This is a genomic window from Enterobacter cloacae complex sp. P24RS, from assembly GCF_014982165.1.
Lineage (GTDB): Bacteria > Pseudomonadota > Gammaproteobacteria > Enterobacterales > Enterobacteriaceae > Enterobacter > Enterobacter quasihormaechei.
In genome coordinates this window covers 1-57,671 of the sequence record NZ_JADCKU010000019.1, presented here as the reverse complement: position 1 = coordinate 57,671, position 57,671 = coordinate 1, and the positions used below count along the sequence as shown (strand labels likewise).

The window sequence follows — 57,671 nt, the reverse complement described above, 5'->3', positions numbered from 1 at the left end:
ACTGTTTTTCAGGGAAGTAAAAACATTGGGATTCTTGCAAAAAACACGTCATTCGCACGCCCGTCCGAACGTCCCTGCGCTGGTTCAGGTGGCGGCGCTCGCCATTATTATGATCCGCTGCCTGGATGTGCTGATGATTATGAACACGCTGGGCCCGCGGGGCATGGGGGAGTTCATTCATCGCAGCGCGCAGACGTGGAATCTGACGCTGGTGTTTCTCAGCAGCCTGATGCTGGTGTTTATTGAGATCTATTGCGCGTTCTCGCTGGTAAAGGGGCGCAACTGGGCGCGCTGGGTCTATTTTCTTACGCAGATCACCGCTGCCAGCTATCTGTGGGCCGCCTCGCTGGGCTACGGCTATCCGGAGCTGTTCAGCATTCCCGGCGGTTCCCGCCGCGAGATTTTCCATTCCTTAGTGATGCAGAAATTGCCGGACATGCTGGTGCTCTGCCTGCTCTATGTTCCCGCCTCCAGTCGGCGGTTCTTCCGCCTGCAATAATGTGTATAATCGCAGCCCTCGTTTTCCTTGAGGTTTTCATATGCAGTGCGCACTCTATGACGCCGGTCGCTGCCGCTCCTGTCAGTGGATAGAACAGCCGGTCTCTCAACAACTCACCGCCAAAATGGCCGATTTACAGCAGCTGCTTGCCGGCCACGCGGTAGGCGAGTGGTGCGCACCCGTCAGCGGGCCGGAGCAGGGCTTTCGTAATAAAGCCAAAATGGTGGTCAGCGGCAGCGTCGAAAAGCCGCTGCTGGGCATGCTCCACCGTGACGGCACGCCGGAAGACCTCACCGCCTGCCCGCTGTATCCCGCTTCGTTTGAACTGGTGTTTGCCGCACTGAAGCCGTTTATCGCCCGCGCGGGGTTAACGCCCTATAACGTTGCCCGCAGGCGCGGCGAGCTGAAATACCTCCTGCTGACCGAAAGCCAGATCGACGGCGGCATGATGCTGCGCTTCGTGCTGCGCTCAGAGAGCAAGCTGGAGCAGCTGCGCGCAGCGCTGCCAGCATTGCAGGCCCAGCTTCCGCCGTTGCGGGTGATCACGGCCAACATTCAGCCGGTGCATATGGCGATCATGGAAGGGGAGAAAGAGATTTTCTTCACCGAACAGCATGCGCTGGCGGAGAACTTCAACGGCGTGCCGCTGTGGATCCGTCCGCAAAGTTTCTTCCAGACTAACCCCACCGTCGCCAGCGCGCTGTACGCCACCGCGCGCGACTGGGTGCGCGCGTTACAGGTTCATCACATGTGGGATCTGTTCTGCGGCGTCGGCGGCTTTGGCCTGCACTGCGCCACGCCGGACATGCAGCTCACCGGCATTGAAATCTCCGCCGAAGCGATTGCCTGCGCAAAGCAGTCCGCCGCTGAACTGGGGTTAACCAATCTGCACTTCCAGGCGCTGGACTCCACGCAGTTCGCGACCGGGCAGGGCAACGTGCCGGAGCTGGTGCTGGTGAATCCGCCGCGCCGGGGCATCGGCCAGGCACTTTGCGACTACCTGAGCCAGATGGCGCCTAAGTACATCGTTTATTCCAGCTGTAACGCACAGACCATGGCGAAAGATATCGCTAATCTGCCGGGTTACCGCATTGAGCGCGTTCAGCTCTTTGATATGTTCCCGCACACCGCGCATTACGAAGTGCTGACGTTGCTCGTGAAATCTTAAACAAAATGTGAACTCTTCATCCCTGCGAAATCAGGTAAGCTTACGTCATAAAAATTGAATAAAGGCTTACCGATGAAGCAGATCCTGCTGGTGGAAGATGACCACGATATTGCGGCGCTCCTGCGCCTCAACTTAGAAGATGAAGGCTACACCATTACCCACGAGCCGGACGGGGGAAAGGCGTTACCGCTTCTGGAAAAACAGCCGTGGGACGCGGTGATCCTCGATCTGATGCTGCCGAACGTCGACGGCCTGGAAATTTGCCGCCGTATCCGCCAGATGACCCGCTACCTGCCCATTATCATCATTAGCGCCCGCAGCAGTGAAACCGATCGTATTACCGGCCTGGAAACCGGGGCGGATGATTATCTGGCAAAACCGTTCTCGGTGCAGGAGCTGATTGCCCGCATTAAGGCGCTGTTCCGCCGTCAGCAGGCGATGGGGCAGGCGCAGACGGACGGCATTATTCAGGCGCACGGCCTGACTATCGATCCGCTGGCGCGCAGCGTGCGTCTCAACGGCCAACACGTCGATCTCACCCCGCGCGAATTTGAGCTGCTCTATTTCTTTGCCCGTCATCCCGGCGAGGTCTTCTCGCGGCTGGCGCTGCTGGAGCAGGTGTGGGGCTATCAGCACGAAGGCTACGAGCACACCGTCAATACCCACATCAACCGCCTGCGCATCAAAATTGAGAAAGATGCCGCCGAGCCGGAAATCATTCGCACCGTCTGGGGTAAAGGCTATAAGTTTGCGGAGCGTAACCATGATGCGTCGCTTTAGCCTGAGCCAGCGCCTGACGCTGCTGTTTACGGCGTTATTGCTGCTCTGCGCTACCGTTGCCTGTGCGGTGCAGCTCTACAGCAGCATGCAGTACGGCAACGCCATGGTGCAGCGGCTCTCCGGCGGGCTGGCGCAGCAGATCGTCCAGCGGGAACCGATTCTAAACGCGCAGGGCAGGGTGGATCGCAGTGCCTTAAAGCCCCTGTTCGACCGGCTGATGACCTTTAATCCGAGCGTCGAGCTGTATGTTGTCTCCCCGGATGGCGAAATCCTGGCCGATGCCGCCCCGCCGGGCCACATCCAGCGGCAAAAAATTGACCTCGCGCCGATTCAAAATTTCCTGAGCGGGACGGTGATGCCGGTGCTGGGCGACGACCCCCGCAGTCAGAATAAAAAGATCTTCAGCGCCACGCCGCTGCGTCAGGACGGCGAGCTGAAAGGCTATCTGTACATTATTTTGCAGGGGGAGGAGTTCAACGCGCTGGCGGAGACGGCCTGGCACAAAGCGCTCTGGAGTACGGCGCTGTGGTCCATGCTGCTGGTGGCGCTGTTTGGCCTGCTGGCGGGGGTGCTCATCTGGTACTGGGTGACGCGTCCGGTCAAACAGCTCACGATGGACGTGGCCGGTCTGGAGCAGGACAGCATCAGCGCGATCAAGCAGCTGGCGGCCCAGTCGCTGGCGCCTGCCGGCCAGGATGAAGTGGCGATCCTGCGCAATACCTTTATTGAGCTGGCGCGCAAAATCACCTCTCAGTGGGATCGGCTGGCCGACAGCGACCGTCAGCGCCGGGAGTTTATCGCCAATATTTCACACGATTTGCGTACGCCGCTGACCTCGCTGCTGGGGTATCTGGAAACGCTGTCGCTGAAATCCGCGACGCTGACGCCGCAGGAGCACCAGCAGTACCTCGCCACCGCGCTGCGCCAGGGGCAAAAGGTGCGCCATCTGTCGCAGCAGCTGTTTGAGCTGGCGCGTCTTGAGCACGGCGGCATCAAGCCCCAGCGCGAGCGTTTTGCCATGGCCGAGCTGATTTCCGACGTGGCGCAGAAGTTTGAGCTGGCCGCCCGCACGCGGGAGTTAAATTTGCATATTGATGTGCCGGGTCCGCTGCCGCTGGTGAACGCCGACGTCTCCATGATTGAACGGGTGGTGACGAATCTGCTGGATAACGCGATACGCCATACGCCACCGGGTGGAGACATTCGTCTGGCGGTGTGGCAGGAGAACGACCGGTTGCAGGTTGAAGTGGAAGATAACGGCGCGGGCGTCGATGCGGCCTTGCGGGACGATCTGTTCCAGCGGCCTTCAGCGTTAAATCCTCAGGCGTCGCGGGACAACCGGGGCGGATTAGGGCTATTGATCGTGAAAAGAATGCTGGAGCTGCACGGCGGGGGGATCCGGTTGATGGAGTCCGTAAGCGGGGCGCGGTTCAGGTTCTTTGTGCCGCTGTGAGAAATTGCCGGGTGGCGCTGCGCTTACCCGGCCTACAGACCACCCCCGTAGGCCAGACCACCCGGCAAAAAGCGATTACTGCGGGAACCACTGCTCGCTGATTTTCTGATACATACCGTCAGCCTTGATCGCTTTCAGTGCGCCGTTCAGTTTTTCCAGCAGGGCTTTGTTATCCGGGCGTACCGCGATGCCGAGGCCTGTACCGAAGTATTGCGGATCGGTCACTTTCTCTGTCGCTGTCCCCAGCTGCGGGTTGGTTTTCAGCCATTCGTTCACCACGGCGGTGTCGCCGAATACGCCGTCAATACGGCCATTTTTCAGGTCGATAATCGCGTTCTGGTAGCTGTCATAGGCCACGGTTTTGACTTCAGGATGCTTGTCCTGGAGGTATTTCTGGTGCGTGGTGCCGTTTTCCATGCCGATGCGCTTGCCTTTCAGCTGGTCAAAGGAGGTGTACGCGCCTTTCTTCGCAATCACCACCGCAGAGTTCGCGTAGTACGGGTCGGTGAACGCGACCTGCTTGCTGCGCTCTGGCGTGATATCCATACCGGAGATCACCGCATCATATTTTTTGAACTTGAGGGACGGGATCAGGCTGTCAAACGCGTGGTTAGTAAAGGTGCAGTCGGCCTGCATCTGCTTGCACAGCGCTTTCGCCAGGTCGATGTCGAAACCGACGATCTGGTTGCTGGCATCCAGCGATTCAAACGGCGGATAGGTGGCAGAAACGCCGAAATTGATTTTATCTGCGGCTGACGCGCCAGCGGCGAAGGTTGCCAGTAATGCGGCCAGAACTAACTTTTTCATTGTGTTGCTCCCGTCTGTAGGTCTTATGAAAGTACAATGCCATTTAATGAATTTATATGCAATATAAATGATTAAATATTAGATGGTAGGCAAAAAAAAACGGATAACCAAAAGGTTATCCGTCACGTGTATTCACGTTTATGCATTTCCTGCCGGGCGGGCCCGGCCTACGATCTCCGCTCGAATGCCAGCGCCTTACGTTCGATCAGGCGCATCATCAGCGTCAGCAGGCCGTTGACCACCAGATACACCAGCCCGGCCGCACCGAACACCATCACGTCGTAGGTGCGTCCATACAGCAGTTGCCCGTGGCCCATCACTTCCATCAGGGTGATGGTGTAGGCCAGAGAGGTACTTTTGAACACCAGAACGACTTCGTTGGAATAGGAAGAGAGCGCGCGCTTAAAGGCGTACGGCAGCAGGATCGCTAGCGTGTCCTTCTTGCTCATGCCCAGCGCGCCGCAGGACTGCCACTGGTCTTCCGGGATCGCGCGGATTGCACCGTAAAACAGCTGCGTGGTATAGGCGGCGCTGTTCAGCGAGAGGGCAATCAGTGCGCATAGCCACGGCTCAGAGAGCAGGTGCCAGATCACCGGGTATTGCTGTAACGACGGGAACTGCCCCGGACCGTAGTAAATCAGGAAAATCTGCACCAGCAGCGGCGTACCGGTAAACAGCGTAATGTAACCGCGTACAATCCACACCAGCACCGGCGTTTTCAGCGTCAGGACGATGGTGAAGATCAGCGCCAGAATCAGCGCCACGATGATGGACGCGACGGTCAGCGTCAGGCTGGTGTGCAGCCCTTTCATCAGTTCGGGTAAATAGTCCAGCATCAGCCTGGTCTCCGTTCAAAACGCGTTGCACGCAGATCAATACGCTTAAGAACGTACTGGCTCAGCAACGTGATCGCCAGGTAGATCGCTGCCGCCACAATGTACCAGGTAAAAGGCTCCTGCGTACGGGTGGCGATGCTTTTGGTTTGCAGCATCAAATCGTTCACGCTGATCAGGCTCACCAGCGCGGTATCTTTCAACAGGACCAGCCACTGATTACCCAGCCCCGGCAGGGCATGACGCCACATCTGCGGCATGACCAGGCGGAAGAAGATCGCCGCTTTCGACAGGCCCAGCGCCTGGCCGGATTCCCACTGACCCTGCGGCACCGCCTTCAGCGCGCCGCGCAGCGTTTGTGACGCATAGGCCGAATAGAGCAGGGAGAGCGCAATCACGCCGCACAGGAATGGGCTGACGTCGAAGTTCTCGATCTGCATCTGCACCGGGATCTGCGCAACGCCGAGGTTAAGGGTAAAGCCGTCCGACAGCGTGAGCAGCAGCTGTGAGGAACCGAAATAGATAAACAGGACCACCAGAATTTCCGGTAGCCCGCGCAGCACGGTTACCAGCGCTGAACCGAGCCATGCGACAGGGCGCCACTTAACGGACTCCCACACCGCAAAGAACATCGCCAGTACCAGGCCGATAATCAGTGCACAAACGGCAAGGCCGACGGTCATCCCGGCGGCGCTTGCTAAAGGAAAAATTTCATTCATCAGGAATTACTTCTGGAACCATTTTTTGTAGATGGTTTCGTAGGTGCCGTCTTTCTTCACTTTTTCCAGCGCAGCATTGAATTTCTGCTGCAACTCGGTGTTGCCCTGACGTACGGCAATACCCAGACCTGTACCGAAGTAGTCTTTATCGGTCACCTTGTCACCCACGGCGGCCAGCTTGTCGTTCGCTTTCAGCCATTCAGTCACGACAGCCGTGTCCCCGAAGACCGCATCGATACGACCGTTTTGCAGGTCCAGCTTCGCATTCTGGTAGCTGTCATACGGCACAGTGGTGATTTCCGGATGCTTATCCATAATGAATTTCTGGTGCGTGGTGCCGTTTTGAACGCCCACCTTCTTGCCTTTCAGCAGATCGACAGAGGCGTATTTGCCTTTCTGACCGATGAACAGGGCTGAGTTGTCATAGTAAGGCGCAGTGAACAGAACCTGCTTTTCACGCTCCGGGGTGATGTCCATGCCGGCCATCACCGCGTCGATGCGGCGGAACTTCAGGCTCGGGATCAGGCTGTCGAACGACTGGTTGCTGAAGGTGCAGGTCGCGTCGATCTCTTTACACAGGGCGTTAGCCAGGTCAACGTCGAAGCCAACAATTTTATTGTTCGCATCAATGGATTCAAACGGAGGATAAGACGCTTCGGTGGCGAAACGGATGGTCTGGGCTGCGGTAGCGGAAAGGCTGACGCTAGCGAGCAGCGCGGCAATCAATACTTTTTTCATTATAATTTCCCTAACACGTCAGTGAGATAAGTAATTTTTGAAGGCATCGGTTTGCGGGTTGGTGAAGCAGCTCGCGTCACCTTGCTCAACGATATACCCGTTTTCCATGTAGACCACGCGGCTGGCGGTTTTGCGCGCCACTTCCACCTCGTGGGTCACGATGACCTGGGTAATGTTGGTTTCCGCCAGCTCGCGAATAATACTCACGATCTGAGCAGTAATTTCCGGATCCAGCGCCGCGGTCGGCTCGTCAAACAGCAGCACCGCCGGCTCCATCATCAGCGCACGGGCAATCGCTACGCGCTGCTGCTGACCACCGGAGAGGTGAAGCGGATAGCGGTCGCTGTAGGGCTTCAGGCGCAGACGTTCCAGCAGCTTGTCGGCACGCGCCATCGCCCGATCTTTGCTTAAGCCGAGCACGCGGCACGGGGCTTCAATCAGGTTTTGTACCACGGTCAGGTGCGGCCAGAGATTGTATTGCTGAAAAACCATGCCCACGTTTTGACGCAGTTCACGAATCGCTTTATCAGAAGGGGTTTTCGCAAAATCAAAATGGTTACCGGCAATGGCCAGCGTGCCCGAGCGGGGCATTTCAAGCAGATTCAGAACGCGCAGAAGGGAGCTTTTTCCCGCGCCGCTTGGGCCGAGCAAAACCAGCGTTTCGCCCTCCGGGCAGCTCAGCGTAATGTCGAACAGCGCCTGGTGTGCGCCGTAGAAGCAGTTAATGCCGTTTAGTTTAATACTCATCGGGGCAGTCTTTACTCATCCAGGCAATCTATAGCAATTGAGGCCGCAGATAGTACCGTTGACAGAATAGTTATGCAATATTTCTGCGTTAAAAGTTAAATATAACCCGTGTTTCTTCTTAAACATAGCACAAAATAGCGAAGGGGGAGGGGGGCGAGAATAAATGTCGGCATTCCGCCTGAAATGCCGGACATTTTACGGGGTTAACGTTTATTTCACCGCTGCGTTAGCGGTTTTCAACGGACTGGCGCAGGGTGCCAGCCGGGGCATGAACGCTGCCGCCAATGTAGCGAACATCATCGATGGCCCAGCACTGCCCTTCACGGATCATCAGCACTTCATCCTGCCAGGTCTGGGTGCCCTGCGTCAGCTTCACGCGCAGCGGAATATTGCGCGCGTCGGTGTTTGGAATGGTTGACGCGCTGGCAACCTCGGCGCTGTCGGGCAGCGTCGCGCGGCTGGAGAACGGATCGGCAGACAGCAGCGCGTTATGCTGCGGATCGCGCGAGGCGTCGTTAAGCAGTTTCGCCAGGTTATCGCTCAGGTACGGGCGCAGGGCGGTGAGATCATTACCGCGATGCTGAATGCGATAATCATAGAACTGTTGCGCCACGGCGTCCGGGCCGCCCTCGATGCAGGGGCCGCTGCGGGAACCGATATCCTTAAAGGCTGGCGTGACCGGCGTAGTGCAGGCGCTGAGCACCAGCGCGCAGGGCACTAAAAGCGTTAAAGCAGAGTAGCGCATGTTGATTTCCTTATTTATTAACTATCCTTTCAATCATAGCGTAACGAACCGATAATGCAGTTGCTAACGCATTGAACGCTAAAGAAGGAGAGAAAGTATGCAGTTTTCAACGACCCCAACCCTGGAAGGGCAACCGATCACCGAGTACTGCGGCGTGGTCACCGGCGAGGCGATCCTTGGCGCTAACGTCTTCCGGGACTTTTTTGCCGGCATTCGCGACATCGTCGGCGGGCGCTCCGGCGCGTATGAAAAAGAGCTGCGTAAAGCGCGCGAGATTGCGTTTAAGGAGCTGGGCGAGCAGGCCAAGGCGCTGGGCGCGGATGCGGTGGTGGGCATTGATATCGACTACGAAACGGTTGGTAAAGATGCCAGCATGCTGATGGTGAGCGTAAGCGGCACGGCGGTGAAGATCCGTTGATGACGCGTTCGCTCTCAGCCGTCCTGCTGGCGCTGCTGCTGGCAGGATGCGCCGCGGAAAAAGGCATCGTTGATAAGGGTGCTTACGAGCTGGATACGCGCCATCAGGCGCAGGCGGCCTACCCGCGTATAAAGGTGCTGGTTATTCACTACACCGCAGACGATTTTGACACCTCGCTTGCAACCCTGACCGATAAAAACGTCAGCTCCCATTATCTCATCCCCGCCAGGCCCCCCGCGCCGGACGGTAAACCACGCATCTGGCAACTGGTGCCGGAGAGCGAGCTTGCCTGGCATGCGGGCATCAGCTTCTGGCGCGGCACCAACCGCATCAACGATACCTCCGTGGGGATTGAGCTGGAGAACCGTGGCTGGCAGAAAGTTGGGGGAGTAAAAACCTTCGTGCCCTTTGAACCGGCACAAATCGCGGCGCTGATCCCTCTCGCTAAAGACATCATTGCCCGCTACGACATCAAACCGCAGAACGTCGTGGCCCATGCCGATATTGCCCCGCAGCGTAAGGACGATCCCGGCCCGCTGTTCCCGTGGCGCGAGCTGGCGCAGCAGGGGATAGGCGCGTGGCCCGATCCGGCGCGCGTGGCGTTCTATATGAACGGGCGATCGCGTTATGAGCCGGTGGATACCGCGGCGCTGCTCGATCTGCTGGCCCGCTACGGCTACGAGGTGCCCGTGGACAGCACTCCCGCGCAGCAAAAACGCATCATCATGGCGTTCCAGATGCATTTCCGTCCGCAGCTGTGGAACGGCGTAGCCGACGTTGAATCCCTGGCTATCGCCGAAGCGCTGTTAGAGAAATACGGACAGGGGTAATTCTTCGGAATACCCCCGAATGGGTATATTCTCCTTACTTGTCATGAGATTAATCTTAAGTACATCGTCAATTAACTTTTAGTAAATTGACTTAAAATTATCCGGATTTAAGATAGACACATAGCTTGCTAACTAAATTGGCAAATAAATAAAAGCATTATTCTTTCTTTTTTTTCTTGAGAATATCATCAGGACTCATATTCAGGATCCGGCATCAGGCCGGGGCCATTATTAATCATTAAAATCTTAAATCGGGTATAACAATGTTAAGCATCTACGCAAAAAAATTACGACCGCAGGCCGAGATGGAAAAAATTATTGCTGCCACTTCCGGCGTTGAGGAAAAAACGCTAAAGAAATGGCAAAAACTTTCTACGGCTGATTCCGAATATATCCATATTATCGTCAGCGGAGAAGTAGAGTTTCGCCGCGAGTCTGACGAACTGTGCATGTTCACCGTAACGGGATACTGCATATTCGGCCTCTCCTCAATGTACTACCAGTCCGCCCATATGTACGGCCTCGTGCGGGCGAATACCGTAGTTCGCTCCATTAAGAAAGAGGATTTCGCCCGGCTGATGACCGAGAAAAACCTGTGGCCTGAACTGACGAAGGTGCTTTCCTGGTATATCTGCATGCTGAGCAAACGCGATGATGTTCTGGTTGCCCGCAGCGCGTATTCCGTTGTCCGCGAATTTTTATATGAAATAAACGATCTGATTGTCCAGCATCAACGCGATATCAACGTTTATGATTACATTCAGGAATACACTAACCTGGCGCGCAGCACCATTATTAAAATTCTCTCCGACCTTAAAAAAGGCCAGTATATCGTGGTGGAAAAAGGTCGACTGCTTAATCTCACCTCACTGCCTGAAAAATATTAATGCTGCTCCCGCCGGTCTCCTGATTCATCTGACGGAGGCCGGCTATTATCGCTCTGTTTTACGCTTGCCTGCGTATTATCCTGCGTTTCGTCTACCGGCGGCGCGGGTATTTTTCCCTGCGAATAATCCTGCTCCTGTTCTTTTAACGCCTGCTTAAGTAATTCTTCCAGCGACGCATCGTTGCTGCCTGCGCTGGCGGGCGCGATGTCGCGCTCGTGCGCCTCGGTTCCCGGCAGGGTATCCCGCGACGTGTCCTGCGGCACCGCGCCGTCGGGTGCCTGCTGCCAGTCGGCATCATCGCTGTTTATGGGCAGAGCCTGCATGGGCGGAACATCAACATGCACCGGCGCAGGTTTAGGCTGCGGATGCGGGAACGGTTTACTCACATACACGTAATGCATATCTGAAAGCTGCGTTTCCGGCTTCGCCACGCTGGCTTTGACCGGTTCGGGCGACGGGTGGCGGAGGTGCCAGTACACATGTGCATACAGGCCGGCAACCAGCATGGCGCAAAGCCCGAACGTCCATAACACCGTTTTGCCGAATACGTTTTTCAGGCTGGGGAGGCGGTACGAGAACCAGACCGCCTCTCCGGTTGTATAGCTGCGCTGGGCCGCAAGACAGATGGTCGACATTAGGCTTTTTTCTCCTGCGTTTTCGCGTCCGCGGTGGTGCGGGTGGCCTGAATCAGTACGCTCGGCGTGCTGTTGGTCACGCGCATTAATTGCATCAGCGTGTCTTCTCCCGGGATGCCGTCCACGTGCAGTTTCATTTGTTGCTGGAACTCGCGGGTGCGTTTCATCATCTCTGCGGTCCAGATCCGGGCGTGCGTTTCCGGCTTGCTGAGCGCGAGGCTTAACTGCTGATCGAGCCAGGCCATGTCTTTACCGTCGCTGGCGGCGCCGATCGCGTCCTGGCCTTCCGGCGTCAGGCGGTGCAGCTGAGTGAAGTTGCCGGTCGCATGCTGGTTAAACCAGCTGCGGCTCACCTGCCAGGTCCGGTTATTCATGAGCAGGTCAATCGACGTGTCGCCGACGCGGGCGACAACCGCATAGTTAAGGTGATCGCCGGTTTTGAGCTCGCTGACCCACGGATACCCCTCCCGCGCCAGCGCTTCCGGCGTCGCGTTCCCCTGCTTACACATCAGGTTCACTTTCGCGGCGTTATGGCACAGGGCCTCTTCTGCCGAGGCGTCATACCCCCACATCAGATAAAGCTGGTGCATCGCATCCGGCTGATTCACCATTTCGTTGTCGATAACCGGCACCACGGCTGCTTCAGGTTTTGGCGTCGGCTGTTTCCAGCTGACGGGGACCGGCAGCGGGATGGGAAGGTGCGCGTTGATCGACGAGGTCAGATACCAGCCGCAGGCCGCAAACAGCACCGACGCGAACAGCCCCACGGTCGCCAGGCGCTTACCGTGTTTTTTGGCGGGCAGGATCTCTCCCGCCGCCAGGCGTAAATGACGCGGGCTGACCTGCGCCGCGCGTTCCGTCCAGGCGGCGAGCATTGACAGGTGTGCCAGAGCATTCAGTTTGCTGATGTTGCCTTTGGTCAGCGCGTGCATTTTGCGCACGCGGGCCGGCGTTAACGGCGAATTTTCACAGCCGTGTTCTTCGCACTGCGCCTGCACGTAGCTCAGGTATTCGCGGCAGGTCAGGGGACGCAGAACGTGATGGGTGTGCATATATTCGCGCAGTTCAGGTTGCTTAATCAGGCTTTCCCGATCCGCAGCGCCCATTAGCACCACGGACAGGCGGACGTTCAGCTCCTGGGCACGCGTGAGCAGCGTTCCCAGGACTTCCAGACAGCCCTCTTTCATGGCTTCGCAGTGGGCGATGGTCAGCACTCTGGATTTCGCTTTTCCCTCCTGCCACTGGCGCAGTACGGCATCCACCGCCTGCATACGGTTGCCGATCGCTTTCGTTCCCGGGTTGAGCTTGTACAGCAGGCTACTGGCACTCAATTTTGGAAACGCGCTGATGGCAAGCACGTTGCCGCTGCTGGTTTTCAGCGCATCGCTGAAGTGAGCCAGAAGCGGCGCGTCGTCGCTAAAGAGCCCGATAATGCCCGCCTGCTGGGTTTTCTCTTTCAGCAGGTTAAACACATCCTGATGATAAGGCACCAGAAAATCCCCGGATAAACGGGCGATCGTCCTGAATGGCGGGTTTTTAAAATTAAAGTGGCTCTGATACATAACGACTTACCGTCTCTGATTAGGAATAGCAACAGCACCAGAAAGTAAGTTAATGCTCTGAGGTGGTCAATTTGCAAACAGGGTAAAAATATCCTGCTGGCAGCGCCTAACATCTGGATTTTATACGGTCAATATTTTTCTTTATGAAAGTTAGCGGCAAAGTGAGTGGTCGCATTTGCAACAGCTTATTACTATTTTCATCCATATTGGCGCAGTATGACGCTGCTTATTTTTGCTTTGCTATAGGCCGGATAAAAAATGAGGTTCTCATTTCTGTCACGGTGGATAACGCCTTGTATTATGTTTGTGCTGCTGATTTTTTGCGGCCAGCAAGGGTATCTCACCTTTAAAGATTATAAAAAAGTTACGAATAAGTTGGCTAATTCTGACGAGCAGCCGCTGAAAATCTTGCGTGAGGAAAAAACCTTTACGCTATTCACCGCGGCCGTGCGTCAGGATAACGTGCCCGCGGCGGTAAAAGCCCCGCTGGCGGCGGAAATCGAGGGCATCGTGAGCAGCGATGACGCCTGGCTCTCCTTCGCCGTCATCAAAACGCCGGGCGGCCAGAAAAGCTACCGCGAGGGTGAACCGCTCACCGGCTTTAACGACGCATTTATTCAGGAAATTAATAAAGACAATGTGGTTGTTAATTATGAAGGTGCTACGCAGGTACTGGCATTAAATAAGCCGGACTATTTTAAGGGCGGCACAGAAAGCGGCCCGGTGACCAAATCGACAAAAGATCCCGGTGCAGACAGTTTGCATCTGGATGATTATCTGGTGTTAAAGCCGTTAATAGAAAAGGGCCAGCTGGAAGGCTACAGGATCAACCCACGGAATGCCTCCTCGTTCTACAGCCAGTCTGGTCTGGAAAAAGGGGATGTGGCGGTGAAAGTCAATTCTGTCGATATGACTGATGAAGCAAAAGCGAAAAGCATTATTGCTAACTGGTCGAAAATGAAAGAGGCGGAGGTCGTGGTTCGGCGTCACGCTCACCTTGAAAATATTCGGGTCAATGTTCTAAACAATTAACAAGTGTACAGACATGAAGAAATTTCCATGGGCGTGCGTGGCGCTGACCGCATTGTCGTTATATTCCAGTTCGCTGCTTGCAGCTAACTTTAGCGCGAGTTTTAAAAATACCGATATTCGCGAGTTTATCGATACGGTAGGCCGCAATCTCAACAAAACCATTCTGGTCGATCCGTCCGTCCAGGGCACCGTCTCGGTCAGAACCTACAACGTGCTGACGGAAGATGAATATTACCAGTTCTTCCTGAGCGTGCTGGATCTGTACGGCCTGTCGGTGATCCCGATGGACAACGGCATGGTCAAAGTGGTGCGCTCCAGCGTGGCGCGTACCGCCGGTGCGCCGCTGGCGGACAGCAAAAACCCGGGCAAGGGTGACGAGATCATCACCCGCGTGGTGCGGATGGAAAACGTGCCGGTGCGCGAGCTGGCCCCGCTGCTGCGCCAGCTGAACGATGCCACCGGCATCGGTAACGTGGTGCATTTTGAGCCGTCCAACGTGATGTTGTTAACCGGTAAGGCCTCGGTGGTGAACCGCCTGGTGGATCTGGTGCAGCGCGTTGACAGAGAGGGCGTTCAGCGCCGTGAAATCGTGCCGCTGCGCTTTGCCTCTGCCAAAGATCTCTCCGACATGTTGAACAACCTCAACAATGAAGAGCAGAAGGGGCAGAACGCGCCGCAGCTCGCCATCAAAGTGGTGGCGGATGACGAAACCAACAGCCTGGTGATCAGCGGTTCGGAAGATGCACGCACGCGCACCCGCTCCCTGATTCACCAGCTCGATCGCGAGCAGAACAACGAGGGGAATACCCGCGTCTTCTACCTCAAGTACGCCAGCGCCACCAAAGTGGTTCCGGTGCTGACCGGTATTGGCGAGCAGCTGAAAGACAAGCCGGGTACGGCCAAAGCGAAAACCGCGAGCGCCGCGACGGATCTGAATATTACCGCCGACGAGTCAACCAACTCGCTGGTGATCACCGCCCAGCCTAACGTGATGAACTCCCTGGAGAAGGTGATCGACAAGCTCGATATTCGCCGTCCGCAGGTGCTGGTAGAAGCGATCATTGCGGAAGTGCAAGACGGTAACGGCATGGATCTCGGCGTGCAGTGGACCGGCAAGCACGGCGGCGTGCAGTTCGGCGCCACCGGCTTACCGATTAGCCAGATCAAGAACGGCACCATGAAGGGGGCGAGCTTCACCGGCCTGGCGACCGGCTTCTTTAACGGCGACTTCGGCGCCCTGGTGACCGCGCTCTCCACCGACGGCAAAAACGACATCCTCTCCACGCCGAGCGTGGTCACGCTGGATAACAAAGAAGCGTCGTTTAACGTGGGTCAGGACGTGCCGGTGCTTTCCGGCTCGCAGACCACCAGCGGCGACAACGTCTTCAACTCCGTTGAGCGCAAGACCGTGGGTACCAAGCTGAAAATTGTGCCGCAGATTAACGACGGCGACATGATCCACCTGAAGATTGAGCAGGAAGTCTCCAGCGTTGACAACAGCGCGACGGAAGACGCCAGCCTCGGCCCGACCTTCAACACCCGCACCATCAATAACGAGGTGATGGTCCACAGCGGCCAGACGGTGGTGCTCGGCGGCCTGATGGAAAACGTCACCAAGCAGTCGGTCTCTAAGGTGCCGCTGCTCGGCGATATCCCGCTGGTGGGCCAGCTGTTCCGCTACACCTCGCAGGATACGTCCAAGCGCAACCTGATGGTGTTTATTCATACCACCGTCCTGCGTGACGACGACAACTACAGCGCGGCATCGAAGGAGAAATATGATCAGATCCGGGTGCGCCAGATGCAGCGGCTGGAAGAGAAAAAGCTCGGCATCATTGCGCCGAGCGACAATGCCGTCCTGCCCGCGTTCCCTGTCGACGCCAGCGCCGCGCCGGTGAAAACCAGCGCCACGCGCAATCCGTTTAAAGAATAGTGCGGAGGGGGCAACGTGGACGAACTGAGTAAAGCGCTGTGCAGCAGCAGCTACGCAAAGGATAACGGCGTTCTGTTTTATAACAACGAGGTCTTTATCCGTGAGGACACCCCGGCGTATGCACTGCTGGAGGTGCGCCGTGTACTGGGACGTGCGTTCGTTCCGGTCACCCTGACGCCGGAAGCCTTCGATGAGCTGCTGGCTAAAATCTGGCAGCAGAGCAGCGGCGTTTCGCAGCAGCTGGTGGACGATATGGACGCGGATATCGACCTGATGGCGCTAACCGAGGAGATCCCGGATAACGAAGATCTGCTCGATAACGACGAAAACTCGCCGGTGATCCGCCTGATCAACGCCATTCTCAGCGAGGCGGTGAAGGACGGCGCGTCGGATATTCATATCGAAACCTTCGAGCGCACGCTGAGCATTCGCTTCCGCGTCGACGGCGTGCTGCGCCCGGTGCTACAGCCGGCGCGTAAGCTCGCCCCGCTGCTGGTGTCGCGCATCAAGGTGATGTCGAAACTGGACATCGCCGAGAAGCGCCTGCCGCAGGATGGCCGTATCTCCCTGCGCATCGGGCGCAAGGCGATCGACGTGCGCGTGTCGACCATTCCGTCCCAGTACGGCGAGCGCGTGGTCATGCGTCTGCTCGATAAAAGCAACCTCAAGCCCGACATCAACAAGCTCGGGCTGATTGATGAAGAGCTGGAGAAGCTGAAGGGGCTTATCGATCGCCCGCACGGGATCATCCTCGTTACCGGACCGACGGGCTCCGGTAAAAGTACCACCCTGTACGCCATTCTCTCGGCGCTGAACGGCCATGAACGCAACATTCTGACCGTGGAAGACCCGATTGAATACGAGCTGGAAGGGGTGGGGCAGACGCAGGTTAACCCGCGTGTCGATATGACCTTTGCCCGCGGGCTGCGCGCGATTTTGCGTCAGGATCCGGACGTGGTGATGATCGGGGAAATTCGCGACGGAGAGACCGCGCAGATTGCAGTGCAGGCCTCGCTCACCGGTCACCTGGTGATGTCGACGCTGCACACCAACAGCGCAGCCGGGGCGATAACCCGCCTGCGGGATATGGGGCTGGAGTCGTTTTTGATTGGTTCATCGCTGCTCGGCGTCATTGCCCAGCGTCTGGTGCGTCGGCTGTGCACGCACTGCCGGACCACCAGTCCGCTGGACGCCAATGAAAAAGCGCTGTTCAGCTTTATGGACGCGCCGCCAAAAGCGATCTACCGCGCGGTGGGGTGTGAACACTGCCGCCAGAGCGGCTATCAGGGCCGCGCCGGTATTCATGAATTTCTGGTGGTGGACAGCACCATGCGCCGCGCCATTCATGAAGATAAGGACGAAATGTCCATCGAAACGCAGCTGTTTAAGCAGGCCTACAGCCTGCGCGAAAACGGGCTGCTGAAGGTGATTAGCGGCGTGACGTCTCTGGAAGAGGTCATGCGCGTTACCGCCGAGCGTGGGGGGGATGCGTAATGGCCTTCTACGCCTGGACGGCGACGGATGCTGCCGGAAAAACCCAGCGCGGGACGCTACAGGCCGAGGGGCAAAAGCAGGTTCGCCAGACGTTGCGCGAACAAAAGCTGATGCCCGTAAGCATCACCGAAACCCGCGAGGCGGCGGCAGCCGGAAAAGCAAAAACCGGGGCGAAGCTCTCCACGCCGGTGCTGTCGATGTTTACCCGCCAGCTCTCGACGCTGGTGAACGCCGCGCTGCCGCTGGAGAGCGCGCTGAAGGCCATCTCTAAGCAGACGGAAGACAAAAAGCTGGCGGCGATGGTGGTGGAAATTCGCGAGAAAGTGGTGGAAGGGCATACGCTGTTCGACGCCTTCAGCCAGTTTCCGCGCACCTTCGACAAGCTCTACTGCACGCTGGTGATGGCCGGTGAAAAGACCGGTCACCTGGGCGACGTGCTGGAGAAACTGGCGGAGTACAACGAGCAGCGCCAGAAGATGAAAAGTAAGCTGACGCAGGCGATGGTCTACCCGATTACCCTCACCGTGGTCGCCATCGCGGTCATCAGCATTCTGCTGGTGGCGGTGGTGCCGCAGGTGATTGAGCAGTTTACCCACATGAAGCAGCAGCTGCCGATCACCACCCGCACGCTGATTGCGGTCAGTGATTTCCTGCAAGCCTGGGGCATCTGTATTGCCGGCAGCCTGGCGGGGGCGTTCGTCGGTTTTAAAACCTGGGTGCGAAACGTGAAAAACCGTTTTCGCTGGCACAGTTGGCTGGTGAACGGCTCGCCGATTAAAAAGCTGGTGTGCGCCATCAACAGCGCCCGCTATATCCGTACCCTGAGCATTTTGCAGGCCAGCAGCGTGCCGCTGCTGGAGGGCATGTATATCGCGATGGACGGGATTGAAAACCTCTATGCCCGGCAGGTGCTGGAGCAGGCCGCCGACACCGTGCGCCAGGGGGCGTCGCTGTATGCGGCGCTGGAACAGGCTAAATTATTCCCGCCAACCATGCTGTATATGATTGCCTCCGGCGAAGAGAGCGGGGAATTGGGTAATTTAATGGATCGCGCGGCGGAAAATCAGGAATCGGCTTTACAACATCGAATTACATTAACGCTGTCGGTTTTTGAACCGGCGCTGGTGGTATCCATGGCGACGATTGTTTTATTCATCGTGCTGTCAATATTACAACCGCTTCTGCAACTTAATAATATGGTAGGTTAAATCATGGCTTTAAAACGTAAAAACCTGGCTCGCCAGGCGGGCTTCACCTTGCTCGAATTAATGGTGGTGATTGTTATTCTCGGCGTTCTGGCAAGTATGGTGGTGCCAAACTTAATGGGAAATAAAGAAAAAGCGGACGAGCAAAAGGCCACCAGCGATATTGTCGCGCTCGAAGGCTCGCTGGATATGTACAAGCTGGATAACCACCGCTATCCGACCACAGAGCAGGGCTTGCAGGCGCTGGTGACCAAGCCTGAAATCGCGCCCATCCCGAACGGCTACCGCGCGGACGGCTATATCCGTCGCCTGCCGCAGGATCCGTGGGGCGGTGATTATATTCTGGTTAGCCCGGGTGAACACGGCGCGGTGGACGTCTTCTCCGCCGGTCCGGACGGTGAAGCGAATACCCCTGACGATATTACTAACTGGTCTCTGGATAAGAAAGAGAAATAATGAAAAATCAACGCGGCTTTACGTTGCTGGAAATTATTCTGGCGCTGGTGATATTTGCCAGTTGCGCCATGATGGTGGTGTCAACCATACCTTCACGCAGCGGTGCGGATATATTTGGCCAGCAATTAAAAGCCCTCGTTGATTATGGTTCAGACCGCGCGGTCATGGACGGAAATATTGTCGGGCTGGTGATGACCACGGATAAATATCAGCTGGTGACGATCGACGATAAAAATGGCGAACGTCACTGGGTGCCATTATCCGCCGGACGTATTACCACCAAAGGTCATTTCCCGGAAGAGATGCACGTCTCGCTCTCGCCGCAGCGCCTGGCCGCAACGGTGACGTCCGAGCCGCAGGTGATCTTTTTACCGGACGGTGAAATCAGCCGCTTTACGCTGACGCTGCAAAGTTTCGACAAACAGCACCATTTCCGCGTGGTGTCGCAGGGTGCGGCACCGGTATCGGTAGAAAACGATGACTAAGGGCAACAAAAAGCAAAAGGGGATGACGCTGCTGGAGGTAATGGTTGCCTTGGTGATTTTCTCCACTGCCGCGCTGGCGCTGATGAACTCGGTCTCCCTGAACGTGCGGTTTACCCATGGTCTGGCCGACACCTTGCAGGCCAGTTGGGTAGCGGAAAACCAGCTGGCGGAAGCACAGCTTACCAAAACCGACTTCCCGGATGCCGAGCAGCAAGGGACGGAGATGATGGGCGGGCGCAGCTGGAACTGGCGCAAGCAGCGGGTGAAAACCGCCGACAACGTCTGGGCGAACGCCATTCGCGTCTATGCGGAAGGTGACGAGAGCCAGCCGGTCATCTCCCTGCACGTCATTCCGCCGGGAGAGAGCAAGTGAAAAAAACGCGACGCCAGCGCGGGTTTACCCTGCTGGAGATCATGATTGCGCTGACCATCTTCGCGGTGATCAGCACCCTGGCCTGGCAAATTCTGGACGGCGCGATGCGTACCAGTTCGGCGACGGATGCCAGCGCCGCGAGCCTCAACCAGCTTCAGCGCGCCTGGAGTCTGATGGAGCGTGATTTTTTCCAGCTTCAGGCGCGGGCTCCGCGCAATGAGCCGGAGCTGTTTCGTCAGGAGGGCGATGCCCTTGAGCTGACCACCCTGAACGGCGTAAGCGGAACGGTCCAGCTGGAGCGCGTGCGCTGGCGGCTGGAGGAGGGGCGTCTGTATCGCGACGTCTGGCCGGTGATTGACGGTCCGGCAGACGTGAAGCCCGACGACGTGCCGATTGTCAGCGGGGTGAAAGCGTTACGGTGGCAGTTTTATCGTCAGGGCTGGCTGAAGTCCTGGCCCGACGCCGCCCATCTGCCGGACGGCGTGGAGGCGACGCTGACGATGGATAACGGGGAGACCTGGCGCTGGGTGTTTACTACGCCGGGCGATATGCCGGAAGTGACCGCTGCCGCGGCGCCTGAGAAGGCCGCCGACGCGCCGGCGGCGACCCCGGATGCCGCCCCTTTGCCGGAGGCAAAACCATGAGCCGGATCCGTCAACAAAAGGGCGTTGCCCTGCTGGTGGTGCTGATTTTACTGGTGATGATGTCTGCCCTGGCCGCCAAAATCAGCCAGCAGTTCTGCCGAAATTTGCAGAAAACCCATTATCAGGTAAGCCAGCAGCAGCTGCGCTGGGCGATGCAGGCCCAGGAAAAAGTGGTGAAGGACCGGTTGCAGACTGACGCCAGCGGCGAAAGCAAGCCGCTGTCGCTGGACGGCGACTGGCATCAGCCGCTGGAGACCCGGGGTGAAGACTACACGGTCGTAAGCCAGGTGGAAGACGCCCAGGACTGCCTTAACGTCAATAACCTGTTGACCGCCGACGTCGCACCCCAGGGGCAAAGCGCGCCCGCCGTGGTGGAAAAACCGCGTAAAGAGCAGAGTGTCGAACAGCTGCTGACGGAGAGCGGCCTCAGCCAGAGCACGGCGGAGGAGGTCTATTTCCAACTGGTGGATTATCTCGATGGTGGCAGCACAACGGCGAAAGAGGGCGCCGAAAGCGATGCGTGGGCCGGCGTCGTGCCCGCGCGGCAACCGGCAAACCAGATGATGCGCAGCATCGCGGAAATCAAGCTGCTGCCGGCGTTTCCTGCTTCGGCCTACCCGAAGGTGAGCAAGCTGCTGTGCGCGCTGCCGGACGCCGCCAGCAAGGTTGACGTGAACACCCTGCAACCGGAACAGGCCGCCGTGCTGGCGGCCATGTTCCCCGGAAAACTCACGCAGGATGACGCCGTTCGCCTGCTGGATTCGCGGCCTGAATCGGGCTGGGAAAATATGGAGGCGTTCAGCAAAGCGCTGGAGCAGACCTTCCCGCAGGTCAAAGACGATCTCCCCCAGGTGGCCGATCGCTTTTCTGTAAACAGCCGGTACTTCCGCGTGAACTACAGCGGCAATACCGACGAATTAACGCTTCGCGTGGTCAGCCAGCTTCAGATTAATAACGAAGCCGGCGAGATCGTGACGTGGCAGCGCCGTTACCGAATGATTGAATAAGAAAAGTAGAACGTTATGAAACAGGTACTTTTTGTTCGTCCCGACAGCCGCGAGGGCGGGAAAATAATGTGGTGTGAGTCCGGCAGCGAGCACGTTGAGGTGCTCGACAGCCTGGAGGCGCTGGCCGATCACCCGCTGGCGGCACGCGTCTGTCTCCTTCTGCCCGCCGGCGACATGATTTTCCGCCACTTCACGCTGCCGAAAAAGGTGGCTTCTCAGGCGATGGCCTTCTCGTGGATGGCGGAAGAGACGCTGATTGGCGACGTGGACACCCTCCACTGGACGGTGCTTCACAAAAAGGGGGCCGAGGTCGACGCCGTGGCCATTGACGCCGACCGCCTGCGCGCGGCGCTGGCCCGCTGTCAGGAGGCCGGACTCCGCGTGATTCAGGCTCTGCCTGATGCCTGGCTGCTGCCCGTGGCGGCAGGCGGCAGCACGCTGGTCGCGCAGAATAATGGCTACTGGCTGCGCTTATCGCCCCACGTGGCGGCAGAAATGGAGGCCAGCCTGCTGCCGCTGCTGATGCAGAAAGCCGGGGAAGGCGAGGTGTGGTGCTACGGCGACGCGCCTGCAAACGTCACCGTTGACGTGCAGCATGCCTGGCAGCATCCGCTGGTGCTGATCCAGCCGCAGTGGCAAGCCTGTCGCGTGAATCTGCTTCACGGTGAGTTCAGCCTTAAGGCCGGTAACGGGCACGTCGCGAAACGTATAAAAGCCGCAGCGGTGGCGGCGGGCCTGCTGTCCGTTGGCCTGCTGCTGGGGCCGCGCATTGCGATGGCCTGGATGCTGGTGCAGCAGGAAAACCAGATACAAGAGGAGATCCTCCAGGTGTACCAGCACCATTTCCCCAGCATGCGTCACCAGACCAACATCAAATATCACTTTGGTCAGAACGTCAAAAAACAGAGCAAGGGGATCTTCCTTCAGCTGGACGAGCTGGCCGCCGCCCGGCAGTCAGTCCCTGCGATGGAAATCGATCTGCTGGAATACGATGCGCAGCAAAACTCGCTAACGCTGAGCGTCAGCGCGCAAAACCAGCCCGCGTTGCAGGCGTTTGTTAATCAGACCCGTGAGAATTTCGATTTCACCTTACAGCCTGTTTCAACCACCGAACCGTATACCGCCATGATCGCAGGGAAACATAAATGAAAGAGCGAATCGCGCAGCTGAAATCACGCTATCAGAATTACAGCGCCCGGGAGAAAGTTATTTTAAAACTCTGCATCGTCGCCCTGCTTGGGGCTGCGGTGTATTACGCAGGAGTGATCCCTTTGGATAATATGATTCAAAATAGTAAATCGACGCTTAAAAGACAAAAAGAGACGCTTAACTGGATGCGCAGTGAAATTAATAAAAATCATCTTCAGGTCCAGTTAGTCAAAACGGATAATCCACGTACGGTGGTTGAGAAAAGCGCCCATGAAATTAACCTTTCACTGACGGACGTGCGCCAGGAGGGACAAACGTTATCGTTCGTGGTGAGTCGGGTAAATGTGTATGAATTAAAAAACTGGCTGCGCGAAATTAATCAGACCTCCGGCGTCAGGTTGCAAAAAATAAACCTCACGCCGGTTGATCACCTCAGCGATGTGAAAGCGCAGGTGCAGCTCACCTGGGCAAAAAACGCATGAATACCGTCTCGCTGATCCGGGAGGCCTGTCCGGTTAGTTTCGCGATGATGAGTGCGATCCTGGGCGGGATTATGGGCAGTTTTCTGGGCGTTGTGGCCGAGCGCCTGCCGGGGATGATGATGGACGAGGAGGGGAGCGGCAATCTGCTCTTTCCTGCCTCGCACTGCCCGGTGTGCCAGCACACGCTGGCTGCATGGGAAAATATCCCCCTGGTCAGCTGGCTGTTGTTACGGGGGCGCTGCCACCAGTGCGGCACGGCCATCCCGCTGCGGTTATTTTTGGTCGAATTGTTCTCCGCGCTGTTTTTTGGCGTCACGGCCTGGTGCATGCCGGACGTTCAGACGCTGTTTTCGCTGTGGTTACTGGCGCTCTTTTTACTGCCTCTGGCGATGATCGACTGGCAGCACCAGCTTCTCCCGGACTGCCTGACCCAGCCGCTGCTGTGGGCCGGTCTCCTGCTCCATACTTTTGACCATAAATTGCCATTGCACGACGCGCTGTTCGGCGCGGTAGCGGGCTATCTGTCGCTCTGGCTGCTCTACTGGGCCTTTCGTTTGATCACGGGGCGGGAAGGCCTGGGCTACGGCGATTTTAAACTGCTGGCGGCGCTGGGCGCCTGGTGTGGCTGGCAGGCGCTGCCCACCATTGAGCTGGCGGCAGCGTTAAGCGGTATTGTCGGTTATTTCGTCATGAATAATGTAAATAAAAATAACCTCACTATTTCTTTCGGACCGTATCTCGCCTTTGCTGGAATAACTGTGTTTATCAGCCAGCAACTGGTTTCCACATTTTAAATATAGCGGTCAAGTTATTTTATAAATTTTTTTGACGGTGGAAGAGAAGGACGTCTCTTTACGCCCGGTGTATCGTAAGGGATATAAGCTAGACGGAATTCAGGCTTGTATCTTTTTATGGAGGAATACAACGCAGTAAAAAGCTTTTTTTCACGGCATTCAGGTTGGTTAAATACGCATTATGCGAAGCGCATCCATGATCTCACGGAAGACATGGATTATTAACGTTACGAATAAATTTATCAGGAAATAAAAATGAAATTTATGAAGCCTAAATATCTGGCGCTTTTTGTTGCAGCCGCAACGAGCTCGGTATTTGCAGCGGCACCGGGTACACCGTCAATTACATCAGGCAACGATAAGTTTGCGCTGGTAGAGGTGGATCAGGCGGCACAGGACTACAACAACCTCATCAAAGTGCACAAAGATGGCGTTGACGTGAAGGTTGAGTGGAACGTGTGGAGCGGCGACGCCCCTACGTCGGCAAAAGTGCTGCTGGACGGCCAGACCGTCTGGACCGGAGCGGGCAGCACCGCTGGCTCTGCGACGTTCAAAGTGAAAAAAGGCGGACGCTATCAGGAGCAGGTCGAGCTGTGTAATGACAGCGGCTGCACCAAAAGCGCCAGCAAGCTGATCATCGTGGCGGACACCGACGGTAGCCACCTGCTGCCGCTCAACACCCCGCTGCTGGAGAACAACAAAGCGTTCGCGCAGCACACCGATAAAGTGGTTGGTGCTTACTTCCCCGAGTGGGGCGTGTACGACCGTAACTTCTCTGCGGACAAAATTCCGGCGGCGAACATCAACCACCTGCTGTACGGCTTCATTCCAATCTGCGGCGGCGACGGCATTAACGACAGCGCCAAATCTTCCGGCGCGCTGGAATCTCTGAAGCGCGCCTGCCAGGGCCGCCAGGACTACACCGTGGCGATCCACGATCCGTGGGCGGCTTTGCAGAAACCTCAGCAGGGCGTGACCGGCTGGGATGAACCGTACAAAGGCAACTACGGTCAGCTGATGGCGATGAAAAAAGCCCATCCGGACCTGAAAATTCTGCCATCCGTCGGCGGCTGGACCCTGTCCGACCCGTTCTATCAGATGGATAACAAAGTGCTGCGCGACCGCTTCGTTGCGTCCGTGAAAGACTTCCTGACCACCTGGAAAGTGTTCGACGGCGTAGATATCGACTGGGAGTTCCCGGGCGGCGGCGGTGAAAACGCCAAGCTGGGTAACCCACAGACCGATAAAGCGACCTACACCGCGCTGATGCACGACCTGCGCCAGATGCTGAACGAACTGTCTGCGGAAACTGGCCGCACCTATGAGCTGACCACCGCTATCGGTGCAGGTAAAGATAAGATCGAAGACGTGGACTACAACACCGCGCAGCAGTACATCGACCACATCTTCCTGATGAGCTACGACTTCTACGGTGCGTGGAGCAATACCGACCTCGGCCACCAGACCGCGCTGTATGGTGCGTCCTGGAAACCAGACACCAACTACACCACCGATAACGCGGTGAAAGCGATGCTCGAGCAGGGCGTACAGCCAGGCAAGATCGTGGTTGGCGCAGGCATGTACGGACGCGGCTGGACCGGCGTTCACGGCTACACCGGCGACAATCCGTTCACCGGTACCGCCACCGGCCCGGTCAAGGGCACGTGGGAAAACGGCATCGTTGACTACCGTCAGATTGTGAACCAGATGCTGGGCAAACCGGGCTGGGAATATAAATATGACGAAGCGGCAGAAGCACCGTACGTGTTCAACAGGTCTACCGGCGAGCTGGTGACCTACGATAACGCCCGTTCCGTGAACGCGAAGGGCAAATACGTACTGAACAAAAACCTGGGCGGCCTGTTCGCGTGGTCTATCGAATCCGATAACGGCGACATCCTGAACGCCATGAACGAAAGCCTGCTGGGCGGCAGCTCTACGCCTGTTGAGCCGGTTGTAACCAACCATGCGCCTGTCGCGTCTGCTACCGACATGACGGTAACGGGCCCGGCGACGGTCACGCTCGACGGTTCAGCCTCCAGCGACCAGGACGGCGATGCGCTGACCTACAAATGGACGCAAGTTTCCGGCGCTACCGTGACCCTGGCGAACAGCACCAAAGCGAAAGCCAGCTTCAGCGTACCGGCTGTGACCAGCGATCAGAACCTGGTGTTCCGCCTGACCGTAACCGACGCGAAAGGCCTGAGCAACGCGATCGACGTGCAGGTCGTGAACAAAGCGCCGAAAGCGAACCAGGCGCCAGTGATCAATGCTATGGACGCCGTTACCGTTGAGTCCGGTGAAGCGATTTCCCTGCATGCACAGGCGACCGATCCAGACGGCGACGCGCTGACCTACAGCTGGAGCGTACCGGCAGACATGAACGCCACGGGGACGAATACCGCCAACGTTCGCATTACTGCGCCAGAGGTCAACAACACCTCTTCCTACACCCTGAGCGTTGTGGTCACCGACGGCAAAACCAGCGTGCAGTCTAACGTGCAGGTAACGGTGAACCCGAAAGCGGCGCCGGCCCCGGCGCCTGTGGACGAAGACACCACCCCGGCCGACGAAGGTAACGTGCCGTCTGATGAAGGGAATACCCCGTCTGACGAAGGCACTACCCCGGCGGATCAGGGTACGGCAACCGGCAGCTGTGATGCGCCAGTTGATCCGGCAGCCAGCCAGCATGCGGTTTGGGCATCCAGCAAAGTCTACAACGGTGGCGACATCGTGAGCTTCGACAACCTGGTGTGGAAAGCGAAGTACTGGACTCAGGGCAACCAGCCTGGTTTCGGCGCAGAAGCGTGGGAGCTGGTCAGCCAGGTGAAATTCAACTGGCGTTCCGATGTGGTCTATAACGGCGGCGAAACCACCACGTACGAGGGCAATGTTTATCGTGCGAAATGGTGGACCCGCGGTGATAACCCTGCGAACAGCGATGTATGGGTGAAAGAAGGCGCAGCACCAGACTGCAAATAATCTGACCCGATAAACGCTCACCGCGCCCGTCACGGTGCGGTGAGCGATTTAAATTCATTTTACAGGATGTAGGTAAGGAGAAATAACCGATACTGTCAGCAGGTAAAAATGAAAAAGCTCATTTTGTTATTGTTAATAATAAGCCAAAGCGCACTGGCGAACTGTTGGGATAAAGCGGCGCATTATTATCATGTCGATCCTTATTTATTGTATGCCATCGCCAATGTGGAATCTGGAATGAATCCGTATGCGGTTGGACAAAACCGCGACGGCACGCGTGATGTTGGACTGATGCAAATTAACAGCACGCATTTTACCGCGCTGGAAAGCCGGGGCATCGATGAGTATCGCTTAATGACGGAGCCGTGTACGTCCATCATGGTGGGCGCCTCGATTCTCTCCGGCATGATTAAAGTGTATGGCTATAACTGGGAAGCCGTAGGTGCCTATAACGCCGGGTTAAAGAAAGAGAATTATCCGCAGCGCATGAAATATGCTCATAAGGTCTGGGCGAAATACCAGCAGCTGAAATTAGCGGCCCGGTATTAACGTTTTTTATTTTTGAAGAATTCCTGAAGGTGTTCTTCGAAAAGTGAAAACAGCTGAATGTGGTTTATGTATTAACGGAATAATACCTAAGCCGGGTTTTTAACGTTTAATCTGAAATAAACAGGAATACTGAAATGAACAAAAGGACGTTACTGAGTGTACTCATTGCGGGAGCCTGCGTGGCGCCATTAATGGCCCAGGCTGCAAATCTGAAGGAAACCAGCAGTGAGCCGTACACCATGAAAGCCAGCGATCTGGCGAAGAAAGAAAAAGAATTAACCGATTTCCCGCTCATGACGTCGGTTAAGGAGACCATCAGGACGCTGGATAACGCGCAGGTCGAAATGATTGAGCCAGGCCGAGCGGCGAACCCGGAAAACGTTAAGCGCGTCGAAGGGATTGTGAAAGCCAGCGACTGGGAATATCTCTTCCCGCTGCGCGCTCAGGCCTATACCTACAGCAACTTCCTGAAGGCCGTGGGTAAATTCCCGGCGCTGTGTAAGACCTACGACGACGGTCGTGACAGCGATGCCATCTGCCGCAAAGAGCTGGCCACCATGTTTGCCCACTTTGCCCAGGAAACCGGCGGCCACGAAAGCTGGCGTCCGGAAGCCGAATGGCGTCAGGCGCTGGTGCACGTGCGTGAGATGGGCTGGAGCGAAGGGCAGAAGGGCGGCTATAACGGCGAGTGTAACTCCGAAGCGATGTACGGCGACGTGCGCACCCTGCTCGACAAGCCTGAGCTGGTGGCGGACACCTGGCTGAACCTGGCGAGCGCGATCTTCTTCTTCGCCTACCCGCAGCCGCCAAAACCAAGCATGTTGCAGGTTATCGACGGAACGTGGCAGCCGAACGATCACGATAAAGCCAACGGCCTGGTGCCGGGCTTCGGCGTCACCACCCAGATCATTAACGGCGGCGTTGAGTGCGGCGGTCCAACCGAGATTGCCCAGTCCCAGAACCGTATTAAGTACTACAAAGAGTTCGCCAACTACCTGAAAGTACAGGTTCCGGCAAACGAAGTGCTGGGCTGCGCCAACATGAAGCAGTTCGACGAGTACGGTGCGGGCGCCCTGAAGATTTACTGGGAACAGGACTGGGGATGGAGCCCGGATACGCCAAATGGTTCGACCTACGCGTGCCAGCTGGTGGGCTACCAGACGCCGTTCAGCGCGTTTAAAGACGGTGACTACACCAAGTGCGTGCAGAAGAACTACAAGGTGAATATCGTGAACGATGACGGCTCTGCCGACACGCCGGTGACCCCGGCGCCAACGCCAGCTCCGACGCCAGCCGAGGATGAAACGCCGGCCCCTGCGCCAGCGCCTGTTCCGGATGAAACGCCGGCTGAGCCTGTCGTGGTGAACCACGCGCCGGTTGCGCAGATTGCGGGCCCAATCGGTGCCGTTGAAGCGGGCGCGCAGGTTTCGCTGAGCGCGGAAGGCTCTACCGACGCAGACGGCAACACGCTGACCTATACCTGGCGTGCTCAGGACGGTCAGACCGTGGCTGGCGAAGACAAAGCGGTAGTGACCTTCACTGCACCGGAGTCTGCAACGGCGCAGCAGTATGAAGTGAGCCTGACCGTCAGCGATGGCGAGCTGAGCAGCACCACGACTTACCTGCTGAACGTGAAGGCGAAAGCGTCTACGCCATCCGAAGACACGTCGTACCCGGCGTGGAGCGCGAACAGCAAGTACAACGCAGGTGATATCGTGAACAACCACGGTAAGCTGTTCCAGTGCAAACCGTTCCCGTACAGCGGCTGGTGTAACAGTGCCCCGTCGTACTATGAACCGGGTGCAGGCCTGGCATGGGCTGATGCCTGGACGGCGCTGTAAAAGCAAACGGCAACCCTCGGGTTGCCGTTTTTGTGTTTGCTCTTTCCCCTCACCCTAACCCTCTCCCCAAAGGGGCGAGGGGACAGTACGGTGCAGTTGTAGGCCCGGTAAGGCGAAGCCGCCACCGGGCAAAAAGGCTAGCGATGAAGCTTCCCGTGATCTCGTAACCACGCCGCCGTACGCACAATCCCTTCATCCAGCGATACAATCGGCTTGTACCCCAGCTCATTCTCCGCGCGTGAGATGTCCAGCGTAAAATCAAAGTTGAGCTTCGACACGCCGTAATGGGTCAGCGCAGGCTCCTTCGCCGATTTACTGCCAAAGCGCTCCATGCTGCGGGCGATCATGTCCAGCATCGGGTAAGGCACGGAACGAATGCGGCAGTCGATTTTCAGCTCGTCAATCAGCCTTTGCACAATGCTGCGCAGGGTGCAGGGTTCGCCGTTGGTGATGTTATACGCGCGGCCCGACACCAGCGTATCGCAGTCCGGCTGGCTCGCCAGCCACATGGCGTGAACGGCGTTCTCGTAATAGGTCATGTCCACCAGCGCATCGCCGCCGCGCGGTAACAGCACGCTGCCGTAGTGGTGCATCATCTGGGCCAGCCGCGGGATGAATACTTTGTCGTGCGGCCCGAACAGGCTCTGCGGACGCAGCACGGTAAAACGGGTATGCGGGTTTGACTGGGCCAGCAGGTCGATCACCTCTTCGCCAGCCGCTTTACTGCGGGCAAACTCACAGGCGAAGCGCGCCGGGCGGAAATCTTCCTGAATATCGCGGTGGTGGTGGTAGTCAAAATAGAGCGACGGGGAGGAGATATGAATAAAGTTACGCACGCCCCAGGCGACGGCCCATTCGCCCAGACGGCGCGTGGCGCGCACGTTCGCGAGATCGAAGGCTTCCTGGGTCCCCCATGGGGAGGTAAAACTGGAGCAGTGCCACAGCGTATCGATACCGGCGAGCATCACCTTAGCCTGAGAGGAGACCAGCTCCGTCAGGTCGGCATGGACAAATTCAGCGCCCATTTTTTGCAGGAGCTTGCCCATCGCCTCGTTGCGACCGGTGGCCCTGACGCTGATGCCTTTGTTGCGCAGAAATTCGACCGCATTTCGGCCTAAGCCGCTGGTCGCCCCGGTAACCAGTACCTTCATAACAATCCACTGTGTTGAAAAGAATTTCGTGCGCATTCTTTCGTGAATTACGATGTGTTGCAATGGGAAAGGTGAAAGAAAAAGGGTTTTATTTACTTATCTTCCCGCTTTTCTTCTGCCAGTTGCGCAATCCGTTTCGCCATTCCACGGAAGATAAACAGGTGTGCCGGGATCATCAGCAGCCAGTAGAACAGGCCCGGCATCCCGTGCGGGTGCCACCACGCCCGAACGTCCAGTTCACGGTGGTCGCCGTGGTCCTTAAGGGTAAAGCAGAGCCGCCCCAGCCCCGGCGCCTTCATGCCAAACAGCAGCGCCAGCTGTTTTTCTGGCTCAACGATGATCACCTTCCAGCTGTCGACCGTATCGCCCACGTTCAGATACGGGGCGGCAGGGCGGCCTTTTGCCAGCCGGTGACCCACCAGCAGATCCAGCGCGCCGCGCGTTTGCCAGAGGATATTGCCGAAGAAATAGCGCTCTTTGCCGCCGATCTGGTTCACAACGTCCCACAGCGCGCTAAGGCTGGCCGAGGTTTTTACCGTACAGCCTGCCTGTTTCGGGTAATAGCCGTACTCGGGTCGCCAGCGGGCAAAGGCCTGCGCGTCGTAGCCCCAGTCGCTGGAGTTCACCAGCTTCTCTTCTTCTTTCAGCGTATTGCGCACCGCGTCGTCAAAGCGGATCAGTTCCTGCGGGATCAAGGCCCGCAGCGCGCGATCGTCCGCCAGCAGATCGTGCTTCAGTCCCTGGATCAGCGCCTTCGCGGTTGTCGGAGGAACAGAGGTAATGACGTTTAAAAACCACACCGAGATCCAGCGGGTCGGGAAGGGGATGGGCACCAGCCAGCGTTTGCGACCGCTCACCCGCATAAAATGTTCGAACTGCTCCTGATAGCTCAGCACCTCCGGGCCTGCCGCCTCCAGCACGCGGTGTTGCTCCGCCGGGTGATCCAGCAATGCCACCAGATAGTGGAGCAAATTCTCCAGCGCAATGGGCGTGGTGCGCGAGCGCACCCAGCGCGGCGGGGTCAGCACCGGCAGGTTATAGACCATATCGCGCATCACCTCGAAGGCGGCGGAACCCGCGCCGACGATGATCCCGGCCCGCAGCTCGGTAACGGGAATATTGGCACCGCGCAGCGTGTCCGCCGTCAGCTGGCGGGCGCGCAGGTGATCGGATTGCTCGTTCTCAGGGGCCTGGAGCGAGCTTAAAAAAATCACCTGCTTCACCGGCGTTTGCAGCAGCGCGTCGCGGACGTTCATCGCCACCTGACGCTCGTGGGCGATAAAATCCCCGCCTTCGCCCATGCTGTGCACCAGGTAGTAAAGCGTGTCCACCCCTTCCAGCAGCGCGGGAAGCGCCTTCGGCCAGCTAAGGTCAAGAGGGTGACAGGTTACGCCAGGCAAATGGCGATTTTGCAGGCGCTCAGTGTTGCGTGCCGCTGCCAGCACCTGATGCCCCTGCTGGCTTAACGCAGTGGTCAGATGCTGACCGATATACCCGCTGGCACCGAGAACCAGAATACGTTGCGGCACGGTATGCTCCTTAACGCTGTAAAAACGCCTGCCAGTGTTTCACCACGTCTGTTAACTGTTCGCGGTTAACGTCCAGATGCATCACCAGACGCACAACCGGGGAGGCGTTGATCAGCACGCCGCGCGCTTTCATAAATTCGCCCAGCGCAGCGTGTTCATCGCCGACGCGGACAAACAGCATGTTGGTGTCGTGACGCATTACGTCAGCGCCGATCTCCCGCAGCTGTGCCGCCATCCACGCAGCATTGTCGTGATCGTCCTTGAGGCGCGCCACGTTATTTTTCAGCGCGTACAGTCCGGCAGCCGCCAGGATCCCCGCCTGACGCATCCCGCCGCCGGTCATTTTGCGCCAGCGGTTGGCGCGCTTGATGTAGTCTGCGCTGCCGACCAGCAGCGAACCCACCGGCGTACCCAGCCCTTTTGAGAGGCAAATGGTGAAGGAGTCGCAATATTGGGTGATGTCCTTCAGCTCGCAGCCATACTCCACCACGGCGTTAAAGATGCGCGCGCCGTCCACGTGCAGGTCGAGGTTGCGCTCGCGAGTGAATTCCCACGCTGCTTTCAGGTATTCGCGCGGCAGGACCTTGCCGTTGTGGGTATTTTCCAGACTGAGCAGCTTAGTGCGGGCGAAGTGAATATCGTCGGCTTTGATTTTCGCCGCGACCTTATCCAGCGGCAGCGAGCCGTCCGGCGCGGCATCGATCGGCTGCGGCTGGATGCTGCCGAGCACCGCCGCGCCGCCGGCTTCGTACAGGTAGTTATGCGCGCCCTGGCCGACAATATACTCTTCTCCGCGCTCGCAGTGGCTGAGCAGCGCCACCAGGTTAGCCTGGGTGCCGGTGGGCAGGAACAGGGCGGCCTCTTTGCCGCCAAGTTCGGCGGCATAGCGTTGCAGTTCGTTGACCGTCGGGTCATCGCCGTAGACGTCGTCCCCGACCGGGGCGGCCATCATCTCTTCGAGCATGGCGCGACCCGGGCGGGTAACGGTATCACTACGTAAATCAATCATTTCACATCCCTTTACTTTAAGAGGTCATGTGAAATGTTTTACCTGAGCCAGTTGGTTTTTGCCAGTTCGATCACCTCGTCACCGCGCCCGCTGATGATGGCGCGCAGCATGTAGAGGCTGAAACCTTTGGCCTGTTCCAGCTTGATTTGCGGCGGGATCGCCAGCTCTTCTTTGGCCACCACCACATCCACCAGCACCGGGCCGTCGATGGAGAAGGCGCGTTGCAGGGCATCGTCCACCTCTGAGGCTTTCTCCACCCGAATGCCGGTGATGCCGCAGGCTTCGGCAATGCGGGCGAAATTAGTGTCGTGTAGCTCGGTACCGTCCGTGAGGTAGCCTCCGGCCTTCATCTCCATCGCCACGAAGCCCAGCACGCTGTTGTTAAAGACCACGATTTTCAGCGGAAGCTTCATCTGCGCCACCGACAGGAAATCCCCCATCAGCATGCTGAAGCCGCCGTCGCCGCACATCGCTACCACCTGACGTTCAGGTGCCGTCGCTTTTGCGCCCAGCGCCTGCGGCATGGCGTTCGCCATCGAGCCGTGGTTGAACGAGCCAAGCAGGCGACGCTTACCGTTCATCTTCAGGTAGCGTGCGGCCCAGACGGTGGGTGTACCCACGTCGCAGGTGAAAATGGCATCGTCGTCGGCGAAATGACTGATCTGCTGCGCCAGATACTGCGGGTGAATGGCTTTCTCGCTCGGTTTGGCGAGGTCGTCCAGCCCCTTGCGCGCATCGCGATAATCGCTCAGGGCTTTATCGAGGAATTTGCGGTCCGTTTTCTCTTCCAGCAGCGGCAGCAGGGCGGCGAGGGTAGATTTAATATCGCCGATAAGCGCCATATCCACCTTGCTGTGCGCGCCGATACTGCCAGGGTTGATGTCGATCTGAATAATTTTGGCGTCCGTTGGGTAGAACGCGCGGTACGGGAACTGGGTGCCGAGCAGGATCAGCGTGTCGGCGTTCATCATGGTATGGAAGCCGCTGGAAAAACCGATCAGCCCGGTCATGCCGACGTCGTACGGGTTATCGTACTCAACGTGCTCTTTCCCGCGCAGGGCGTGGACGATTGGCGCCTTCAGCTTAGCGGCAAATTCCACCAGCTCATTATGCGCACCGGCACAGCCGCTGCCGCACATCAGCGCGATATTGCTGGAGTATCGCAGCAGTTGCGCCAGCTTTTTCAGCTCTTCTTCAGCGGGGGTGACGGTCGGCTGCGGCGCCGAGTACCAGTGGGTGGTGGCGGTTTCAGGTGCGGCCTTCAGCGCCACGTCGCCCGGCAGGACGACCACAGAAACCCCACGATTCAGGACCGCCTTACGCATGGCTATCGCCAGCACCTGCGGGATCTGCTCCGGCGAGGAGACCAGTTCGCAGTAGTGGCTGCATTCACGGAACAGCTCCTGGGGATGCGTCTCCTGAAAATAGCCGCTGCCGATTTCGGATGATGGAATGTGTGCGGCAATCGCCAGCACCGGCACATGGTTGCGGTGACAGTCGAAAAGACCGTTGATAAGGTGAAGGTTACCTGGCCCGCAGGAGCCGGCACAGACGGCGAGTTCGCCCGTGAGCTGCGCTTCGGCTCCCGCGGCAAAGGCGGCGACCTCTTCATGGCGGGTGGGCATCCATTCAATGGTCTTCATCTTGTTAAGGCTGTCGCTGAGTCCGTTCAGCGAATCGCCGGTGACGCCCCAGATACGCTTTACGCCAGCCTGCTCAAGGGTTTTCGCTATGTATGCAGCCACGGTTTGTTTCATGGTTGTCCTTCTCCTTTATGTGATATCGCTTACAAGCTTAGAAGAAAGTGACTGTATTGCCTGTGCAACAACCTGCATTTAACGATGGCTTTCACGGCAATGGGTTGCGTGTGGCGAACCCGGCAAACTCTTGTTACGACTTGCCTTACAGGCGGCAGGCCCAACGTAGGCCGGGTAAACGCAGTGCCACCCGGCAAAAAAGCCCGGTGGCGCTGACGCTTACCGGGCCTACAAGGGTTACAGAGACAGATGAGCTGGACCGGCTAAAAGCCCGGTGGCGTTAACGGTTACCGTTTATGCAAGCACCAAATCCCCCTGCGGGTGACACGAGCATGCCAGCACGTAACCTTCTGCAATTTCCGCGTCGGTCAGCGTCATGGTGCTGGTGACGGTGTACTCACCGGAAACCACTTTAGTCTTGCAGCATCCGCACACCCCAGCGCGGCAGGCTGCCGCTACCGGCACGTTGTTGCTTTCCAGCGCTTCAAGCAGCGTGGTGCCCACGCGGCCAAAGAAGGTCTGCGCCGGTTGCAGCTTCGTGAACTTCATCCCGCTGGTTGCCGCTTCCGCCACGGGCGTGAAGAACTGCTCTTTGAAGAAGCGGGTCACGCCCAGCGCTTTCACTTCTTTCTCCACACTCTCCATGTACGGCGCCGGGCCGCAGGTCATCACGGTACGGTTCGCAATGTCCGGCACGCTTTGCAGCAATTCGCGGCTCAGGCGGCCCGCGATAAACCCGTGCGTGGCATTGTTCTCCGCGACCAGCGTCACCGGATAGTTGCGCCATTCTTCGGCAAAAATCACATCTTCCGGGGAGCGCACGCTGAAGATCGCCTGCACGTCGGCCTGCGGACGGTATTTCGCCAGCCAGCGACGCATGGACATAATCGGCGTCACGCCACAGCCCGCCGCCAGCAGCAGGAATTTATCTTCCATCTTATCGTCACAGGTGAACTCGCCCTGCGCGTCAGACAGCCAGATATAATCCCCGCGCTTCACGTCACGGGTCAGCCACTGGGAGCCTGCACCGTCATCAATGCGGCGGACGGTGAGCGTAATGTATTCGCTCACGCCCGGCGTTGAGGAGATCGTGTAGGCGCGCAGGGTGTCCGCCGAATTGCGGACGCTGACCAGCGCATACTGACCCGCGCGGTACGGGTAGTAGTCATGGCACAGCAGCGACAGCGTCCACACATCCGGCGTCTCCTGATGGATGTGATGTACCTGCATCCGCCACGGACATTGTGAGGTTGGCATGGTCATGAATTACTCCTTACGCGCTCAGCAGCTGTTTCATATCATCTTCAACATTGGTCACGGAACGCAGACCAAATTTCTCGTTCAGGATGGCCAGCAGGTCCGGCGTCAGGAAGCCTGGCGCGGTCGGCCCGGTGACGATGTTGGTCACGCCGAGAGAAAGCAGGGTCAGCAGGATGACGATCGCTTTCTGCTCGAACCAGGAGAGCACCAGCGACAGCGGCAGATCGTTCACGCCGCAGCCCAGCTTCTCTGCCAGCGTGACCGCCAGAATGATGGCTGAGTAAGCATCGTTACACTGTCCGGCATCCACCAGGCGCGGCAGACCTTCGATATTGCCGAAGTCCAGCTTGTTGAAGCGGTACTTACCGCAGGCCAGGGTCAGGATCAGGCAGTCATCCGGCACGCGGGTGGCGAAATCGGTGAAGTAGTTACGTTCGCCGCGCGCGCCGTCACAGCCGCCGATCAGGAAAATGTGACGCAGTTTTTCACGGCTGACGAGGTCAATCAGAGAATCTGCCGCACCCAGCAGCGTTTCGCGGCCAAAGCCGACGGTGATCAGATGTTCGATTTCACTGTACGGGAAGCCCGCCATCTGCTGCGCCTGGGCGATAACCGGACCGAAATCATCGCCTTCAAGGTGGCTCACGCCCGGCCAGCCGACGATGCTGCGGGTCCAGATGCGGTCATCATAGGCGCCCACGGTAGGGTCGATGATGCAGTTAGAGGTCATCACGATAGGGCCAGGGAAGCGGGCGAACTCTACCTGCTGATTCTGCCAGCCGCTGCCGTAGTTACCCACCAGATGACTGAATTTGCGCAGTTCCGGGTAGCCGTGGGCGGGCAGCATTTCGCCGTGGGTATAGACGTTAACCCCGGTGCCTTCGGTCTGCTTCAGCAGGTTGTAGAGATCTTTCAGGTCGTGGCCGGAGATCAGGATGCATTTGCCTTCGGTCGCTTTGACGTTAACCTGCGTCGGGGTTGGGTGGCCGTAGGTGCTGGTTTCACCGGCATCCAGAATGCTCATGACCTTGAAGTTCATCTGGCCGATTTCCATTGCGCATTCGAGCAGGGCATTCATGTCGGAAGGCCAGGTGCCGAGCCACGCCATAATTTTGTGGTACTGGGCGTAGATGTCGTTGTCGTACTGACCGAGCACGTGCGCGTGTTCCATATAGGCCGCTGCACCTTTCAGGCCGTACAGGCACAGCAGACGCAGGCCGAGGATGTTCTCGCCAATCGCCGCTTTGTCCTTATTGGGGGTAAATTCTGCGGCCTGGCGCTGTAGCTCGCCCAGGTCGTCGCTCACCAGCTGAAGCTCCGCCATTGGGTTGTCCACGCGGGCACTGACATCGGCATTCAGGCACTGCGCTTTCAGAGCTTCACGCAGGGCAATCGCTTCGCGGGCATAGCCCACAATACGTGGAGAATCGAAGTTAACGTTGGTCAGCGTGGAGAAAAATGCGCGCGGCGCAAAGCTGTCGACATAATGATCGACAATGCCATATTCACGGGCCTTGAAGGCCCAGGCGGACAAGCCTTGTAGCGCCGCAATCAGCAGATCCTGAAGATCGGACGTTTCTGCGGTTTTACCGCACATACCCTGCGCGTAAGAGCAGCCGTTGCCTGCCGGGGTACGGATGGTTTGTTCACATTGCACACAAAACATAATCACACCTGTTAAAGTTATATTTGAGATACATGTTTAAGGTTATGCCTGTGCCACAGCGGAGAAAAGTGCTTTCTTGTACTAAGTGGAGGGTTATTGATTTAGCGCAATTTTGGCGGCAGGGTCACTACCGCCAAAGCAGTATCAGGCTGAGAAAAACGCCATCAGAATGGGCACCAGCAGGCTCAGAATAAAGCCGTGTACGATGGCGGCAGGGACCATCTCCAGCCCTCCCGAGCGCTGTAGCACCGGCAGGGTAAAGTCCATCGAGGTGGCGCCACACAGGCCCAGCGCGGTAGAGCGGCTGCGGCGTACCAGACCGGGGATCAGCATGATGGCTATCAGCTCGCGCGCCAGATCGTTAAAGAAGGCGGCGCTGCCAATCACCGGGCCAAACGATTCGGTCAGCAAAATACCGGAGAGAGAATACCAGCCAAAACCGGATGCCATTGCCAGGCTGGTTTTCAGCGGCAGGTCGAGAATAAAGGCGTTAATCACGCCCCCGGCCATTGAGCTGATCACAACGATAACGGCAACAATCATTCCCCGACGGTTAAGGACAATCTGTTTCAGCGTCATGCCGTTATTGCGCAGCTGAATACCAATCAGGAACAGCAGAAAAATCAGCGTATATTCGCTGGCTTCCGTTGCGTGCTGTAAAAATGCCCATCCGGTCAGCCCCAGTAAAAAACCGAGCACAACAACGCCGCACAGCTTTAATGATTCCAGCGCCATCGCAATTCGGGAGGGAAGCTTTTCCTGATGGTGGTGATTTTTCCAGGGAATAGTGCGTTCCAGCCACAGTAGCGCGGCAATATTGCACAGCAAAATAACCACGACAGTGACCGCAGAATAATGCAGGATGGAAAGTAAATTTGTCGCCAGATTATCCAGGAAGGCCAGGCTGATCCCCATAAAGAAAAGAATGACGTAAACAATCCAGCTGAGAAAACGATTAATGAGCTTTAAGGCCGATTCATGACGCAGCGGAATAAGGTAGCCCACAATCAGGGGCAGAAGAATGATGAGGAGTCCTGAGAACATGAACAGCCGGTCCTTTTATGTGTCTGTTAAGCGCCAGAGACACTACCCAATAAAGGCTGTAAGGTAAAGCTACAAAAAAGCCGGGTGGCGGCTGCGCCTTACCCGGCCTACAAAGTGCACACTCACGTAGATCGGGTAAGCTTTAGCGCCACCCGACATTACAGGCCGCACTTAATTAATCGCGTTTTTCCAGCAGGGTGCGGTACAGCACGCCGCCCAGAATACCGCCGATAACTGGCATCACCCAGAACAGCCACAGCTGCTCAAGCGCCCATCCGCCCTGGAAAATGGCGACGGCGGTGCTGCGCGCCGGGTTTACGGAGGTGTTGGTCACCGGAATGGAGATCAGGTGGATCAGCGTCAGCGCCAGGCCAATCGCGATAGGGGCGAAGCCGGCAGGCGCATGTTTGTCCGTCGCGCCGTGGATCACCAGCAGGAAGCCGGCGGTGAGGACAATTTCAATTACGATGGCAGACAGCATTGAGTAGCCGCCCGGAGAGTGTTCGCCGAAACCGTTCGAGGCAAAACCGCTGGCCGCTGCGTCAAAGCCCGCTTTACCGCTGGCAATTACGTACAGCACCGCCGCGGCAATAATACCGCCAATAACCTGAGCAATAATATAGCCAATAATGTCTTTCGCCGGGAAACGTCCGCCCGCCCATAAGCCTAACGTAACGGCCGGGTTGAAATGTCCCCCGGAAATATGCCCCACGGCGAAGGCCATGGTTAATACCGTTAAACCGAATGCCAGCGCAACGCCGACAAATCCAATACCTAATTCCGGAAATGCGGCTGCCAGTACTGCGCTACCGCAACCACCCAATACCAGCCAGAATGTACCAAAACATTCTGCCGCTAATTTTCTGAACATAACCACCTCAAAAATAAACCTCCGCACGCAGCTCTGCGCGCGGTTTATATCGTCATAAAGGGATGACGACGCAAAGAGCCAGTATTTTGAAACCATCAACTTTCCTTCGCCACTCAAATAAATTCACTAAATTTGATTTAAGGCAATGTGATGGCATTCCTTGTTCAGAACGGAGGGAACCGCGCATGGCCCAATGATTAATCGGGCATATATTCTACTGTCGTGACACATAGCCTGCCGCTATACTGCTGATAACGTGAAGGAAAAAGTGGCCGAAATGCGGGGGATGTATGCTACTCGAACGTGTGGAGATTGTCGGGTTCCGCGGGATTAACCGCCTGTCACTACAGCTGGAACAGAACAACGTCCTGATAGGCGAAAATGCCTGGGGTAAATCCAGCCTGCTGGATGCCCTGACGCTGCTGCTTTCGCCCGAAGAGAACTTGTACCACTTCGTTCATGACGACTTCTGGTTTCCGCTGGGGGATGTCAACGGACGAGAAAAACATCTGCATATCATTCTGACCTTCCGCGAATCCGAGCCCGGTCGCCATCGCGTGCGCCGTTTTCGTCCGATGTCCCCCTGCTGGGTGCCCTGTGAAGACGGTTTCCACCGTATTTTTTATCGCCTTGAGGGCGAAATGGCGCAAAACGACGGGGTACTCACCCTGCGTGAATTTCTTGATGAGAAGGGAAATCCGATCCCGCTCGAACAGATTGACGATCTTGCCCGTCATCTGATCCGCCTGTCTCCCGTGCTGCGCTTACGTGACGCGCGCTTTATGCGGCGGATCCGTAACGGCACCGTGCCGAATATGCCAGAGGTGGAGGTGACCGCCCGCGAGCTGGATTTTCTCGCCCGGGAACTGGTTTCGCGGCCGCAGAACCTCACCGACGGCCAGATCCGTCAGGGCCTTTCTGCCATGGTGCAATTACTGGAGCACTACTTTTCCGAGCAGGGAACGGGCCAGGCACGCCACCGCCTGATGCGCCGCCGCTCGCACGATGAGCAACGAAGCTGGCGCTATCTCGATATCATCAACCGCATGATCGACCGGCCCGGCGGACGCACGCATCGGGTGATCCTGCTGGGACTCTTCTCCACGCTTTTACAGGCTAAGGGGACGGTGCGTCTGGATCGGGACGCGCGCCCGCTGCTGCTGGTGGAAGATCCGGAAACGCGTCTGCACCCGATTATGCTTTCCGTGGCGTGGCATCTTCTGAATCTGCTGCCGTTGCAGCGTGTCACCACCACGAATTCCGGCGAGCTGCTCTCCCTGACGCCGGTGGAGTACGTCTGCCGCCTGGTGCGTGAATCGTCGCGCGTTACCGCCTACCGGCTCGGGCCCGGCGGGTTAAATGCCGAAGATGGCCGTCGAATTGCGTTTCATATCCGTTTTAACCGCGCCTCTTCCCTGTTTGCCCGCTGCTGGCTGCTGGTGGAAGGGGAAACCGAAACCTGGGTGATAAACGAGCTGGCTCGCCAGTGCGGACACCACTTTGATGCTGAGGGGATCAAGGTGATTGAATTTGCCCAGTCCGGCTTAAAGCCGCTGATCAAATTTGCGCGCCGGATGGGGATCGAGTGGCACGTGCTGGTAGACGGCGATGAGGCGGGGAAAAAATACGCGGCGACCGTGCGCAGCCTGCTCAATAACGATCGCGAAGAGGAGCGGGAGCATCTGACCACGCTGCCCGCGATGGACATGGAGCACTTCATGTACCGCCAGGGATTTGACGACGTTTTTCACCGCGTGGCGATGATCCCGGTTGACGTGCCCATGAATATGCGTCGGGTGATTGCCAAAGCCATTCAGCGGTCGTCGAAGCCGGATTTGGCCATTGAAGTGGCGACGGAAGCGGGCAGGCGGGGCGTGGAGTCGGTGCCGACCCTGCTGCGTAAAATGTTCTCCCGCGTGCTCTGGCTGGCGCGCGGGAGGGCAGATTAGCGGGCGGTCGCCTGTGAAACCTGCTGGATCAGGCTATCAAGCAGGGCATAGCGGCGGCGGTATTCGGCCCGTTTTTTACTCGCAATCTCTTCCACCGGTTTACGGGGCATGGTTAAAGGCAGAGCAAAGTGGCCATTCTCCTGCTGCTGTCCGCCAAGAGAGCGCCAGAAGCTGTCGTAGTCAGCAAGCAATTTTCCCTCTTTTTTCTTGCGATAGCGCCAGCTGCGGTAGATGTGGGTGGCGTTGCTCACCGCGAGGATCTGCTCGACCGGGAAAGCGTCTGCCAGCGTCATGACCGCTTCAACCAGCAGACGTTTTGGGAACAGCCCGTGGCAGGCTTTTGTCGCAAGCTGAATGTGCTCGTGCGGGACATGCGCTTTCGCTCCCTGCATTCCACCGATAAACAGCGTTGTCTTGCCTTCATATTTGCACAGCGTAAAGGTCAGTTCGGCCAGCACCGTGTTCTGGTGGTCGCAAAACGTAAGGGTAGCTTCCCCTTCTTTATCCAGAAACGCATCCGCGCTCAGGCGAATGCTAAACTGCTGCTCCTCTTTGCCCGTTAACGTCACCAGCGTGATGCCCTGGCTGGAGAGGTAGCCGTTCAGCAGCGACGCCGGAAGATGGCGGTTCATCATCTGATAGTGATCGTTCAGTGCCTCCAGCGTATGCTGACGGTCCATGTTGACGGTCAGCCACGGTCGGTGCAGGCGGCACGGCAGGCCAGGCTGCACGCTCAGGAGCTGCATCAGACGGGGCTGTTTCGCAAGGTCCGCGAGCAGGCGCGCAGTGGTCAGAGGCGTTGCCAGCGAGCGCAACATAAACTTACGTCGATAGGCCGGGTTTTGCCACGCCAGCCCCGGCGTGAGGGAACCCGATGCCAGGCTTTTGAACAGTTGCCAGCCTGATTTAGGCTGGGGCAGCGTTGAATAGGGTGTATCGACGATGGAAGACATGTTAGATCCTGCTTCTGGTGGAATGTCGCTATTTCAGCAGGCGCTTTATCAACATCGGGTAAACAATTCCCGACGATTACGGGGATCGGGGGTTTCGTTGAGGAGTGGTTTAGATAAAATCAACGTTGATGGTAGCCAGAACAACTATTTGGAATATTTATGAACCTGAAGGGAAAACGCAGAAAGCTGTTTCTGCTGCTGGCGGTAGTGGTGCTGGCGGGCGGATTCTGGTTATGGAAGGTGCTGAACGCGCCTGTGCCACAGTATCAAACGCTGATTGTCCGTCCGGGCGAGCTGCAACAGAACGTGCTGGCGACGGGGAAACTGGATGCTCTGCGTAAAGTTGACGTGGGCGCGCAGGTCAGCGGCCAGCTTAAAACTCTGTCAGTTGAGATTGGCGATAAGGTTAAAAAAGGCCAGCTGCTGGGGGTGATCGATCCTGAGCAGGCGCAAAACCAGATCCGCGAAGTGGAAGCGACGCTAATGGAGCTGCGCGCGCAGCGCGCTCAGGCTCAGGCAGAGCGTAATCTTGCCCAGGTCACCCTGACGCGCCAGCAGGCGCTGGCGAAAACGCAGGCCATCTCGAAGCAGGATCTGGACACTGCCGCCACGGAGCTGGCGGTGAAGCAGGCGCAGATTGGCACCATCGACGCGCAGATTAAGCGGAATCAGGCCTCGCTGGATACGGCGAAAACCAACCTTGATTACACGCAAATCGTTGCGCCCATGGCTGGAGAAGTGACGCAGATCACCACCCTGCAAGGCCAGACGGTTATCGCCGCGCAACAGGCGCCGAACATCCTGACTCTGGCAGACATGAGCACCATGCTGGTGAAAGCTCAGGTGTCCGAAGCGGACGTCATTCACCTTAAGCCGGGGCAGAAAGCCTGGTTTACGGTGCTGGGCGATCCGCAAACCCGCTATGAGGGCGTGCTGAAAGATATCCTGCCGACGCCGGAAAAGGTAAACGACGCCATCTTCTACTACGCGCGTTTTGAAGTGCCAAACCCGCAGGGCGTGCTGCGTCTGGACATGACCGCCCAGGTGCATATTCAGCTGACCGGCGTGAAAAACGTGCTGACGGTTCCGCTCTCCGCGCTGGGCGAATCCGCCGGGGATAACCGCTACAAGGTGAAAGTGCTGCGCAACGGCGAAACCCGCGAGCGGGAAGTGGTGATTGGCGCGCGTAACGATACCGACGTGGTGGTGGTAAAAGGGCTGGAAGCGGGTGAGGAAGTGGTCACCAGCGAAAGCCTGCCCGGAGCCGCGCAATGACGGCGCTGCTTGAGCTGAATGACATTCGCCGCAGCTACCCGTCCGGCGACGGGCCGGTGGAGGTGTTGAAGGGCATCTCCCTGCGCGTTGAAGCCGGTGAAATGGTGGCGATTGTCGGGGCGTCGGGCTCGGGTAAATCAACGCTGATGAACATTCTCGGCTGTCTGGATAAACCCACCGGCGGCACCTATCGCGTGGCCGGCACGGACGTGTCCACCCTGGACGGGGACGCGCTGGCGAAGCTGCGCCGCGAGCATTTTGGCTTTATCTTCCAGCGCTACCATCTGCTTTCACACCTGAGCGCGGCGCAGAACGTGGAAGTGCCGGCGGTGTATGCGGGCGTGGAGCGGAAAAAACGCCTTGAGCGCGCAAAGGCGCTGTTAACGCGTCTCGGGCTGGCGGAGCGGGTGGATTATCAGCCCTCGCAGCTTTCCGGCGGTCAGCAGCAGCGCGTGAGCATTGCCCGCGCGCTGATGAACGGCGGACAGGTGATCCTCGCCGATGAGCCAACCGGGGCGCTCGACAGCCATTCCGGTGAAGAGGTGATGGCGATCCTCCACCAGCTTCGCGATCAGGGGCACACGGTGATTATCGTCACCCACGATCCGCAGGTGGCGGCACAGGCCGAACGGATCATTGAGATCCGCGACGGGGAGCTTGTCAGCAACCCGCCGCCGCGTCAGTCCAGAGCGGCCGCACCGAAGGAAGCCTTGCCCGCGTCTGGCGGCTGGGGACAGTTCTCCAGCGGCTTTCGCGAGGCGCTGACCATGGCCTGGCTGGCGATGGCGGCCAATAAAATGCGCACCCTGCTGACCATGCTCGGCATCATCATCGGTATTGCCTCGGTGGTGTCGATTGTGGTGGTGGGCGATGCGGCGAAGCAGTTGGTGCTGGCGGATATTCGCGCCATCGGGACCAACACCATCGACGTCTATCCCGGCAAAGATTTTGGCGACGACGAGCCGCAGTATCAGCAGGCGCTGAAGTATGACGATCTGGCGGCGATTCAGAAGCAGCCGTGGGTCAATTCCGCCACGCCTGCCGTCTCGCAAAATCTGCGTCTGCGCTACGGCAACATTGACGTGGCGGCCAGCGCTAACGGCGTCAGCGGAGATTACTTCAACGTCTACGGCATGACCTTCAGCGAAGGGGCGACCTTTAACGCCGAACAGCTGGCGGGCAGGGCGCAGGTGGTGGTGCTGGATGCCAACTCGCGCAGGCAGCTTTTCCCCAATAAAACGAACGTAGTGGGCGAGGTGATACTGGTCGGCAACATGCCTGCCACGGTGATTGGCGTGGCGGAGGAGAAGCAGTCGATGTTTGGCAGCAGCAAGATCCTGCGCGTCTGGCTGCCGTACAGCACCATTTCCGGGCGCATTATGGGCCAGTCCTGGCTCAATTCCATCACCGTGCGGGTGAAGGAGGGCTACGACAGCGCGCTGGCGGAACAGCAGCTGGAGCGGCTGTTAACCCTGCGCCACGGGAAGAAGGATTTCTTCACCTGGAACATGGACGGCCTCTTGAAAACGGCGGAAAAGACCACACGTACTCTTCAGCTGTTCCTGACGCTGGTGGCGGTGATTTCGCTGGTCGTCGGCGGGATCGGGGTGATGAACATTATGCTGGTGTCGGTGACGGAGCGTACGCGGGAGATTGGCATCCGCATGGCGGTCGGGGCCAGAGCCAGCGACGTGCTCCAGCAGTTTTTGATTGAAGCGGTGCTGGTGTGTCTGGTGGGCGGTGCGATGGGCATTGCGCTCTCGATGATGATCGCCTTTGCGCTCCAGCTCTTCTTACCGGGCTGGGAAATTGGCTTCTCGCCGATGGCGATCCTGACGGCGTTTTTATGTTCCACCTTCACCGGTATTCTGTTCGGCTGGCTGCCGGCGCGAAACGCGGCGCGGCTTGATCCGGTGGATGCGCTGGCGCGAGAATAACCCGAAAATAAAAATGCCAGCCGATCGGGCTGGCATTTTGCCTGCGGGGTGTACACAATGAATCAGAGAGCTATGCAACCGTTTCTGCTTCAACGGGCACGATAAGACTGGCGTGATTGCCTTTTGGCCCCTGGTGTACATCGAACCGGACGGACTGCCCGGCTTTGAGCGTCCTGTAACCATCCATCTGAATGGTGGAATAGTGAGCGAAGATATCCTCGCCGCCGCCTTCGGGGCAGATGAAGCCAAACCCCTTGGCGTTGTTGAACCACTTAACAGTACCCATTTCCATGCTTCGACATCCTTCGTAAATCTTATAAATTAAGATGGAATGAACCGGTGGTGGAGTGGGGGCTGTTCAAAACCTCGCCAACTCACGCTTGTACAATTTAGAGAATCGGAAGACGCCGTCAAGCGTTTGGCGCTGGAGTTGGGACAATAATCAACCAAAATTTGAGGCAGTTAACGCTATTGCAACAGTTTGTGACAGACATCGCGGATGACAGTAATAGATGATTGTTATCTAACATCTGAGGTAGATTCAAAGTGGTTATGCATCATGGGTAAGACCAACGACTGGCTGGATTTTGACCAGCTGGCGGAAGATAAAGTGCGCGACGCGCTAAAACCGCCATCTATGTATAAAGTTATGTTAATGAACGATGATTACACGCCAATGGAATTTGTTATTGACGTGCTACAAAAGTTCTTTTCTTATGATGTTGAACGTGCAACGCAACTGATGCTTACCGTTCATTATCGTGGCAAAGCGATCTGCGGCATCTTCACTGCCGAAGTCGCGGAGACCAAAGTAGCGATGGTGAACGACTATGCAAGGGAGAACGAGCATCCGTTGCTGTGTACGCTGGAAAAGGCCTGATAAGGCATAAAATTGGGGGAGGTGCCTATGCTCAATCAAGAACTGGAACTCAGTTTAAACATGGCTTTCGCCAGAGCGCGTGAGCACCGACATGAGTTTATGACCGTCGAGCACCTGCTGCTCGCATTGCTTAGCAACCCATCTGCCCGCGAAGCGCTGGAAGCCTGCTCCGTGGATCTGGTGGCGCTACGTCAGGAACTCGAAGCCTTCATCGAACAAACCACACCGGTGCTGCCCGCCAGTGAAGAAGAGCGCGACACGCAGCCGACGCTCAGCTTCCAGCGCGTATTGCAGCGCGCGGTTTTCCACGTCCAGTCTTCCGGACGTAGCGAAGTGACTGGCGCAAATGTCTTGGTCGCCATCTTCAGCGAACAGGAGTCCCAGGCGGCCTACCTGCTGCGCAAACACGAAGTCAGCCGGCTCGATGTGGTCAACTTCATCTCTCACGGAACGCGAAAAGACGAGCCTAACCAGGCGTCGGATCCCAGCGGGCAGATCAACAACACTGAAGAGCAAGCAGGCGGGGAGGATCGTATGGAAAACTTCACCACCAACCTTAACCAGCTTGCTCGCGTCGGCGGTATCGACCCGCTGATTGGCCGCGACAAAGAGCTGGAGCGTGCCATCCAGGTGCTGTGCCGTCGCCGTAAGAACAACCCGCTGCTGGTGGGGGAATCTGGCGTGGGTAAAACCGCGATTGCCGAAGGGCTGGCCTGGCGCATTGTGCAGGGCGACGTGCCGGAAGTGATCGCTGACTGCACCATCTACTCGCTGGACATCGGTTCGCTGCTGGCGGGCACTAAATACCGCGGTGATTTTGAAAAACGTTTCAAAGCGCTGTTAAAACAGCTGGAGCAGGATACCAACAGCATCCTGTTTATCGATGAGATCCACACCATTATCGGCGCAGGCGCGGCCTCCGGTGGACAGGTGGATGCCGCCAACCTGATCAAACCGCTGCTCTCCAGCGGCAAGATCCGCGTGATGGGCTCCACGACGTACCAGGAGTTCAGCAACATTTTCGAGAAAGACCGTGCGCTGGCGCGTCGTTTCCAGAAAATCGACGTCACCGAGCCGTCGGTTGACGAAACGGTGCAGATCATCAACGGCCTGAAAACGAAGTACGAAGCGCACCACGACGTGCGTTACACCGCGAAAGCGGTGCGTGCGGCGGTGGAGCTGGCGGTGAAATACATCAACGATCGTCATCTGCCGGACAAAGCGATAGACGTGATTGATGAAGCCGGTGCGCGTGCGCGCCTGATGCCGGCCAGCAAGCGTAAGAAAACCGTGAACGTGGCGGATATCGAGTCCGTGGTCGCCCGCATCGCGCGTATTCCTGAGAAGAGCGTTTCTCAGAGCGATCGCGATACGCTGCGCACACTCGGTAATCGCCTGAAAATGCTGGTCTTTGGTCAGGATAAAGCCATTGAGGCCTTAACCGAAGCGATCAAGATGGCCCGTGCTGGCCTGGGGCATGACCACAAGCCTGTTGGTTCCTTCCTGTTCGCCGGCCCGACCGGCGTGGGGAAAACCGAGGTGACGGTTCAGCTCTCTAAGGCGCTGGGCATCGAGCTGCTGCGCTTTGACATGTCCGAGTATATGGAGCGTCACACCGTCAGCCGTTTGATTGGTGCGCCTCCGGGATACGTGGGCTTTGACCAGGGTGGCCTGCTCACCGACGCGGTGATCAAGCATCCGCACGCGGTACTGCTGCTCGATGAAATCGAGAAAGCGCACCCGGACGTGTTCAACATCCTGTTGCAGGTGATGGACAACGGAACGCTGACCGATAACAACGGGCGCAAGGCGGACTTCCGCAACGTGGTGCTAGTGATGACCACCAACGCCGGGGTGCGTGAAACCGAGCGCAAATCCATCGGCCTGATCCACCAGGATAACAGCACCGATGCGATGGAGGAGATCAAGAAGATCTTCACGCCGGAGTTCCGTAACCGACTGGACAACATTATCTGGTTCGATCACCTGTCTACCGAGGTGATCCATCAGGTGGTGGACAAGTTCATCGTCGAGTTGCAGGTTCAGCTGGATCAGAAAGGCGTGTCGCTGGAAGTGAGCCAGGAGGCCCGCAACTGGCTGGCTGAGAAAGGCTACGACCGTGCGATGGGTGCCCGTCCGATGGCGCGCGTGATTCAGGACAACCTGAAGAAACCGCTGGCGAACGAGCTGCTGTTTGGATCGCTGGTGGACGGCGGCCAGGTAACCGTGGCGCTGGATCAGGCGAAGAACGAGCTGACGTATGATTTCCAGAGTGCGGCGAAGCACAAGCCGGAAGCGGCTCACTGAGTTGTAAGGTAAAAGCAAAACGGCAACTTCGGTTGCCGTTTTTAGTTTTTGCAAGTAAAGAGACGTATGGGCACATCAGAAAAAGGGCTCTTCGGAGTCCCTTTTTTATGCGACTGCTCTTTCATTCCATGAGTCTTTGAACATTATGTTCCCATCACAGTAAATCCATTCTATTGATTCATAGCGTATTTCAATTTCTTCCATATGCTTACCTGCGACTCCTATTGGAAATAAAATTGGAGAAATTCTTGTAATCTTTACGTTTTCCAATTTTATATTAAAGTATTCTACTTCTATTCCTGCTTCATTAATTCTGTGCATTTTAATTAAAGCTTTTTTAAATGTTCTACCCTGACATACCGCCCTGAATAAATAGGGGGTGAGGCGATCTATCTCTTTTTCAAATGTAATGGGAACATGTAGGCGTGTTCCAGTAAGTTTTCCAGTGTTGTAATCTGTAGGAATCCATACAGAATGGTTGAACGATTTAAGTTCTGTAGAACCCAATCGTGTAGGCATTAAACATTCTCCTGTTATAGGTGAGTTATTTTCATCAGTAAGCCACATATGGGCCGGTATTGTCATTTTTTATCCTTTGTCTCTGAAGCGGAAAGCAATTACAAATACGGTAATAAAGATGCCTAGAATAATGTCGTGAGCTATTTTAATATTATCTATATTGACTGCTACTATACCTGAAAGAAAAGCGGAAAAGATAAATACACCGTACCAGTAAATATCATTAAAACAATTCTGTATAACACTATCAAAGAATTGTTTTAAAAATTTCATTATTGACTTTAACATGATTACATCATTCTTTTTAGTGCGTTAGTAATTTCAATATCAGATGCTGTGTTTATGTTTAAGTATCCAGCCTTCATAATAATTGGCTCAATAAGAAAATACATCATCTCAAGTTTTTCAACATAAAGTGCATGATGAAATTGTGGCATAAAAGTTTTTAATCTATTTGCACTTTCAGAAGCCTTGTTAACAATGCCATAAAGGTTCAATGCGGTAATAGGAATGCCAGCGCGTGCGCCCATTTTTTTAACAAAAGCAGCTTCAATGGAGGCATTCATTTTATTACCATAACAAATGTAAGATACAACGGAATAAATTAAGGCAGATTTTGATAAGGTTTTTATGGAAATGTTTTTAGTGAATGGTGTTAGTCTTTCAAGGATGCTTTTCTTTTCTACTTCATTTTTGCTTTTCAGAACCGTTTCTATATAAATCTTAATCATCCTGAAAATTAAATTCCGATGTATAACTAACTCGCCTAACCCCTGCACGAATCTGACATCTTCATCCTTTAATCGGGTGCAAACATCATGATAATTTTTCGTTAAACATGATGAATAGTATAACAGGCGCGTTGCTGCATCCCCGAGGTTATTTAAATAATCAATAACTCCCTCTTTGACCCCGCTCATAGCCTTGTCTAATCTTATGGCTAATTCTTTGTCAGTTCCTATTTTGTTAATAATATCTTCACTGTAATACATAATGCATTCCTTTTATTTGATGTGTACATCATCTTATATGGAGTGCTTTGAACAAGTGATCGTGATCTCACTTTTGTTAAACAAGAAAAATATAGGCTTGATATTAACTTGATAGATGAATGGATTTAAATAATTAACGTGATGAATATATGAGTTATTGGCTATTTCTATCAGCTTCATTTTCCATTTAAAAATATGTCATTGAGAATAGATCTTATATCTTTTGATGTGATTTCATTTGCAGTAGTTTTTTCGGGTGGAAGGTCGTTAGAGACAACTGTAAAGCGCAGTGTTTTGTAGTGATGATACGAAAGCTTGCCGGACGCTATAAAATTCGCTTTATGAGCATCAAACAGACGGACAAGCGTACTGCTTATTTATGTGACTTTGTTTACTACAGAACAAGGGGTAAATTAAATTTCATTATTGTTTGATCAATTTTTTGATGTCCTTCCCTGTGGGAGAGGGGGAGGGCTCGAGGTCGCAGTGAAATTTTGCGAGGCGCTTTCCAGTTTCGTTAGAAGTTGATTGCTGGATAAATCTACAGTAATAAAATGGCGGCGCACCTGCAAAATCAGGTGTCGGGATTGGCGTCCTGATTACACACATATGGAAAGATGTTGCTAACGCAACGTCACTGGTTTTGTTCACTCTTTTTTTAGCTGCGGTATAATCCGTATCTTCAGATATGGTGGGCTGAACCGGAGCTTCTTTTGAAGCGCCGATTTTCCATATGGTCGGTACGCCAAACCGGTTCAGTCTGCCACCCGAAGTTGGCGTTTCTGGTGGTAGTTTTTAGCTCTTAATATGGAAATTATGAATATGGAAAACCAGTCTATCTCCCAACTCTACAGCGAGCTCTCCCTCACTCCCGATCTCCCAACCCTTGCAGAACGCTGCAACCTGCTCACTGAAATCCTGCTCGACTGTCATTCGCTCCCACAAACGCAGCCCGTTTGCCGATGTCTCGGAGCTTATCTGGAAGAGGTAAAATCCGGCCTCGCAGAATCCCTGCGCGACTTTCAGGTGGTGGAATTTGAGGACGAAGCGGAACAACCGCGACAAAAAGAGTGGCTGCTGGAAGATACCGAAACGAAATGTGACTACTGCCGAGCGTTAAACCATGTGCTGCTGGTGTCGCATTTTGACCGCGATATGCTGCCACACTTGACGGGGCTGTTGCATGACATTACTCATTCTATGGCCGCTGATGTCGTTGCACCTCCACATGCAGAATCGGTAATTCACATCATTTCCTGAGTGTAATCCGAGGCGTCGGGGGCAGGCCTCTAACGCCGCTGGCTTGACCCTTTTTTTTGATGTTTACGTAACGTATTGATTTATACAATGCAAACTTACGTGCCAAAAAAAAGGGTTTTATGCGCGAAAGTTGATTATTTTGTTTTCAAACAATAAGATGGCGTGGTTTTCGTTCAGTTCACTGCCGTACAGGCAGCTTAGAAAAAAAACAAGGCGGCAGGATGAACAAACCACAAGTTCACTGCCGTACAGGCAGCTTAGAAATGGGCGACGGCAGCAGAGGATGCCGCTTCACCGTTCACTGCCGTACAGGCAGCTTAGAAAGATAGTTAAAGTGTGGAGGGACGAACTAAAAGGTTCACTGCCGTACAGGCAGCTTAGAAATTAAAGCCCCGCAGTTACTGGATTAAACAAGCGTTCACTGCCGTACAGGCAGCTTAGAAATATCGCATGGGGGTAAGTAACTGGCAAACCGTGTTCACTGCCGTACAGGCAGCTTAGAAAACCCATAACCGAGGGTCTGCACTTAGCGTTCGTGTTCACTGCCGTACAGGCAGCTTAGAAATTTGGCTCGCTGGCGTACTCTGGAAGCAATGCAGTTCACTGCCGTACAGGCAGCTTAGAAATGATCGTCAGCGAGATCCAGATGGGAGAATTTGTTCACTGCCGTACAGGCAGCTTAGAAACCAGGCTTCACAGCCCTCGGCCTGCATCAGCGGTTCACTGCCGTACAGGCAGCTTAGAAAGGCATCAATCTGATTCTGAACCCAGCGATCCAGTTCACTGCCGTACAGGCAGCTTAGAAACGCCAGCCATCGGTGCGGTGACCGATGACGTGGTTCACTGCCGTACAGGCAGCTTAGAAAATGGAGTCAAACCGCAGGCGCCAGGCAGAAATGTTCACTGCCGTACAGGCAGCTTAGAAATGAACGCGAAAAAAGCAAGATTGAGAGCTACGGTTCACTGCCGTACAGGCAGCTTAGAAAAACTGAAAGCGGCGCTTGTCCAGGCTGACGCCGTTCACTGCCGTACAGGCAGCTTAGAAAAATGATAAAGGGCGCATTGTGTGAGAGCCTCGGTTCACTGCCGTACAGGCAGCTTAGAAAGATCCGCCAGGGCGTGCAACGTCCATTATGTTGTTCACTGCCGTACAGGCAGCTTAGAAAAGGGCAGAAAGGGCGCTACAGGCGCAAACGGCGTTCACTGCCGTACAGGCAGCTTAGAAAGGGCGGGATGGTTGCGCCGTTGTTCTGCAACGGTTCACTGCCGTACAGGCAGCTTAGAAAACCGAGGCTCGCCAGCACTAACTGACATCCTCGTTCACTGCCGTACAGGCAGCTTAGAAATTCTTACTTCTCTGGACATTTGCAATGGACAGGTTCACTGCCGTACAGGCAGCTTAGTAAAGCATCGACACAAACATAGTTAGAGTGTGGCTGTTCATTGCTGTACAAGCAGCACAGCTAAACTCAATCCGCTCAAACATTCACACTATCTATTCAAAATTAAATACCATCATACATCCATCTCTATTTTTTAAATTAAATAAAAAACCCATTCATACATCAATCATATTGCTAAATATATATTATCCACAAAAATAATAAATCAAAAAGAAAGGTCATATTTCATCCGTCTATTACAGTAATTCCTATTCATTTGATACCCGTCACATTTGTCCTCATCTTATGTTCGATAACATACCCGCATTCAACGCATTGAACTAAAAGCCCTTTATATGTCTGTAAACAGCATCACCCCCACGGATTTAAAAAGTATTCTGCATTCAAAGCGCGCCAATATTTATTATCTTGAAAAATGCCGTATTCAGGTGAATGGTGGACGCGTTGAATACGTCACTCAGGAAGGTAAAGAATCGTTTTACTGGAATATTCCCATCGCCAATACGACAGCGGTGATGCTGGGCATGGGAACCTCCGTGACGCAAATGGCAATGCGGGAGTTCGCGCGAGCGGGGGTGATGGTCGGTTTTTGTGGCACGGACGGCACGCCGCTTTATTCAGCGAATGAAGTGGATATTGATGTCTCCTGGCTGTGTCCGCAGAGTGAATATCGTCTAACGGGATATTTACAGAACTGGGTGTCATTCTGGTTCAACGAAGAAAAGCGCTTGCAGGCAGCAAAACAATTTCAGTTTATCCGTTTACAGCAAATCGAAAAACAGTGGACAGGGCTGCGTATGCAGCGGGAAACGGCCTTTCAGCCAGATAAAGATGCACTGAATATCCTGCTTGAGCGTGCAAGACAAGGCATGGAAAAGGCTCAAGACCACACCTCACTGATGCTCCAGGAAGCCCAGCTCACGAAATCTCTCTACAAACTCACCAGCCAGACGACGGGTTACGGCAGTTTTACCCGAGCTAAACGGGGAGGCGGGGTGGATATGGCAAACCGTTTTCTCGACCAGGGTAATTATCTGGCCTACGGGCTGGCGGCTGTTGCGGCCTGGGTGACGGGCATTCCGCACGGTCTGGCGGTGATGCATGGCAAAACCCGACGCGGCGGGCTGGTTTTTGATATAGCTGATTTAATAAAGGACGCGCTGGTCATGCCTCAGGCATTTATGGCCGCAATGGAAGGAGAAGATCATCAACAGTTTCGCCAGCGCTGCATCAATGCCTTTCAGCAGGCGGACGCGCTGGATGTGATGATTACCACGTTGCAGGAAACATCCCAGACACTGGCGGTAACCGCGCCATGAATGTTCTCATTATTTCCCGCTGCACGAAAAACGCCCGGGATGAAAGCTGTCGTATTATCGACCAGTTTGCAGAGCGCACGGGCGATGCGGCCTGGCAGACAACCATTACCCTGGATGGCGCTACCACCCTCAGAAAACTTTTGCGTAAAACGGCGCGGCGCAACACCGCGGTGGCCTGTCACTGGCTGAAGAAAAGTGGGGAAACAGAGCTGCTGTGGATTGTCGGAAACCTTCGTCGCTTCAATGCGCAGGGGCGCGTTCCCACCCATCGCACCACGAAAAATGTCCTTAAGAATGGCGATGAGCACCGCTGGAACAGCGCCGAAAGTATCGCGTTGCTGGCCGCTATCGCCGGGCTGTTCCACGATTTTGGAAAAGCAGGGATGTGCTTCCAGCAAACGCTGCTGAAAGAGAGTCAGCATCGTTTTCAGCCATACCGACATGAATGGATCTCGGTGCGTCTGTTTCAGGCTTTTGTAGGGCAACAAACCGATGCGCAGTGGCTGGCATCGCTTGAGCATCTCAAGTCAGCTGACGAAAAAGGTATGCTGAAAGCCCTGACGATGGATACGCCGGAAAGAAGCGGGAGTCCACTGGGTAACCTGCCCCCTCTGGCGCGAGTAGTGGCATGGTTGATGCTGTCGCACCACCGTTTACCGCAGTCCCGTTCGGCAGAGCCACAATTAATGTACTGCGATGGCTGGCTTGAACGACAACTGAATGCGGACTGGAACTCCCTGAATCACCGATCTGAAAAACCCAAATGGACCGAGCGTGATAAAAAGAATGTCTGGAAATTCCCTCACGGCACGCCGTTAAGAAGTAAAACCTGGCGCGAGAAAGCCCGACAGATTGGCAAACGTATCACGAATACCCCCGCGTTATTTCACTTTGGATCGCTTGATAACCTGTTCACTATCCACCTTGCGCGTCTGTCGCTGATGCTGGCAGATCATTTTTACTCGTCGCAGCCTGCGTATTCAGGATGGCAGGACGAAGCTGTCCAGAGCTGGGCCAACAGTAATCCAGAGCCCAACCAAAAGCTGGATGAACATAACGTGGGCGTGGCGCATCATGCTCTGCTGATGGGCCGTTCTCTTCCCACTTTACGGCGCGCATTACCCGCCATTGCCCGACATAAAACGTTTCGGGAACGGGCGAAAGATCCGCGTTTTCACTGGCAAAACAGGGCCTGGGACGTTGCCTCTGCGCTACGGGCAAAAAGCGCTGAGCAAGGCTTTTTTGGCATCAATATGGCCTCGACCGGATGCGGTAAAACCTTTGCCAACGCCCGGATTATGTACGCCCTGGCGGACGAGCAGGAGGGATGCCGCTTCAGCGTCGCACTGGGGCTACGGACCCTAACCCTTCAGACGGGACATGCGTTGCAGTCTCGTCTGGGTCTTGACGATGACACGCTGGCCGTCGTGACCGGCGCGGCGGCGGTGAAGGAGCTTTACCAGGGCAACGACGCAGAAGATAACAACAGCGCCAGCGACGAAGCGTTTTTTGCCAGCCATCATTACGTCCATTACGAAGGCGCGACGAGCGGCGGCACGGCGCAGCAGTGGCTGGCGAAAGAACCCGCGCTTAATCGTCTGGTCAGCGCGCCGGTGCTGGTGACAACCATTGATCATCTGATGCCGGCAACCGAGGGCGTGCGCGGCGGCAGGCAGATCCCTGCCATGCTGCGCCTGCTAACCAGCGATCTGGTGCTTGATGAACCTGATGATTTTGACATTGATGATTTGCATGCCCTTTGTCGGCTGATGAACTGGGCGGGAATGCTCGGCTCTCGTGTGCTGCTTTCCTCTGCGACGCTACCGCCCGCGCTAACGGAAGCGTTGTTTGAAGCCTATCGGGAAGGGCGAAAAGCCTGGCAGGCTGCATGCGGTCAGTCTGACAGACCAATGAGTATCTGCTGCGCCTGGTTTGATGAGTATGGTGCGCAGCCGCAGGATGTGACCGACGACGCGCATTTTCGCCGGGCGCATGACGACTTTGTTCGCCAGCGAATCAAACGTCTGCCTGAACAGCTGCGGCTTCGTCTGGGAAAACTGGCTGCCGTGGAGCCGCAGTCTTCAAGGTCGGGAGATATCATCTCCGCGCTGGCGCAGACGCTACACCAGCAAATTATCGCGCTGCATGGCCATCATCACAGCACGCACAACAGCGGCAAAACCGTGTCGTTTGGTCTGGTGCGGATGGCCAACATCAATCCGCTGGTTGCCGTCGCGCAAGCGCTGATGGCATTACCCTCACCGGACAACTTCTGCATTCATTATTGCGTTTATCACAGCCAGCACCCGCTGGCGGTGCGTGCGGCGATTGAAAAACGACTCGATTGTGCATTTACGCGGCACGAGCCGGATCTGGTCTGGCAGTTGCCCGAAGTTAAGCAGGCGCTGACGTCATCGGAGCAGCATCATCTTTTTGTCGTGCTGGGAACGTCTGTTCTTGAGGTCGGGCGCGATTTTGATGCCGACTGGGGGATTATTGAGCCGAGCTCAATGCGTTCACTTATTCAGTTTGCGGGACGTATTCAGCGCCATCGTCAGATCGCTCCTGAGAGCGAAAACCTGGTGATTCTGGATCGCAACGTCCGCGCCCTTCGCGGGGAAAAGGTTGCCTACTGCCGACCCGGTTTTGAAACCGGGCAGTATCCGCTGCCTCATCACGACCTTTATGAACTGATCGATAAAGAGGGCTATCGCACCCTGAATGCGATCCCGCGCATCGCTGAGGGTATTCCAGGCAATGCCCTTGCGGCACTGGAGCACGCCCGGTTGCGTGCCGCGCTGCTGGACGGAGTCGACAAATCTGATGCGGTCGCCGCGTTGTGGTGGCGACGGCCCTTAACCTGGAACGGTGAGCTTCAGAAACGTACCCCATTTCGGCGAGCTTCACCTCAGGCTTCTTTCTTTTTGCATTTGGAAGAGGAAGGCGATGAACCTGAGTTTTGCCTGATGCAGGAAAACGGGGTGTTAAAGCCTGCGGGACGATTTTGCAAACAGCCGTTATCCGTGGCTGATGGCGTTGAGCCGTGGATTGATATTGATTATGCCGAGGTACTACAGGCGCTGGCAGACATGAAGCAGCTGGAGCTGGCTGCGGTGTCGCGACGGTACGGTGAAATCACATTGAGAGTGACCAGGGAGGAGGAAACAGAGCAATGGTTGTATCACCCGGTATTGGGTGTATTTCGCGCCCTCTGAAAGAGGGCACGAGCTGCTTGTACAGCAGTTAAGTGTGATTCATGGAGATTTAATATATTTCTAAGCTGTCTAATCGACAGTGGTAGGCATTATATTCATATTTTTTATTTATGACAAATTAATACAGA

50 protein-coding genes and 1 CRISPR repeat array are annotated in these 57,671 nt (G+C 56.0%); of the genes, 30 read left to right on the top strand and 20 right to left on the bottom strand.

Going from position 1 to position 57,671, the window contains the following annotated elements; all coding sequences use genetic code 11:
* Position 1 precedes the first annotated feature (1 nt).
* The 4 genes from INF58_RS18130 to INF58_RS18115 all read left to right on the top strand — a co-directional run bounded on the left by INF58_RS18130 (position 2) and on the right by INF58_RS18115 (position 3,900).
* Complete coding sequence (locus tag INF58_RS18130; protein ID WP_087878582.1) at positions 2–499, top strand: YbjO family protein; 498 nt, start codon at positions 2–4, stop codon at positions 497–499.
* Positions 500–539: 40 nt separating this feature from the next.
* On the top strand, positions 540–1,667 hold the full coding sequence (gene rlmC / locus INF58_RS18125) for a 23S rRNA (uracil(747)-C(5))-methyltransferase RlmC (RefSeq protein WP_193528245.1): 1,128 nt from the start codon (positions 540–542) through the stop codon (positions 1,665–1,667).
* A gap of 72 nt (positions 1,668–1,739) precedes the next feature.
* Positions 1,740–2,447 carry a response regulator transcription factor gene (locus tag INF58_RS18120; protein WP_063866230.1) on the top strand — a complete coding sequence of 236 codons (708 nt, stop codon included), beginning with the start codon at positions 1,740–1,742 and terminating at the stop codon, positions 2,445–2,447.
* The gene (locus INF58_RS18115; protein ID WP_193528244.1) at positions 2,431–3,900 is read left to right on the top strand and encodes an ATP-binding protein; all 1,470 of its coding nucleotides are present in this window, start codon (positions 2,431–2,433) and stop codon (positions 3,898–3,900) included. The genes INF58_RS18120 and INF58_RS18115 overlap by 17 nt, the downstream gene beginning before the upstream one ends.
* 75 nt (positions 3,901–3,975) lie before the next feature.
* Here the strand turns inward: INF58_RS18115 and artJ are convergent, their stop codons facing one another.
* From artJ to INF58_RS18085, 6 genes are all read right to left on the bottom strand, one after another.
* Positions 3,976–4,707, bottom strand: a complete 732-nt coding sequence (gene artJ, locus INF58_RS18110) for an arginine ABC transporter substrate-binding protein ArtJ (RefSeq protein WP_193528243.1) — start codon at positions 4,705–4,707, stop codon at positions 3,976–3,978.
* A 167-nt stretch (positions 4,708–4,874) separates the two neighbouring features.
* Positions 4,875–5,543, bottom strand: coding sequence for an arginine ABC transporter permease ArtM (artM, locus tag INF58_RS18105; RefSeq protein ID WP_193528242.1), 669 nt, complete (start codon positions 5,541–5,543; stop codon positions 4,875–4,877).
* A complete protein-coding gene (gene artQ / locus INF58_RS18100) occupies positions 5,543–6,259 on the bottom strand; it encodes an arginine ABC transporter permease ArtQ (protein WP_063449222.1) in 717 nt (238 codons plus the stop codon). Before artQ ends, artM begins: the two co-directional genes overlap by 1 nt.
* 6 nt (positions 6,260–6,265) lie before the next feature.
* The gene (gene artI, locus INF58_RS18095) at positions 6,266–6,997 is read right to left on the bottom strand and encodes an arginine ABC transporter substrate-binding protein ArtI (protein WP_063449221.1); all 732 of its coding nucleotides are present in this window, start codon (positions 6,995–6,997) and stop codon (positions 6,266–6,268) included.
* A gap of 18 nt (positions 6,998–7,015) precedes the next feature.
* Positions 7,016–7,744, bottom strand: coding sequence for an arginine ABC transporter ATP-binding protein ArtP (artP, locus tag INF58_RS18090; protein ID WP_063449220.1), 729 nt, complete (start codon positions 7,742–7,744; stop codon positions 7,016–7,018).
* 226 nt (positions 7,745–7,970) lie between these two features.
* Complete coding sequence (locus INF58_RS18085; RefSeq protein WP_063449219.1) at positions 7,971–8,489, bottom strand: lipoprotein; 519 nt, start codon at positions 8,487–8,489, stop codon at positions 7,971–7,973.
* Between the two features lie 97 nt (positions 8,490–8,586).
* Between INF58_RS18085 and INF58_RS18080 the strand changes: the two genes are divergently transcribed.
* The 3 genes from INF58_RS18080 (at position 8,587) to INF58_RS18070 (ending at position 10,624) form a co-directional block, all read left to right on the top strand.
* On the top strand, positions 8,587–8,907 hold the full coding sequence (locus INF58_RS18080; RefSeq protein ID WP_063449218.1) for a heavy metal-binding domain-containing protein: 321 nt from the start codon (positions 8,587–8,589) through the stop codon (positions 8,905–8,907).
* Positions 8,907–9,737, top strand: coding sequence for an N-acetylmuramoyl-L-alanine amidase (locus INF58_RS18075; protein WP_063866235.1), 831 nt, complete (start codon positions 8,907–8,909; stop codon positions 9,735–9,737). Before INF58_RS18080 ends, INF58_RS18075 begins: the two co-directional genes overlap by 1 nt.
* A 263-nt stretch (positions 9,738–10,000) precedes the next feature.
* On the top strand, positions 10,001–10,624 hold the full coding sequence (locus tag INF58_RS18070) for a helix-turn-helix domain-containing protein (RefSeq protein ID WP_063866236.1): 624 nt from the start codon (positions 10,001–10,003) through the stop codon (positions 10,622–10,624).
* Here INF58_RS18070 and INF58_RS18065 read toward each other — a convergent pair.
* A complete protein-coding gene (locus INF58_RS18065) occupies positions 10,621–11,259 on the bottom strand; it encodes a hypothetical protein (protein ID WP_193528241.1) in 639 nt (212 codons plus the stop codon). The two genes, INF58_RS18070 and INF58_RS18065, sit on opposite strands and share 4 nt — an antisense overlap.
* A complete protein-coding gene (locus INF58_RS18060; RefSeq protein ID WP_193528240.1) occupies positions 11,259–12,821 on the bottom strand; it encodes a peptidoglycan-binding domain-containing protein in 1,563 nt (520 codons plus the stop codon). The genes INF58_RS18065 and INF58_RS18060 overlap by 1 nt, the downstream gene beginning before the upstream one ends.
* 300 nt (positions 12,822–13,121) lie before the next feature.
* Here INF58_RS18060 and gspC point away from each other — a divergent pair, with 300 nt between their 5' ends.
* The 15 genes from gspC to INF58_RS17985 all read left to right on the top strand — a co-directional run bounded on the left by gspC (position 13,122) and on the right by INF58_RS17985 (position 29,247).
* On the top strand, positions 13,122–13,853 hold the full coding sequence (gene gspC / locus INF58_RS18055; protein ID WP_063866239.1) for a type II secretion system protein GspC: 732 nt from the start codon (positions 13,122–13,124) through the stop codon (positions 13,851–13,853).
* Positions 13,854–13,866: 13 nt separating this feature from the next.
* A complete protein-coding gene (gspD, locus tag INF58_RS18050; RefSeq protein ID WP_193528239.1) occupies positions 13,867–15,786 on the top strand; it encodes a type II secretion system secretin GspD in 1,920 nt (639 codons plus the stop codon).
* Between the two features lie 15 nt (positions 15,787–15,801).
* On the top strand, positions 15,802–17,280 hold the full coding sequence (gene gspE / locus INF58_RS18045) for a type II secretion system ATPase GspE (RefSeq protein WP_063449212.1): 1,479 nt from the start codon (positions 15,802–15,804) through the stop codon (positions 17,278–17,280).
* Complete coding sequence (gene gspF / locus INF58_RS18040) at positions 17,280–18,488, top strand: type II secretion system inner membrane protein GspF (protein WP_107535025.1); 1,209 nt, start codon at positions 17,280–17,282, stop codon at positions 18,486–18,488. The genes gspE and gspF overlap by 1 nt, the downstream gene beginning before the upstream one ends.
* Positions 18,489–18,491: 3 nt before the next feature.
* Positions 18,492–18,941: a type II secretion system major pseudopilin GspG gene (gene gspG / locus INF58_RS18035; protein WP_193528238.1), complete on the top strand. Its 450-nt coding sequence runs from the start codon at positions 18,492–18,494 to the stop codon at positions 18,939–18,941.
* On the top strand, positions 18,941–19,426 hold the full coding sequence (gspH, locus tag INF58_RS18030) for a type II secretion system minor pseudopilin GspH (RefSeq protein WP_193032568.1): 486 nt from the start codon (positions 18,941–18,943) through the stop codon (positions 19,424–19,426). The genes gspG and gspH overlap by 1 nt, the downstream gene beginning before the upstream one ends.
* Positions 19,419–19,799, top strand: a complete 381-nt coding sequence (gene gspI / locus INF58_RS18025) for a type II secretion system minor pseudopilin GspI (RefSeq protein ID WP_063866244.1) — start codon at positions 19,419–19,421, stop codon at positions 19,797–19,799. The genes gspH and gspI overlap by 8 nt, the downstream gene beginning before the upstream one ends.
* Positions 19,796–20,443 (top strand): type II secretion system minor pseudopilin GspJ, encoded by a 648-nt coding sequence (gene gspJ, locus INF58_RS18020; protein WP_193528237.1) that lies wholly within the window; start codon positions 19,796–19,798, stop codon positions 20,441–20,443. Before gspI ends, gspJ begins: the two co-directional genes overlap by 4 nt.
* Entirely contained in the window at positions 20,440–21,450 is a 1,011-nt protein-coding gene (gene gspK / locus INF58_RS18015) for a type II secretion system minor pseudopilin GspK (protein WP_193528236.1), read from the top strand. Before gspJ ends, gspK begins: the two co-directional genes overlap by 4 nt.
* 15 nt (positions 21,451–21,465) lie before the next feature.
* A complete protein-coding gene (gspL, locus tag INF58_RS18010; RefSeq protein WP_193528235.1) occupies positions 21,466–22,599 on the top strand; it encodes a type II secretion system protein GspL in 1,134 nt (377 codons plus the stop codon).
* Positions 22,596–23,081: a type II secretion system protein GspM gene (gene gspM / locus INF58_RS18005; RefSeq protein ID WP_063866249.1), complete on the top strand. Its 486-nt coding sequence runs from the start codon at positions 22,596–22,598 to the stop codon at positions 23,079–23,081. Before gspL ends, gspM begins: the two co-directional genes overlap by 4 nt.
* Entirely contained in the window at positions 23,078–23,875 is a 798-nt protein-coding gene (locus INF58_RS18000) for an A24 family peptidase (RefSeq protein WP_193528234.1), read from the top strand. The genes gspM and INF58_RS18000 overlap by 4 nt, the downstream gene beginning before the upstream one ends.
* Positions 23,876–24,130: 255 nt before the next feature.
* The gene (locus tag INF58_RS17995; protein ID WP_193528233.1) at positions 24,131–26,857 is read left to right on the top strand and encodes a glycosyl hydrolase family 18 protein; all 2,727 of its coding nucleotides are present in this window, start codon (positions 24,131–24,133) and stop codon (positions 26,855–26,857) included.
* 108 nt (positions 26,858–26,965) lie between these two features.
* Entirely contained in the window at positions 26,966–27,406 is a 441-nt protein-coding gene (iagB, locus tag INF58_RS17990; protein WP_063449202.1) for a type III secretion system invasion protein IagB, read from the top strand.
* Positions 27,407–27,540: 134 nt separating this feature from the next.
* A complete protein-coding gene (locus INF58_RS17985) occupies positions 27,541–29,247 on the top strand; it encodes a chitinase (protein ID WP_193528232.1) in 1,707 nt (568 codons plus the stop codon).
* Between the two features lie 137 nt (positions 29,248–29,384).
* On the opposite strand, the gene INF58_RS17980 is transcribed toward INF58_RS17985, so the two are convergent.
* The 8 genes from INF58_RS17980 to aqpZ form a co-directional block, all read right to left on the bottom strand.
* Complete coding sequence (locus tag INF58_RS17980; RefSeq protein WP_063866510.1) at positions 29,385–30,398, bottom strand: NAD(P)-dependent oxidoreductase; 1,014 nt, start codon at positions 30,396–30,398, stop codon at positions 29,385–29,387.
* Between the two features lie 92 nt (positions 30,399–30,490).
* On the bottom strand, positions 30,491–31,927 hold the full coding sequence (locus INF58_RS17975; protein ID WP_193528231.1) for an SDR family oxidoreductase: 1,437 nt from the start codon (positions 31,925–31,927) through the stop codon (positions 30,491–30,493).
* 10 nt (positions 31,928–31,937) lie between these two features.
* Positions 31,938–32,936 (bottom strand): low-specificity L-threonine aldolase, encoded by a 999-nt coding sequence (gene ltaE / locus INF58_RS17970; RefSeq protein WP_193528230.1) that lies wholly within the window; start codon positions 32,934–32,936, stop codon positions 31,938–31,940.
* 38 nt (positions 32,937–32,974) lie between these two features.
* Positions 32,975–34,693, bottom strand: a complete 1,719-nt coding sequence (poxB, locus tag INF58_RS17965; RefSeq protein ID WP_155024272.1) for a ubiquinone-dependent pyruvate dehydrogenase — start codon at positions 34,691–34,693, stop codon at positions 32,975–32,977.
* 294 nt (positions 34,694–34,987) lie between these two features.
* The gene (hcr, locus tag INF58_RS17960) at positions 34,988–35,956 is read right to left on the bottom strand and encodes an NADH oxidoreductase (RefSeq protein ID WP_193528229.1); all 969 of its coding nucleotides are present in this window, start codon (positions 35,954–35,956) and stop codon (positions 34,988–34,990) included.
* A 10-nt stretch (positions 35,957–35,966) separates the two neighbouring features.
* Positions 35,967–37,619: a hydroxylamine reductase gene (hcp, locus tag INF58_RS17955; protein WP_193528228.1), complete on the bottom strand. Its 1,653-nt coding sequence runs from the start codon at positions 37,617–37,619 to the stop codon at positions 35,967–35,969.
* A gap of 144 nt (positions 37,620–37,763) precedes the next feature.
* Entirely contained in the window at positions 37,764–38,663 is a 900-nt protein-coding gene (locus tag INF58_RS17950) for a lysine exporter LysO family protein (protein WP_193528227.1), read from the bottom strand.
* A gap of 175 nt (positions 38,664–38,838) precedes the next feature.
* The gene (aqpZ, locus tag INF58_RS17945; RefSeq protein ID WP_131637871.1) at positions 38,839–39,534 is read right to left on the bottom strand and encodes an aquaporin Z; all 696 of its coding nucleotides are present in this window, start codon (positions 39,532–39,534) and stop codon (positions 38,839–38,841) included.
* Between the two features lie 290 nt (positions 39,535–39,824).
* Between aqpZ and INF58_RS17940 the strand changes: the two genes are divergently transcribed.
* Entirely contained in the window at positions 39,825–41,483 is a 1,659-nt protein-coding gene (locus INF58_RS17940; protein WP_193528226.1) for an ATP-dependent endonuclease, read from the top strand.
* Here the strand turns inward: INF58_RS17940 and INF58_RS17935 are convergent.
* A complete protein-coding gene (locus INF58_RS17935) occupies positions 41,480–42,436 on the bottom strand; it encodes a VirK/YbjX family protein (protein WP_193528225.1) in 957 nt (318 codons plus the stop codon). The two genes, INF58_RS17940 and INF58_RS17935, sit on opposite strands and share 4 nt — an antisense overlap.
* A gap of 159 nt (positions 42,437–42,595) precedes the next feature.
* On the opposite strand from INF58_RS17935, the gene macA reads away from it, so the two are divergent.
* Both macA and macB read left to right on the top strand, forming a co-directional pair.
* Positions 42,596–43,711: a macrolide transporter subunit MacA gene (macA, locus tag INF58_RS17930; RefSeq protein WP_063449191.1), complete on the top strand. Its 1,116-nt coding sequence runs from the start codon at positions 42,596–42,598 to the stop codon at positions 43,709–43,711.
* Positions 43,708–45,648 (top strand): macrolide ABC transporter ATP-binding protein/permease MacB, encoded by a 1,941-nt coding sequence (gene macB, locus INF58_RS17925; protein WP_102750845.1) that lies wholly within the window; start codon positions 43,708–43,710, stop codon positions 45,646–45,648. Before macA ends, macB begins: the two co-directional genes overlap by 4 nt.
* A gap of 70 nt (positions 45,649–45,718) precedes the next feature.
* Here the strand turns inward: macB and cspD are convergent, their stop codons facing one another.
* Positions 45,719–45,940, bottom strand: coding sequence for a cold shock-like protein CspD (gene cspD / locus INF58_RS17920; RefSeq protein WP_006809408.1), 222 nt, complete (start codon positions 45,938–45,940; stop codon positions 45,719–45,721).
* A 267-nt stretch (positions 45,941–46,207) separates the two neighbouring features.
* Between cspD and clpS the strand changes: the two genes are divergently transcribed.
* Positions 46,208–46,528 (top strand): ATP-dependent Clp protease adapter ClpS, encoded by a 321-nt coding sequence (gene clpS, locus INF58_RS17915; RefSeq protein WP_006174393.1) that lies wholly within the window; start codon positions 46,208–46,210, stop codon positions 46,526–46,528.
* Between the two features lie 27 nt (positions 46,529–46,555).
* On the top strand, positions 46,556–48,835 hold the full coding sequence (gene clpA, locus INF58_RS17910) for an ATP-dependent Clp protease ATP-binding subunit ClpA (protein WP_193528224.1): 2,280 nt from the start codon (positions 46,556–46,558) through the stop codon (positions 48,833–48,835).
* 105 nt (positions 48,836–48,940) lie between these two features.
* On the opposite strand, the gene INF58_RS17905 is transcribed toward clpA, so the two are convergent.
* Positions 48,941–49,420: a type VI secretion system tube protein TssD gene (locus tag INF58_RS17905; RefSeq protein ID WP_193528223.1), complete on the bottom strand. Its 480-nt coding sequence runs from the start codon at positions 49,418–49,420 to the stop codon at positions 48,941–48,943.
* 224 nt (positions 49,421–49,644) lie between these two features.
* Entirely contained in the window at positions 49,645–50,346 is a 702-nt protein-coding gene (locus INF58_RS17900) for a hypothetical protein (RefSeq protein WP_193528222.1), read from the bottom strand.
* Positions 50,347–51,162: 816 nt separating this feature from the next.
* Here INF58_RS17900 and INF58_RS17895 point away from each other — a divergent pair.
* The 3 genes from INF58_RS17895 (at position 51,163) to cas3f (ending at position 57,543) form a co-directional block, all read left to right on the top strand.
* A complete protein-coding gene (locus tag INF58_RS17895; RefSeq protein WP_193528221.1) occupies positions 51,163–51,606 on the top strand; it encodes a hypothetical protein in 444 nt (147 codons plus the stop codon).
* A 176-nt stretch (positions 51,607–51,782) separates the two neighbouring features.
* Positions 51,783–53,072: a CRISPR direct-repeat array (repeat unit 28 nt; unit sequence GTTCACTGCCGTACAGGCAGCTTAGAAA).
* Between the two features lie 272 nt (positions 53,073–53,344).
* Positions 53,345–54,328, top strand: coding sequence for a type I-F CRISPR-associated endonuclease Cas1f (cas1f, locus tag INF58_RS17890; RefSeq protein ID WP_193528220.1), 984 nt, complete (start codon positions 53,345–53,347; stop codon positions 54,326–54,328).
* Positions 54,325–57,543: a type I-F CRISPR-associated helicase Cas3f gene (gene cas3f / locus INF58_RS17885; protein ID WP_193528219.1), complete on the top strand. Its 3,219-nt coding sequence runs from the start codon at positions 54,325–54,327 to the stop codon at positions 57,541–57,543. The genes cas1f and cas3f overlap by 4 nt, the downstream gene beginning before the upstream one ends.
* The last annotated feature ends 128 nt before the right edge of the window (positions 57,544–57,671 follow it).

What these genes read in the sequence shown, in the direction of transcription:
- INF58_RS17950 (WP_193528227.1), bottom strand. Translation starts at nt 38,663, where the DNA reads ATGTTCTCAGGACTCCTCATCATTCTTCTGCCCCTGATTGTGGGCTAC.
- INF58_RS18115 (WP_193528244.1), top strand. Translation starts at nt 2,431, where the DNA reads ATGATGCGTCGCTTTAGCCTGAGCCAGCGCCTGACGCTGCTGTTTACG.
- hcp (WP_193528228.1), bottom strand. Translation starts at nt 37,619, where the DNA reads ATGTTTTGTGTGCAATGTGAACAAACCATCCGTACCCCGGCAGGCAAC.
- clpA (WP_193528224.1), top strand. Translation starts at nt 46,556, where the DNA reads ATGCTCAATCAAGAACTGGAACTCAGTTTAAACATGGCTTTCGCCAGA.
- INF58_RS17900 (WP_193528222.1), bottom strand. Translation starts at nt 50,346, where the DNA reads ATGTATTACAGTGAAGATATTATTAACAAAATAGGAACTGACAAAGAA.
- gspH (WP_193032568.1), top strand. Translation starts at nt 18,941, where the DNA reads ATGAAAAATCAACGCGGCTTTACGTTGCTGGAAATTATTCTGGCGCTG.
- gspM (WP_063866249.1), top strand. Translation starts at nt 22,596, where the DNA reads ATGAAAGAGCGAATCGCGCAGCTGAAATCACGCTATCAGAATTACAGC.
- artQ (WP_063449222.1), bottom strand. Translation starts at nt 6,259, where the DNA reads ATGAATGAAATTTTTCCTTTAGCAAGCGCCGCCGGGATGACCGTCGGC.
- INF58_RS18060 (WP_193528240.1), bottom strand. Translation starts at nt 12,821, where the DNA reads ATGTATCAGAGCCACTTTAATTTTAAAAACCCGCCATTCAGGACGATC.
- artM (WP_193528242.1), bottom strand. Translation starts at nt 5,543, where the DNA reads ATGCTGGACTATTTACCCGAACTGATGAAAGGGCTGCACACCAGCCTG.
- ltaE (WP_193528230.1), bottom strand. Translation starts at nt 32,936, where the DNA reads ATGATTGATTTACGTAGTGATACCGTTACCCGCCCGGGTCGCGCCATG.
- artJ (WP_193528243.1), bottom strand. Translation starts at nt 4,707, where the DNA reads ATGAAAAAGTTAGTTCTGGCCGCATTACTGGCAACCTTCGCCGCTGGC.
- clpS (WP_006174393.1), top strand. Translation starts at nt 46,208, where the DNA reads ATGGGTAAGACCAACGACTGGCTGGATTTTGACCAGCTGGCGGAAGAT.
- INF58_RS17905 (WP_193528223.1), bottom strand. Translation starts at nt 49,420, where the DNA reads ATGACAATACCGGCCCATATGTGGCTTACTGATGAAAATAACTCACCT.
- gspL (WP_193528235.1), top strand. Translation starts at nt 21,466, where the DNA reads ATGAAACAGGTACTTTTTGTTCGTCCCGACAGCCGCGAGGGCGGGAAA.
- INF58_RS17940 (WP_193528226.1), top strand. Translation starts at nt 39,825, where the DNA reads ATGCTACTCGAACGTGTGGAGATTGTCGGGTTCCGCGGGATTAACCGC.
- INF58_RS18085 (WP_063449219.1), bottom strand. Translation starts at nt 8,489, where the DNA reads ATGCGCTACTCTGCTTTAACGCTTTTAGTGCCCTGCGCGCTGGTGCTC.
- aqpZ (WP_131637871.1), bottom strand. Translation starts at nt 39,534, where the DNA reads ATGTTCAGAAAATTAGCGGCAGAATGTTTTGGTACATTCTGGCTGGTA.
- cas3f (WP_193528219.1), top strand. Translation starts at nt 54,325, where the DNA reads ATGAATGTTCTCATTATTTCCCGCTGCACGAAAAACGCCCGGGATGAA.
- macA (WP_063449191.1), top strand. Translation starts at nt 42,596, where the DNA reads ATGAACCTGAAGGGAAAACGCAGAAAGCTGTTTCTGCTGCTGGCGGTA.
- artI (WP_063449221.1), bottom strand. Translation starts at nt 6,997, where the DNA reads ATGAAAAAAGTATTGATTGCCGCGCTGCTCGCTAGCGTCAGCCTTTCC.
- gspC (WP_063866239.1), top strand. Translation starts at nt 13,122, where the DNA reads ATGTTTGTGCTGCTGATTTTTTGCGGCCAGCAAGGGTATCTCACCTTT.
- artP (WP_063449220.1), bottom strand. Translation starts at nt 7,744, where the DNA reads ATGAGTATTAAACTAAACGGCATTAACTGCTTCTACGGCGCACACCAG.
- cspD (WP_006809408.1), bottom strand. Translation starts at nt 45,940, where the DNA reads ATGGAAATGGGTACTGTTAAGTGGTTCAACAACGCCAAGGGGTTTGGC.
- INF58_RS18070 (WP_063866236.1), top strand. Translation starts at nt 10,001, where the DNA reads ATGTTAAGCATCTACGCAAAAAAATTACGACCGCAGGCCGAGATGGAA.
- hcr (WP_193528229.1), bottom strand. Translation starts at nt 35,956, where the DNA reads ATGACCATGCCAACCTCACAATGTCCGTGGCGGATGCAGGTACATCAC.
- gspG (WP_193528238.1), top strand. Translation starts at nt 18,492, where the DNA reads ATGGCTTTAAAACGTAAAAACCTGGCTCGCCAGGCGGGCTTCACCTTG.
- INF58_RS18080 (WP_063449218.1), top strand. Translation starts at nt 8,587, where the DNA reads ATGCAGTTTTCAACGACCCCAACCCTGGAAGGGCAACCGATCACCGAG.
- iagB (WP_063449202.1), top strand. Translation starts at nt 26,966, where the DNA reads ATGAAAAAGCTCATTTTGTTATTGTTAATAATAAGCCAAAGCGCACTG.
- INF58_RS18000 (WP_193528234.1), top strand. Translation starts at nt 23,078, where the DNA reads ATGAATACCGTCTCGCTGATCCGGGAGGCCTGTCCGGTTAGTTTCGCG.
- INF58_RS17935 (WP_193528225.1), bottom strand. Translation starts at nt 42,436, where the DNA reads ATGTCTTCCATCGTCGATACACCCTATTCAACGCTGCCCCAGCCTAAA.
- INF58_RS17895 (WP_193528221.1), top strand. Translation starts at nt 51,163, where the DNA reads ATGAATATGGAAAACCAGTCTATCTCCCAACTCTACAGCGAGCTCTCC.
- gspF (WP_107535025.1), top strand. Translation starts at nt 17,280, where the DNA reads ATGGCCTTCTACGCCTGGACGGCGACGGATGCTGCCGGAAAAACCCAG.
- gspD (WP_193528239.1), top strand. Translation starts at nt 13,867, where the DNA reads ATGAAGAAATTTCCATGGGCGTGCGTGGCGCTGACCGCATTGTCGTTA.
- macB (WP_102750845.1), top strand. Translation starts at nt 43,708, where the DNA reads ATGACGGCGCTGCTTGAGCTGAATGACATTCGCCGCAGCTACCCGTCC.
- rlmC (WP_193528245.1), top strand. Translation starts at nt 540, where the DNA reads ATGCAGTGCGCACTCTATGACGCCGGTCGCTGCCGCTCCTGTCAGTGG.
- INF58_RS18075 (WP_063866235.1), top strand. Translation starts at nt 8,907, where the DNA reads ATGACGCGTTCGCTCTCAGCCGTCCTGCTGGCGCTGCTGCTGGCAGGA.
- INF58_RS17995 (WP_193528233.1), top strand. Translation starts at nt 24,131, where the DNA reads ATGAAATTTATGAAGCCTAAATATCTGGCGCTTTTTGTTGCAGCCGCA.
- INF58_RS17985 (WP_193528232.1), top strand. Translation starts at nt 27,541, where the DNA reads ATGAACAAAAGGACGTTACTGAGTGTACTCATTGCGGGAGCCTGCGTG.
- cas1f (WP_193528220.1), top strand. Translation starts at nt 53,345, where the DNA reads ATGTCTGTAAACAGCATCACCCCCACGGATTTAAAAAGTATTCTGCAT.
- gspI (WP_063866244.1), top strand. Translation starts at nt 19,419, where the DNA reads ATGACTAAGGGCAACAAAAAGCAAAAGGGGATGACGCTGCTGGAGGTA.
- INF58_RS18065 (WP_193528241.1), bottom strand. Translation starts at nt 11,259, where the DNA reads ATGTCGACCATCTGTCTTGCGGCCCAGCGCAGCTATACAACCGGAGAG.
- INF58_RS18120 (WP_063866230.1), top strand. Translation starts at nt 1,740, where the DNA reads ATGAAGCAGATCCTGCTGGTGGAAGATGACCACGATATTGCGGCGCTC.
- poxB (WP_155024272.1), bottom strand. Translation starts at nt 34,693, where the DNA reads ATGAAACAAACCGTGGCTGCATACATAGCGAAAACCCTTGAGCAGGCT.
- INF58_RS17980 (WP_063866510.1), bottom strand. Translation starts at nt 30,398, where the DNA reads ATGAAGGTACTGGTTACCGGGGCGACCAGCGGCTTAGGCCGAAATGCG.
- gspK (WP_193528236.1), top strand. Translation starts at nt 20,440, where the DNA reads ATGAGCCGGATCCGTCAACAAAAGGGCGTTGCCCTGCTGGTGGTGCTG.